This is a genomic window from Chryseobacterium sp. UF-290 (assembly GCF_058245615.1).
The window spans coordinates 1-57671 of record NZ_JBSICB010000014.1; the positions used below are offsets into that span (position 1 = coordinate 1).

47 protein-coding genes and 2 tRNA genes (1 of these 49 running past the window's edge) are annotated in these 57671 nt (G+C 37.2%); 30 read left to right on the forward strand and 19 right to left on the reverse strand.

What is annotated here, in order from left to right; genetic code table 11:
- A tRNA-Lys gene (locus tag AC4IF5_RS15425) sits at window positions 1–73 on the forward strand.
- A gap of 187 nt (window positions 74–260) precedes the next feature.
- Here AC4IF5_RS15425 and panC read toward each other — a convergent pair.
- Complete coding sequence (panC, locus tag AC4IF5_RS15430; protein ID WP_490736015.1) at window positions 261–1109, reverse strand: pantoate--beta-alanine ligase; 849 nt, start codon at window positions 1107–1109, stop codon at window positions 261–263.
- Between the two features lie 171 nt (window positions 1110–1280).
- Here panC and AC4IF5_RS15435 point away from each other — a divergent pair, with 171 nt between their 5' ends.
- The 9 genes from AC4IF5_RS15435 (at window position 1281) to AC4IF5_RS15475 (ending at window position 11901) form a co-directional block, all read left to right on the forward strand.
- Window positions 1281–2051 carry a glycogen/starch synthase gene (locus AC4IF5_RS15435; RefSeq protein ID WP_490736017.1) on the forward strand — a complete coding sequence of 257 codons (771 nt, stop codon included), beginning with the start codon at window positions 1281–1283 and terminating at the stop codon, window positions 2049–2051.
- A 13-nt stretch (window positions 2052–2064) separates the two neighbouring features.
- Complete coding sequence (locus tag AC4IF5_RS15440) at window positions 2065–3717, forward strand: DUF4270 family protein (RefSeq protein ID WP_490736019.1); 1653 nt, start codon at window positions 2065–2067, stop codon at window positions 3715–3717.
- Window positions 3718–3769: 52 nt separating this feature from the next.
- Window positions 3770–5623: a glutamine--fructose-6-phosphate transaminase (isomerizing) gene (glmS, locus tag AC4IF5_RS15445; RefSeq protein WP_490736021.1), complete on the forward strand. Its 1854-nt coding sequence runs from the start codon at window positions 3770–3772 to the stop codon at window positions 5621–5623.
- A 108-nt stretch (window positions 5624–5731) separates the two neighbouring features.
- Entirely contained in the window at window positions 5732–7153 is a 1422-nt protein-coding gene (gene porK / locus AC4IF5_RS15450; RefSeq protein ID WP_490736023.1) for a T9SS ring complex lipoprotein PorK/GldK, read from the forward strand.
- A gap of 61 nt (window positions 7154–7214) precedes the next feature.
- Window positions 7215–7907, forward strand: coding sequence for a type IX secretion system motor protein PorL/GldL (gene porL, locus AC4IF5_RS15455; RefSeq protein ID WP_490736025.1), 693 nt, complete (start codon window positions 7215–7217; stop codon window positions 7905–7907).
- Window positions 7908–7960: 53 nt separating this feature from the next.
- Window positions 7961–9553 (forward strand): type IX secretion system motor protein PorM/GldM, encoded by a 1593-nt coding sequence (porM, locus tag AC4IF5_RS15460; RefSeq protein ID WP_490736027.1) that lies wholly within the window; start codon window positions 7961–7963, stop codon window positions 9551–9553.
- Between the two features lie 20 nt (window positions 9554–9573).
- On the forward strand, window positions 9574–10512 hold the full coding sequence (gene porN / locus AC4IF5_RS15465; RefSeq protein ID WP_490736029.1) for a type IX secretion system ring subunit PorN/GldN: 939 nt from the start codon (window positions 9574–9576) through the stop codon (window positions 10510–10512).
- Window positions 10513–10566: 54 nt separating this feature from the next.
- A complete protein-coding gene (locus AC4IF5_RS15470) occupies window positions 10567–11601 on the forward strand; it encodes an NAD(P)/FAD-dependent oxidoreductase (protein ID WP_490736031.1) in 1035 nt (344 codons plus the stop codon).
- Window positions 11602–11643: 42 nt separating this feature from the next.
- A complete protein-coding gene (locus tag AC4IF5_RS15475) occupies window positions 11644–11901 on the forward strand; it encodes a SemiSWEET transporter (RefSeq protein WP_490736033.1) in 258 nt (85 codons plus the stop codon).
- 80 nt (window positions 11902–11981) lie between these two features.
- Here AC4IF5_RS15475 and AC4IF5_RS15480 read toward each other — a convergent pair whose 3' ends face one another.
- The 3 genes from AC4IF5_RS15480 to AC4IF5_RS15490 form a co-directional block, all read right to left on the reverse strand.
- Window positions 11982–12419, reverse strand: a complete 438-nt coding sequence (locus tag AC4IF5_RS15480) for an META domain-containing protein (RefSeq protein WP_490736035.1) — start codon at window positions 12417–12419, stop codon at window positions 11982–11984.
- A gap of 35 nt (window positions 12420–12454) precedes the next feature.
- Complete coding sequence (locus AC4IF5_RS15485) at window positions 12455–12847, reverse strand: hypothetical protein (protein ID WP_490736037.1); 393 nt, start codon at window positions 12845–12847, stop codon at window positions 12455–12457.
- Window positions 12848–13363: 516 nt separating this feature from the next.
- Entirely contained in the window at window positions 13364–14347 is a 984-nt protein-coding gene (locus AC4IF5_RS15490; RefSeq protein WP_490736038.1) for a phage tail-like protein, read from the reverse strand.
- An 818-nt stretch (window positions 14348–15165) separates the two neighbouring features.
- On the opposite strand from AC4IF5_RS15490, the gene AC4IF5_RS15495 reads away from it, so the two are divergent.
- From AC4IF5_RS15495 to AC4IF5_RS15535, 9 genes are all read left to right on the forward strand, one after another.
- Window positions 15166–15552 carry a hypothetical protein gene (locus AC4IF5_RS15495; protein WP_490736039.1) on the forward strand — a complete coding sequence of 129 codons (387 nt, stop codon included), beginning with the start codon at window positions 15166–15168 and terminating at the stop codon, window positions 15550–15552.
- 146 nt (window positions 15553–15698) lie between these two features.
- Window positions 15699–16781 carry an efflux RND transporter periplasmic adaptor subunit gene (locus AC4IF5_RS15500; RefSeq protein ID WP_490736192.1) on the forward strand — a complete coding sequence of 361 codons (1083 nt, stop codon included), beginning with the start codon at window positions 15699–15701 and terminating at the stop codon, window positions 16779–16781.
- 22 nt (window positions 16782–16803) lie between these two features.
- Window positions 16804–19995, forward strand: a complete 3192-nt coding sequence (locus AC4IF5_RS15505; protein WP_490736041.1) for an efflux RND transporter permease subunit — start codon at window positions 16804–16806, stop codon at window positions 19993–19995.
- The gene (locus tag AC4IF5_RS15510) at window positions 19976–21424 is read left to right on the forward strand and encodes a TolC family protein (protein ID WP_490736194.1); all 1449 of its coding nucleotides are present in this window, start codon (window positions 19976–19978) and stop codon (window positions 21422–21424) included. Before AC4IF5_RS15505 ends, AC4IF5_RS15510 begins: the two co-directional genes overlap by 20 nt.
- A 303-nt stretch (window positions 21425–21727) precedes the next feature.
- Window positions 21728–23389, forward strand: a complete 1662-nt coding sequence (locus AC4IF5_RS15515) for a T9SS type A sorting domain-containing protein (RefSeq protein WP_490736043.1) — start codon at window positions 21728–21730, stop codon at window positions 23387–23389.
- Window positions 23390–23391: 2 nt separating this feature from the next.
- Window positions 23392–26802 carry a hypothetical protein gene (locus AC4IF5_RS15520; protein WP_490736045.1) on the forward strand — a complete coding sequence of 1137 codons (3411 nt, stop codon included), beginning with the start codon at window positions 23392–23394 and terminating at the stop codon, window positions 26800–26802.
- Between the two features lie 6 nt (window positions 26803–26808).
- Window positions 26809–30324, forward strand: coding sequence for a DUF6443 domain-containing protein (locus tag AC4IF5_RS15525; protein ID WP_490736047.1), 3516 nt, complete (start codon window positions 26809–26811; stop codon window positions 30322–30324).
- A 1-nt stretch (window position 30325) separates the two neighbouring features.
- Window positions 30326–30760 carry a hypothetical protein gene (locus tag AC4IF5_RS15530; protein WP_490736049.1) on the forward strand — a complete coding sequence of 145 codons (435 nt, stop codon included), beginning with the start codon at window positions 30326–30328 and terminating at the stop codon, window positions 30758–30760.
- A 28-nt stretch (window positions 30761–30788) separates the two neighbouring features.
- Entirely contained in the window at window positions 30789–31331 is a 543-nt protein-coding gene (locus AC4IF5_RS15535) for a hypothetical protein (protein WP_490736051.1), read from the forward strand.
- Window positions 31332–31385: 54 nt separating this feature from the next.
- Here AC4IF5_RS15535 and AC4IF5_RS15540 read toward each other — a convergent pair whose 3' ends face one another.
- Window positions 31386–31667: a helix-turn-helix domain-containing protein gene (locus tag AC4IF5_RS15540; protein ID WP_490736053.1), complete on the reverse strand. Its 282-nt coding sequence runs from the start codon at window positions 31665–31667 to the stop codon at window positions 31386–31388.
- A 409-nt stretch (window positions 31668–32076) separates the two neighbouring features.
- Here AC4IF5_RS15540 and map point away from each other — a divergent pair, with 409 nt between their 5' ends.
- From map to AC4IF5_RS15560, 4 genes are all read left to right on the forward strand, one after another.
- Entirely contained in the window at window positions 32077–32841 is a 765-nt protein-coding gene (gene map, locus AC4IF5_RS15545) for a type I methionyl aminopeptidase (protein ID WP_490736055.1), read from the forward strand.
- A gap of 118 nt (window positions 32842–32959) precedes the next feature.
- Window positions 32960–33532, forward strand: a complete 573-nt coding sequence (locus tag AC4IF5_RS15550; RefSeq protein WP_490736057.1) for a hypothetical protein — start codon at window positions 32960–32962, stop codon at window positions 33530–33532.
- A gap of 102 nt (window positions 33533–33634) precedes the next feature.
- Entirely contained in the window at window positions 33635–35167 is a 1533-nt protein-coding gene (locus tag AC4IF5_RS15555) for a M20/M25/M40 family metallo-hydrolase (RefSeq protein WP_490736058.1), read from the forward strand.
- A 321-nt stretch (window positions 35168–35488) separates the two neighbouring features.
- Window positions 35489–36184 (forward strand): hypothetical protein, encoded by a 696-nt coding sequence (locus AC4IF5_RS15560; RefSeq protein WP_490736060.1) that lies wholly within the window; start codon window positions 35489–35491, stop codon window positions 36182–36184.
- A 538-nt stretch (window positions 36185–36722) separates the two neighbouring features.
- Here the strand turns inward: AC4IF5_RS15560 and AC4IF5_RS15565 are convergent.
- Together AC4IF5_RS15565 and AC4IF5_RS15570 are read right to left on the reverse strand one after the other, a co-directional pair.
- Window positions 36723–36809, reverse strand: a tRNA-Ser gene (locus AC4IF5_RS15565).
- 55 nt (window positions 36810–36864) lie between these two features.
- Window positions 36865–37881 (reverse strand): asparaginase, encoded by a 1017-nt coding sequence (locus AC4IF5_RS15570; protein ID WP_490736062.1) that lies wholly within the window; start codon window positions 37879–37881, stop codon window positions 36865–36867.
- 162 nt (window positions 37882–38043) lie between these two features.
- Here AC4IF5_RS15570 and AC4IF5_RS15575 point away from each other — a divergent pair, with 162 nt between their 5' ends.
- On the forward strand, window positions 38044–38724 hold the full coding sequence (locus tag AC4IF5_RS15575) for a TrmH family RNA methyltransferase (RefSeq protein WP_490736064.1): 681 nt from the start codon (window positions 38044–38046) through the stop codon (window positions 38722–38724).
- An 88-nt stretch (window positions 38725–38812) separates the two neighbouring features.
- Here the strand turns inward: AC4IF5_RS15575 and AC4IF5_RS15580 are convergent, their stop codons facing one another.
- From AC4IF5_RS15580 to tsaD, 3 genes are all read right to left on the reverse strand, one after another.
- The gene (locus AC4IF5_RS15580) at window positions 38813–39508 is read right to left on the reverse strand and encodes an RsmE family RNA methyltransferase (protein ID WP_490736066.1); all 696 of its coding nucleotides are present in this window, start codon (window positions 39506–39508) and stop codon (window positions 38813–38815) included.
- 68 nt (window positions 39509–39576) lie between these two features.
- Window positions 39577–39945, reverse strand: coding sequence for a four helix bundle protein (locus AC4IF5_RS15585; RefSeq protein ID WP_490736068.1), 369 nt, complete (start codon window positions 39943–39945; stop codon window positions 39577–39579).
- A gap of 189 nt (window positions 39946–40134) precedes the next feature.
- The gene (tsaD, locus tag AC4IF5_RS15590) at window positions 40135–41151 is read right to left on the reverse strand and encodes a tRNA (adenosine(37)-N6)-threonylcarbamoyltransferase complex transferase subunit TsaD (RefSeq protein WP_490736070.1); all 1017 of its coding nucleotides are present in this window, start codon (window positions 41149–41151) and stop codon (window positions 40135–40137) included.
- A 4-nt stretch (window positions 41152–41155) separates the two neighbouring features.
- Here tsaD and AC4IF5_RS15595 point away from each other — a divergent pair, with 4 nt between their 5' ends.
- The 3 genes from AC4IF5_RS15595 (at window position 41156) to AC4IF5_RS15605 (ending at window position 47004) form a co-directional block, all read left to right on the forward strand.
- Window positions 41156–45952 carry a translocation/assembly module TamB domain-containing protein gene (locus tag AC4IF5_RS15595; RefSeq protein WP_490736072.1) on the forward strand — a complete coding sequence of 1599 codons (4797 nt, stop codon included), beginning with the start codon at window positions 41156–41158 and terminating at the stop codon, window positions 45950–45952.
- 134 nt (window positions 45953–46086) lie between these two features.
- Window positions 46087–46557 carry an Lrp/AsnC family transcriptional regulator gene (locus tag AC4IF5_RS15600; protein ID WP_002984446.1) on the forward strand — a complete coding sequence of 157 codons (471 nt, stop codon included), beginning with the start codon at window positions 46087–46089 and terminating at the stop codon, window positions 46555–46557.
- A gap of 69 nt (window positions 46558–46626) precedes the next feature.
- Complete coding sequence (locus AC4IF5_RS15605; RefSeq protein WP_490736074.1) at window positions 46627–47004, forward strand: hypothetical protein; 378 nt, start codon at window positions 46627–46629, stop codon at window positions 47002–47004.
- Between the two features lie 2 nt (window positions 47005–47006).
- Here AC4IF5_RS15605 and gwsS read toward each other — a convergent pair whose 3' ends face one another.
- The 4 genes from gwsS to AC4IF5_RS15625 form a co-directional block, all read right to left on the reverse strand.
- Window positions 47007–48101: a grasp-with-spasm system SPASM domain peptide maturase gene (gene gwsS / locus AC4IF5_RS15610; RefSeq protein ID WP_490736076.1), complete on the reverse strand. Its 1095-nt coding sequence runs from the start codon at window positions 48099–48101 to the stop codon at window positions 47007–47009.
- Window positions 48102–48273: 172 nt separating this feature from the next.
- On the reverse strand, window positions 48274–49179 hold the full coding sequence (gene gwsG / locus AC4IF5_RS15615; protein ID WP_490736078.1) for a grasp-with-spasm system ATP-grasp peptide maturase: 906 nt from the start codon (window positions 49177–49179) through the stop codon (window positions 48274–48276).
- Window positions 49176–50072 carry a hypothetical protein gene (locus AC4IF5_RS15620; RefSeq protein WP_490736080.1) on the reverse strand — a complete coding sequence of 299 codons (897 nt, stop codon included), beginning with the start codon at window positions 50070–50072 and terminating at the stop codon, window positions 49176–49178. Before AC4IF5_RS15620 ends, gwsG begins: the two co-directional genes overlap by 4 nt.
- A 94-nt stretch (window positions 50073–50166) precedes the next feature.
- The gene (locus tag AC4IF5_RS15625) at window positions 50167–50352 is read right to left on the reverse strand and encodes a TIGR04139 family peptide modification target (RefSeq protein WP_490736082.1); all 186 of its coding nucleotides are present in this window, start codon (window positions 50350–50352) and stop codon (window positions 50167–50169) included.
- A 741-nt stretch (window positions 50353–51093) separates the two neighbouring features.
- On the opposite strand from AC4IF5_RS15625, the gene AC4IF5_RS15630 reads away from it, so the two are divergent.
- The 3 genes from AC4IF5_RS15630 to AC4IF5_RS15640 all read left to right on the forward strand — a co-directional run bounded on the left by AC4IF5_RS15630 (window position 51094) and on the right by AC4IF5_RS15640 (window position 52931).
- A complete protein-coding gene (locus AC4IF5_RS15630) occupies window positions 51094–51627 on the forward strand; it encodes a DUF4303 domain-containing protein (protein WP_490736083.1) in 534 nt (177 codons plus the stop codon).
- A 331-nt stretch (window positions 51628–51958) separates the two neighbouring features.
- Complete coding sequence (locus tag AC4IF5_RS15635) at window positions 51959–52438, forward strand: hypothetical protein (RefSeq protein WP_490736085.1); 480 nt, start codon at window positions 51959–51961, stop codon at window positions 52436–52438.
- A complete protein-coding gene (locus tag AC4IF5_RS15640; RefSeq protein WP_490736087.1) occupies window positions 52416–52931 on the forward strand; it encodes a hypothetical protein in 516 nt (171 codons plus the stop codon). The genes AC4IF5_RS15635 and AC4IF5_RS15640 overlap by 23 nt, the downstream gene beginning before the upstream one ends.
- Before the next feature lie 171 nt (window positions 52932–53102).
- Here the strand turns inward: AC4IF5_RS15640 and AC4IF5_RS15645 are convergent, their stop codons facing one another.
- The 5 genes from AC4IF5_RS15645 to AC4IF5_RS15665 all read right to left on the reverse strand — a co-directional run.
- Window positions 53103–54050, reverse strand: a complete 948-nt coding sequence (locus tag AC4IF5_RS15645; RefSeq protein ID WP_490736089.1) for a transketolase family protein — start codon at window positions 54048–54050, stop codon at window positions 53103–53105.
- A gap of 30 nt (window positions 54051–54080) precedes the next feature.
- Window positions 54081–55022: a transketolase gene (locus AC4IF5_RS15650; RefSeq protein WP_490736091.1), complete on the reverse strand. Its 942-nt coding sequence runs from the start codon at window positions 55020–55022 to the stop codon at window positions 54081–54083.
- A 19-nt stretch (window positions 55023–55041) separates the two neighbouring features.
- Window positions 55042–55227, reverse strand: coding sequence for a hypothetical protein (locus AC4IF5_RS15655; protein ID WP_490736093.1), 186 nt, complete (start codon window positions 55225–55227; stop codon window positions 55042–55044).
- Between the two features lie 517 nt (window positions 55228–55744).
- Entirely contained in the window at window positions 55745–57304 is a 1560-nt protein-coding gene (locus AC4IF5_RS15660; RefSeq protein ID WP_490736095.1) for a sodium:solute symporter, read from the reverse strand.
- 113 nt (window positions 57305–57417) lie between these two features.
- Window positions 57418–57671: the 3' portion of a GNAT family N-acetyltransferase gene (locus tag AC4IF5_RS15665; protein ID WP_002984420.1), read on the reverse strand. 34 nt of this gene lie beyond the right edge of the window; only the last 254 of its 288 coding nucleotides appear in the window; its start codon lies off the right edge, out of view; it ends in the stop codon at window positions 57418–57420.

A 57671-nucleotide genomic window follows, 5' to 3' on the forward strand; every position in this document is an offset into this window, starting at 1 on the left:
GACTCGGTAGCTCAGCTGGTAGAGCAATACACTTTTAATGTATGGGTCCTGGGTTCGAATCCCAGCCGGGTCACAAGTTTACTGAAAAGTAAATTTTTTTCATATTAATATTTTGTGATTTGGTGTTTCAAAGGCTTCCTTCAGGAGGCCTTTGATTTTTTTTATGCTATCATCTTCATATTGAAAAAACGGATCAGGTACAAAAATCCCTGATCATATTGTCATGATCAGGGAGAATTTATTTTAATAATATGCAGGTGTTAATCCAAATGCATATTGTCAATGAGTCTTACTCCATCTACAACGACTACAATGAACGCCCTGAAGTTTCTGTCCTTATAAAAGAAATCAGTTTCCTGCAGGGTTTTTTCATCTGCGATCAGGAAATACTCCAGTTTCATTCCCGGTTGCTGATCAAAAATATCAGTTACTCTTTCCTTGATTTCCGGTATTGTAACGGTTCTGAACCAGTCGTTTACTTTTTTCAAGGTATCATAAATGATTTTAGAAGCCTCTTTACGGTCTTCGTGAAGTCTTTGGTTTCTCGAGCTTAAAGCCAGTCCGTTTTCTGCCCTGTAAATAGGAACACCTGTTATCTTGACAGGAAGATGCTTTTTTTCTACCATTTTTCTGATGATGGCAAGCTGCTGAAAGTCTTTTTCCCCAAAATAAGCATTGTCCGGCTGTATCTGTCTGAAAAGCTCTTCTACAACAGTTCCTACCCCGTCAAAATGTCCCGGTCTTGATTTTCCTTCCATCTCATTTTCCAGTCCGTCAAAATCATAGTGCTTACTTTCTGTCTTTTCAGGATAGATATCTGCTACTTCAGGAATGTAAACTGCATCTACCAAACCTGAATTTTCCAGGATCAGAATATCCCTGTTGATGTCCCTTGGATATTTTTCAAGGTCTTCAGTATTGTTGAATTGGGTAGGATTTACAAAAATTGAAGAAATAACAAGGTCATTCTCCTTTTTTGCTTCTTCATACAGAGAAAGATGCCCCTTATGCAAAGCTCCCATAGTAGGAGCGAAGCCAATTCTTTTTCCCATTTCTTTCTGTCTTTCAATGAAATCCTGAAGGACTTTCCTGTTTTTTATAACTTCCATAGTTTATTTTAATACTATTTCAAAAATACTAAAAATATCACATAATAATATGTGTTTTTAATAATTTGGGAATGGGAATTTTCGTAAAAAAATGTTAATTAAAATAATGTTGGATGTTTTTTTGTAATTTTGCACATTAAAGCATTTTTACAAAAATTAGATAGAAAATTTATGCCGAATCAAAAAATACTGTACATTACTACAGAGATGTATCCATATCAGGAAGATACGAATATGGCTGCAGTGGTAAACAAAATGGCACTTAAGATGCACAATGAAGGCAATGATGTAAGAGTTTTTATGCCAAGATTTGGACAAATAAGTGAGAGGAAATTCCAACTTCATGAGGTGATCCGCCTTTCAGGGATGAACATCATTATTAATGACCTGGATCAGCCCTTAATCATTAAAGTAGCGTCTCTTCCGGGGGAAAGACTTCAGGTTTACTTTATTGACAATGAAGAATATTTCAAAAGAAAGCAATATTACTTCGATGACGAAGGAAATCCTTTCGACGACAATGACGAAAGAGCTATTTTCTTTGCAAGAGGAGTAATTGAGACTATTAAGAAGCTGAACTGGGTACCGGACGTGATCCACCTGAACGGCTGGATGTCTTCTTTTGTTCCAATTTATCTTAAAACGTATTACGAATCAGATACTTATTTCAAAGACGCTAAAATCGTACTTTCTCTGTACAATGAGAAAGATGCTGCCCTGGATAAAAAGATTGATGAAAAGCTGCAGTTTGATAATATTTCAGGATTAAAAGCGTTAGATAATCCAACAATCAAAAATTTTGTTATCGAAAGTATGAATTATGTAGATATGGTAGTAAAAGGCGATGAGTTCCTGGATGAAGATCTGGATCAGGCTTTTAACACAACAGCTACTCAGAAGTCAGAATACCTTGACATAGATTCAATAAATCAACTTTATTAAAAACACATTTTTAATGACTCATACTCTTAAAAGGACATTCGCCATGCTTTTACTGGCGATTTTCGGAAGTACAATCCTTTATAACTGTGAACCTGATCCGGATTCTCTTGGTGAGCAGTTGCTTAATAAAGATGCAGCACAGGGGGACGAAATATATCGTGATGTTGTTGCCTATAACTATAGTAATAATGATTCCATCAGAAGTGATGCTGCCAGACTTATCAGCGGATATATTCAAAATAGTAATGCTGTCACAATATTAAGAACAGGAGTTTTAGGTGCTTTTACCGAAGACCAGTTCGGAATGCAGAGAGCCTCTTATATTACTCAATTGAGAATGCCGGTAAATAATTATGATTTTAACGGACCCAATGCAAAAGTAGATTCTGTTGTTTTGGTATTGAGATCACCTGCTAATACGGAAACGAATACCTATTTCGAAGTGGATTCATTAACAACGAATACCTATGAGAAAAGTGAGTTTCCTGTGGATAATGAAAATGTAGCTGTTTCTATTGAGAAAAAAACGTACCCGGTTCGTAAATATGGTAAAACAGGAGGGGCTCACAAGAATATGAAAATCAACGTGCATGAAATCACTACCTTCTTAGATACGAACAATAAAAGTTTCACACGTTCTAATGCTAATGTAAGTACGGGAGAACTTTTGGGATCCGGAGTTTTTGACGGAACAGTAAGTTCTATTGCTATTAAAAGAAAATCTGATGAATCAAATGTATTTACAGGAAATCTTGGATTCAGAATAAAATTAGCCAATACGGATTTCTTCCAGACCCATATCATCGATAAGAAAGGAAAACCTGAACTTCAGGATGCTTCCAACTTTATCAGATATTTTAAAGGAATAAAGCTTTCTGTAGAAGAAACAGACCGTTATCTCTTCCAGTTTTCTCCTGATGATATGGAGCTTATCATGTATTATAAATATGATAAAACAGAAAACGGTACCACAACAAGACCACAAACAACACTTAAGTTTAACTTAGGAGGAGTGAATGCTCATATCGGGCAGTATGAATACAGTAGGTCAGGATCAGCTGTTTCATACGCATTGGACAATAGCAATGATCAGGAAGGTGATCGTAGGCTTTTTCTTCAGGGGATGGGTGGTCCTTCCATAGGAGTGAAAATTCCTGATACCACTATTGAAGATCTTAAAACTTTATATAATAAAGATAAGGTTGGTATTGTAGGAGCCAAGATAAGATTTTATGTAGATCCTTTAAGCTGGAAGGATAAGAACTCAAAAAATGCCCGCAGATTTTCAATTGTTCCAATGGCAAATGCCCCAGGCAACCCGCTTGATATTTCCAAATTATCATTAGACACACAGACTGGGCTTAGTTTGTATTATTACCGAGAGACTCCGGAAGAGTATTATGATTTTGTAGTGACAAAGACAATCAAGGATATTGTTGAGGGTAAAAAAGTAAAAGATGAAAATGGAAATGAAACTCAACAACCAGTACCTAATCAACCTTTTTATATCAGTCTGGGATCGTTTGTAGGAAATGCATCAGGTGTTTTAACCAATGGTTGGAGTACAGCCAGAGCATTTGATATGAACAGGGTGATTTTTACCGGAACAGAAGCGGGGAATGATAAGAGAGCTCAGTTGATAGTAACTTACGCTACAAAAAAATAAAAATACAATATAACACTAGCAAAATAGACAATAAACACTAGACAAAATAATTATGTGCGGAATAGTAGGATATACAGGTTTTCAAGACGCTTACGAAATTGTAATCAATGGTCTTAGAAGATTGGAATATAGAGGGTATGACAGTGCCGGAATTGTTTTAGAAGGTTCAGGGAACAAACTTGAAGTAGAAAAAACAAAAGGTAAAGTTGAGGATTTGGTGAATATTTCGAAAGGACTGAAAGGAACAGCCAAAATTGGGATGGGACACACACGTTGGGCTACTCACGGTGTTCCAAGTGACAGAAATTCACATCCGCACTTGTCAAATAATGGAAAAATAGCAATCGTACACAATGGGATCATTGAAAATTATGATACCATTAAAACAATGCTTTCTGAAAAAGGATTTACCTTCAAATCAGAAACAGATACAGAAGTATTGGTCAATCTTATCCAGTATTTTATGGATTTGAATCCGGATATTGATTTCCCGACAGCAGTAAGATATGCATTGAATGAAGTATACGGAGCGTATGCGATTACGGTGCTTCACGAAGATTACCCGGGAGTATTGGTAGTTGGAAGACTAGGTTCTCCCCTGGCAATAGGTATTGGAGATAAAGAATATTTTATTGCATCTGACGCATCGCCTTTCGTAGAATTTACAAAAGAAGCCATCTATCTTGAAGAAGGACATATGGCAACGATTTCTCTGGAAAATGGAGTAGATATCAGAACCATTAATGAAAATTCTAAGATCGAACCGGAAATTCAGGAGCTTAAGCTGAGTCTGGAGCAGATTGAAAAAAGCGGATATGAGCATTTTATGCTTAAAGAGATCTTCGAGCAGCCTAAATCTGTACATGATACGATGAGAGGTAGACTGATTGTAGATGAAGGAGTGATCAAAATGGCAGGGATCTGGGATCATGTAGAGAAATTCAAAAATGCCAACAGAATTATCATTATTGCTTGCGGAACTTCATGGCATGCAGGTCTTATCGGGGAATATCTTATTGAAGAATATGCAAGGATTCCTGTAGAAGTAGAATATGCTTCAGAATTCAGATACAGAAACCCTATTATTACAGATAAGGATGTGGTGATCGCTATTTCTCAGTCAGGAGAGACAGCGGATACAATGGCTGCTTTAAAATTAGCAAAAGAAAAAGGAGCATTTATTTACGGTATATGTAATGTTGTGGATTCCTCGATTGCGAGAATCACAGATGCAGGCTCATATACACATGCCGGTCCTGAAATTGGAGTTGCTTCTACGAAAGCATTTACTGCACAGCTTACCATTCTTACTTTAATCGCATTTAAATTAGGAAAACACAACGGAAATTTAGGAAATGCTGAATTTATGAGCTTAATTGCTGAGCTTGATGCTATCCCTAAGAAAATTGAAGAAGTGTTGAATACAACCCATGAGCTTACTCAGAATATTGCAAAAGATTTTGTAAAGGCTACCAACTTCCTTTACTTGGGAAGAGGATACAACTATCCTGCAGCATTGGAAGGAGCCTTAAAATTGAAAGAGATCTCTTACATCCATGCGGAAGGATATCCGGCGGCAGAAATGAAGCATGGTCCGATTGCATTGATTGATGAAAATATGCCGATCGTTATTATCGCTCCTAAAAAAGGACATTATGATAAAATTGTAAGTAATGTTCAGGAAATTAAAGCGAGAAAAGGAAAAATTATTGCTGTTGTTAATAAAGGAGACCGTCAGGTAAGTGAAATGGCAGATTATGTTATTGAGATTCCTGAAACATCAGAATGTTTCTCTCCAATCGTGGCTTCTGTGCCTCTGCAACTGCTTGCATATTACATTGCAGTATTTAGAGGAGCCAATGTAGATCAGCCAAGAAACCTGGCAAAATCTGTAACCGTAGAATAAAAACTTGTTGTAAATAAAATAAATTTAGATTTCTTCCGTTATTTCAAAAAAAATCTTAAAAGTTTCTTAAAAAAATTATATATTTACGGCTTAATTATAAAAATTAACATGAAAAGGATATTTCTTTTATTATTGTCTGCGTCGGTAGCATCGGTATCTTGTTCAGGTGGTGGCAGCTCTTCTGTAGGGAAGCCAGGAACAAAAGGAGAATTGATACCAAGAGAAAAAACGAAATCATTTGTTGCGGAAAGACCATACGGAATGGTCGCAATTCCTGCAGGTTCATTTGTTGCTGGTTTAGCAGACCAGGATCCGACAAATACCCCTGAAAAAGCATCATTGAAAACAGTTACTGTTTCTTCTTTCTTCATGGACGAAGCAGAAACTACCAATGCAGAGTACAGAGTATTTATCAACTATGTAAGAGATTCTATCGCTAGAACTTTACTTGCTGAAGCTGCCGGAGAAGGTGGTGATGAAGGTGGACGTAGAGGAGCCAGTATAGGAGACTACGCATATCTTGCTAAAAAAGAAGAAAATTTAACACCTTATCAAGAATATATGGAAGGCCAGGGTGGCCGTGAAGATGGAACTTATGACGCAAGCAAAAGATTAGACTGGAAAATTCCGTTACACTGGAGTACTTCAAAATATCCGGATGTAGAATATGCGGAAGTTTTAGAATCTATGTATCTGCCTGCTTCTTCCAGAATTGGAAACGAGAGGATTTTAGACGTAAGTAAGCTTAAATATACTTACCGTTGGGGAGATATGGATGCTGCGGTTGCAGATAACGAAAGAGGAGTTAATTACCTGAAAAGTGAAAGTATTGCGATCTATCCTGATACTACCGTTTGGGTGAAAGATTTCCACTTTGCTTATAATGAGCCGTTATTTGAACAGTATTTCTGGCACAAGGCTTACAAAGACTACCCGGTGGTAGGAGTAACCTGGGATCAGGCAAGAGCTTACTGTAACTTCAGATCTAAATTGAAAACAGATTACAACGAAAGCTTAAAGAGAAAAAAACAAAGACCATTGGCATTCCGTCTTCCTACAGAAATCGAATGGGAATATGCTGCAAGAGGTGGTATGCAAAACGCTACTTACCCGTGGGGAGGTCCATACTTAATGGATGACAGAGGTTGCTACCTGGCGAACTTCAAACCTAAGAGAGGTAATTATATGGAAGACGAGAAAAAAGGTACTTATACATATACAGCTCCAGTTAAGAAATTTAAGAAAAATGGATTTGGGTTATTTGATATGGCTGGAAACGTTTCTGAATGGACATTATCTGCGTATAACAATTCTTCATACGGGTTCTCTTCTACATTAAATCCTTCTACTAAAGATAAAAAGGACACTAGAAAATCTGTAAGAGGTGGATCTTGGAAAGATATAGGATATGCATTAATGACGGGGGCCAGAGATTGGGAAAGAAAAGATTCGGCAAGAAGCTATATCGGATTTAGAACTGTACAGGATATTCCTGAAGCAGCTGTTAAGCCAAGAAGAGTTAACAGATAATAAAACCAGAACAATTATTTTTCAATACAATTTTATTTAACATTAAAAAAACTAACTCAATATGTTTAAGACTAAAGATGCTTGGATGAATTTCTTCTATTCATTCGGTGCTGCAATTGTAATTCTTGGAGCTTGGCTTAAAATTACTCACATTACCCTGGGACCAATTAACGGTAATATGGCTCTTACAGTAGGGCTTATTACGGAGGCGATTATCTTTATCATTTTTGCATTCGACCCACCAAAAACTGAAGAGTCTTATGCTTGGGAAAATGTTTATCCTGAGTTATTAGATAAGCATGCTAACCCAAACCCATTACATTCTAATGTAACAACAAGAAATACAGGTGCTCAGTTTGCTGAATTAGAAAATTCTCTTTCTAATAAATTAGATCAAATGCTTAAAGATGCGAAATTAGATGTTCAGTTATTCGAAAGTCTAAGAACAGGTATCAATAAGTTTTCGAGTTCAGTTGATCAGATCAACCAAACTGTTGACGTTTCAGCTTCTACTCATAAATATAATGAGCAATTAAATAAAGCTGCTCAGCATATGGAAAGTATGAATGCTTTATATGCAATGCAACTTGAAAGCGGTAAAAAGCAATCTGAATTTGCTAACAAATATGTAGCAGATATGCAGAAATCTGCAGAGCAGTCTGAGAAATTCAATCAAGAGCTACAAGGTTTAACATCTAATCTTAATAACTTAAATAGAGTTTATGGTGGTATGCTAACTGCTATGAAGTCTTAATTCCTAACCATTTCTAAATTTAAACTAATTTAATCTAAAACAAAGAAAAGAGAATGGCACAAGGAAAACAGACCCCTCGTCAGAAGATGATCAACCTGATGTATCTGGTGTTCATCGCGATGATGGCCCTCAATATTGATGCAGAAATCATCAGATCATACTATGACTCTACCAGAGCATTGAATGAAACAAGAACTTTAACAGAGAAGAAGAACGAAAAGATCTTTGAAAAAACACTTGAAGCTAAAGCGCAACAAGTTCCTGATACTTATGCAAAACCTTGGGAAGATTACAAGGCTTTGAAAAACAGAATTGATGTATTAGTAAAATCTGCTGAGGATATCAAGATTTTATTAAAAAAGCAATCTGAGTTTCACGATAAAGATCCTAAAACAGGAAAAGAGATTGATGTAAGCGAAAATTTTGCTGCATTGAATAACAACGAAGCTACCACTGAATATTTCTTTAAAGAAGGAGATGAAAATACCCCTTCAAAAAATGCATTGGAACTGAAAGCTAAAATTGATGCTGTAAGAAATTATATCAACAATACTTTTGGTAATAACGCTCAGCTTAAAGATTTAGTGGAAAGAGCTAACAAGTCTCTGATTGCAGAGTATCCTAAAGGAAAATCTCCAAATGAAAAGACTTGGTTTCAGAATAAATTTTATCATCAGCCACTTATTGCTGCAATATCCAATTTGGAAATTATCCAAAACGATGCCAGAAATGTTCAGTCTGATGCACTCGCATTATTACTTCAGGAAAAAGTGGATGCAAGCATCAAGTTTACAAGCTATGAGCCGATCGTTTCAGGTCCGGTTGATATCCAGGCTGGTAAACAGGCTGAAGTGAAAGTAATGCTGGGAACTTATTCCAATAGTAATAAAATCAGTATTTCCGGTGTAAGCAGAGTAGATAACGGTAAAGGTATCATTCCGATCTCTGGTGCAGGAATCGGTGAACATAAATTAGGAGGTACTATTACATTGACTGATGCTTCAGGTAAGCCGCAAAGCTTCCCTTGGACACATACTTATAATGTAATCGCAGGACCTAGAGAAGTAAAACTTGAAAAAGGATTATTACTTTCTGCAGATAAGATGAATGTAATGTACAGAGGACTTGATAACCCTGTATCAGGATCAATCTTAGGTGCGGATAACTCTAAACTTTCATTATCAGCTCCGGGAGCTTCTGTAAGAAATACCGGACCAGGTAAGTGGATCGTAAAACCTACGACAGGTACTACGGTTAAGTTGACTTTATCAGGAATAGATCCGCATGGTAAATCCGTATCTCAGGTATTTGAATACAGAATCAAGAATGTTCCGCCACCAAGAGGTGAGATGAGAGGTCAGAATGTATTGTCGATGCCGGCAACTTCTATTCCGAATCAATCTGTACAGGCAGCTATTCCTGACTTCGACTTCCCTGTATCATTTACTGTGACCCAGTTTATGGTGAGAGTTCCGGGAAGAGCAGCTTTATTGATCCATGGTAATTCATTAAATGACGCTGCAGGATTGATCAAGAATCTGAGAACCGGAGATGTGGTTTCTATCTTTGATATTAAAGCAACAGCACAAGGTCTGGAAGGACAACAGATTAAAAATATTACTCCTATATTAATTAATGTTCAATAGGACTAAAATTGGAATTTATTATGAAAAAATATATTAGCACCCTTTTAGTATTAGTTTCGGGATTTGCTTTTTCCCAGACTATTCTGAACGCTTCTTCTCCGGAAGAGTTCAGACAGATGAGAGAGGAAAACAAACAAAAAGTTGGTGATACTATTATAGATAAAACAGTAAAACCTCTTGAATATGGATTTGTTGAAGATAAAGATATCCTTAAGAGTATGTTTGTTTGGGAGATCATCGATATGAATGATAAGATCAATCAGCCATTCTACTATGATAACCCGGATGGTCTTCTTTCTACTCCTACAAGATCTCTGTACCAGCTATTGTTAGATGCTGCTTTGAGTGGTAAAATCGAGCAGGTATATGATGATGAGAACTTTACAGTTAAGCTTTCACCTGAAGGAATTCAGAAAAGACTGGAGAATGTAAGAATCAATGATGCTGCTATCGATATCCTAAACTCAGGAAGACCGTTAACTGAAAGTGAGAAGAAAGAATATACCGACGTATTCAAAACGACTACAGATAAAGTAAAGGTTCTTAAGATCATGGGTATGTGGTTCATTGATAAGAGAGACGGACAGATGAAATACAGACCTCTTGGTATTGCTGCTATGGGACCAGATCCTGCAGTACAGGGTGTTATCGGTCCGGATGGAAAACCTATTGCCGGTAATGATGAATTGATCGACCTGTTCTGGATCTTCTATCCGAATGCAAGAGATATTCTGGCAAACAATTATGTTTTCAACAGAAAGAATTCTTCTGCTGACCTATCTTTTGATGATATCATCAATGCAAGAAGATTCTCTTCCATTATCTATAAATCTTCAAGCGGTTTAGGAGACGGTACGATTAAGGATTATATCCCTAAAGATGCTGATGATCAGCTGGAAGAAAGCGACAGAATCAAAGCGCAGATCCTTGAAATGGAAAATGATATGTGGAATTACTAGATTTCACTTGATATTTATACAAAACCTGAGTATTTTTACTCAGGTTTTTTTATTATGAGAAATGTAGATTATATTATTGTAGGAGATGGGTATGCGGGGCTTTTCTTAGCCCATCAGTTAATTAAGAATAACAAATCTTTCGTGATCTTTTCCGAAGGAAGGAAAAGTGCTTCCCAGGTTTCCGCAGGAATTATCAATCCGGTTGTTCTCAAAAAGTTTACGACATTCTGGAAAGCGCAGGAGCAGATCGACTTTCTTAAAGATAGTTTGGACGAAATAAGATCATATACCGGAGAGAGCTATCTGATCAATGCACCCATTCACAGGATCTTTCATGATGAAAACGAGCAGAACCTATGGCTGAAAAAATCAGCAAACGAAGATTTGTCTGATTTTTTGGATCAAAAATTCGAACGTTTAAATGTGGTAAAAAACGACTTTCTCACCGGAAAGGTCAGTCAGTCTGCCAGACTCAACGTGAATGGATTTTTTGCAGGTTTATTCAGTTATTTCGAAAAAAATGATCATTTGGTAAAAGAAAAGTTTGATTATACCCAATTGGATCCTTCAGTATCTTGTTATAAGGATTTTCTTTTTAAGAATGTGATCTTTTGTGAAGGAATAGGTGTCAAAAACAATCCGTATTTCTCCGATATTGCAGTGAATCCTAATAAAGGACATCATATAAAAGTAAAGCTTTCCCAGCCGATCTCAGAAAATATAACCATTAAAAAGAAGCATTTCCTCTTTCCAACTGAAAATGGACTTCATTTCTATGGCGGAACTTATGACAGGGAACAGCTTCATCACCATATTGACGAATCGGCAGTTACTCAACTGGTAAACGGATTGTCTGAATTTTATCCCTATGATTTTGAGGTGGAGGAAGTACACTTTGGTTTCCGGCCTACAGTAAAAGACAGAAGGCCCATCATCGGGAGACATGGAACGTATAGTAATTTATATGTGTTCAATGGGCTAGGAGCACGTGGAATTCTTAACGGGTGTTATTTTTCGAGGGATCTGTTCCGCTTTATCGAAGAAGATGCCCCATTGCATGAAGAGGTTTCCCTGGGCAGATTCCAATAGTAGAATAGAGATACTCAAATTTCAAAAAAGAAGCTACAACTTATGAATGAAAATGTTCTGGGTATAATCGCAGGAATTCTTACTTCCGTTTCAATGATTCCTCAATTAGTAAAAGTGATCAGAGAAAAAAATGTAGAAGATATTTCTTTACTCATGCTTTTGGTCCTTATTTCAGGACTGTCGTTGTGGGTTTGGTACGGTTTTATGAAAGATGAGCTGCCTATTATTTTGTCAAATTCTTTTGCGGTTCTGGTAAATATGAGCCTTTTGGTTTGCTATATGATCTACAATAAGAAATAACATACAGAAACGTGATAAACGTGATAAAAAAAGACGCCTTAAAAATGAGGCGTCTTTATATTTTTAGTGTAAGGTTACAATTACTCAAGAACAAATTTAGCTAAAGGAGCCATTCTTGCTTTGTTCAGCGTCAATGTATTCCCGTTTACAGAATAGTTATCTGCTGCAAGGATCACTTTTGTAAACTGGCTTTCAATATCCAGATCTTCACAAGCCATCATGGTAGACATTCCCTGATTGAATTTGATTCTCATTACTTCAGGTTTGATCTCAAATGTTCCGCCTAATCCGTTACATCCGGCATGACCTTCATATCTCATCCCATTCATATCGAGTTTGAAATGAGGATTGTTTTTCGGATTTTTCAGATTAATAGGCTGTCCGTTAAGTTCCGTTAATTTCCATGTCTTTCCTGTAATATCAGTAGCGGCATTTTGTGCAGCAGTTTGAGGTTTACAAGACACAACCAGAAATGTAGCGATAAACAGAGCGGATAAATAATAATACAAACTTTTCATAATTCTTTTTTTTGTACGAATATCAGTATCCTATGCTAATACGATGCCATTTTTGCAGGACCAGATTCTTTTTTTGACTGTTTAAGATGAAAAAGAACCATATCTACATTCTTTTTTAAAAAAGTTATATTACCCTTGATTTCAGAGTATTGATACTCCTCATTGGAGGCTGTATATTCAGGTAAAGCATCACTTTTTTTAAGGTCAAAAGTTTTGCCGTTTAAATGTACGGTTGCCGTATTTTTGGTTTTGTTGATGATGACCTCTATCTTTTCTCCATAGCTGTCAACGTATACATTCTTGGAAATGTCATCTGTATTTTCAGGAGCGGTTGCAGTAATGGTCTCTGTCTCTTTTCCCGGATGTTTACACGCTGTCGAGGAAAGAATGCTCAACCCTATAAGGATGGGTGTTAATAGTTTTTTCATAGTGATAAGTGATTTTAAAGTGTTTCATGAATTATGGTATTAATGCTATATAAAAATACAAATATTTTTAATAAATATATGTTAATTTTACATAAACTAACAGTATTTTTTTATTAAGTCAATTATGGGTAGACTTTAAAAAAAATATTCTTCAGTGAAACAAAAAGTGATAATTATAGTACTAAATTTGGGATTAAAAGAATTCAATATTTTTTTAACCGTCTTGTTTTCAGTAAAGTAAATTGTAGTTTTTTTTCATTGTTCATTTGTTGTGTAAATTTTTGGCAAAAATAAATCAAAAAACAGAGAATACCAATACGCTTATATTAATAATTTGAATTCATGATAAAGTTTAGCTTTTGCATTGCTCTGTGATGCATGGTACAGGTTGGAGCAGCTAAATTCATGAAGTGGAATGAGCAAGAGTATTTCTTTACGACAAATAAGGTAAACGGAAACAGATAGATATAAAAAAGGGGATGCTTACATCCCCTTTTTTATAAAATTCTTTGATTTTTATGGCGCTTTTATCTGATCTATTGTAAAAAACGCTTTTGTTGTATTACATGTTCCTCCCGGGCAATTTGTATCATTTGCAACATTGGCAGGGGTTGAAGAACCCATCATATAATACAGTTTGTAGAAAACTTTGTCATTTCCATCGGTTGTTGTCCATGCGTATATGCGGTGCTCAGGCATCCCTGCTGCGTATGTTTCAGGATTTCCCCAAGATGGGAACGTTAAGGCTGTTTGTAATGTGGCATTGATAAGGCCGGCTCCATCAATTCCACCATCTCCAGCCCATGATCCTGGAGGTATTCTTAATTGGTTTTGCTGATTCCCTCCTGATCCTCCCCAAAGCCAATGTTCATTTGCAATGAGATCTACAGTGGTGGCGGTGTTATTTCTAATTTGTAAATTGACAAGGGAAAATCCAAGGCCAGTCGGGATGAAGGTTCTTACTGAAAATCTCCCGTCAGGAGTTGTAATAGAAAGACCGTATCCTGCTCTTCCGTTCTCATTGGTTGCCACTAAAGGTCCCATTGCAGCAATGTTCTCGACATTGGCAACCGGTCCACCTCCGCCACCAGATGATGATGTATTAAATACTCTCCATTCAGAACCGTTCCAAAAGTAATAACCAGGAAGCAGAACAGGACCTGTATTATAAATGAGGAGTCCTGAAGCATTAGGGTTGCTTCCAAGCTGCATGGTGGCAGAAGTTAAGCTAATTCTAGGGCCTAATATTCCTTTATCTGTTGAAGTAATATCTAAAATGGCAGAATCATCAGGTGTTGTTGTACCTATTCCTGTACTTCCGCTGGAAGTAATAATAAAGTCATTGGCCTGCTGAGCTGCTGAGGGAGCTCCGGTATCGGGATTGTCTTTTAATCCATCTACATGGAAGGTGTTTTGGGGATTGGAGGTGTTAACGCCTACTTGTGCATAGGGAAGGATCGAAACAAGCATCAGTCCCAATAAGGATAATTTGTTTTTCATAATTAAAATATTTAATAGTTGTTGTGAGTCAGTTTACTAAATAGCCTTGCTAATGTCTACTTGTGCATTTTGAGACATGTAAAACCTTAAATGTTATGGGTGAGGGAGGTTTTGATTTTGTAATGTATTGGTAATCATATTTTTTTATTGATTTGAAATTCGGGTTTGGCGGAAGGTTATGAGGAGTCCTATATGGGCAAGGTTTTGCTAGAGCTGATAAAATTTCAGTCTGGAGATATAGATTCCCGGTGTCATTACTTTTAGGAAACGGGTTGATGTAATTTAGGCAATAAACTAAATTATTCATCTTGTGTTATTAATTTTTTATAAATATACAAATTATTAGAATAAAATAAATTTTATTTATTGATTTTTTTATTATTTATGAATTATTTGTTAATTTTTTGTTTTATGTATGGTGTTTAATTTTGTTATTGATGTTTTTTATTGAAAATAGATAAACTATTGAAGAAGCTAATTAATTCTGAAAATATGTCTTAAACATCTTTTAATATTAATTAATATGAATGATAATGCCATTGCCAGATGGGGTAAATTATTATGAATAAAAATTAAATATAAATAATATATGTAATAAAAATCGTAATATGGTTGGGCTGATTCCTTTCTGTGTTTCTGAAGTATGAACAGCAGCTTCTGTTAATTATTTTGACTTTTTCATTTGTGATAACCATTGAAAAACAGCCATGTGTGATAATATTTCGTTGATTTTCGAATTCAGCTTATTTAAAGGAGCGTTAAACTTTGTTAATCCGCTATGATAATACCATATCTGGGTGTACATTTGCGACTTCAAAATGAGAAACTTCATAGTATACTTTTTAACAGGTCTTTTTCTGCTTTTCGTAGTGGAAAGCAGGCTTAATGTTAAAACACTTCGAAATGACTATTCCGGTCATGTTTCTCACCATATGCCTAAAAGAGCCAACCGACTCAACCAGACTTATGAAAAGCTTTCGGTACAGCAGACGGCAGATACTGTAGACAACTCTACTTTAGAGCTTGCAGAGAATGATTTCCAACTGTCTGATGTATGGCAGGCAATTGTTGTTTTCGCAGGAGTTTTCAGTCTGGTTTACATTTTTGGACTAAAAAGCTATAAGCGGCTAAAACCGGATATTCACGGTTTTGTTTTTGGTTTTGCTGCCAAACGATTTATTCTGATCCGCTCCATTAGAATTTAAAATTTCATTTTTTATTTCTTTTTCTGCCTGATTTCAGGTGGGATATCCTGCGTTGTGTATGTTGGTAATCATCACACCGTATCATCCTTATTACCATTTTATTTCCAAACAAAACATTAACGATTTATATAAACTCTAGAATTATGATAAAAAGAGTTGCTTCGGTTGTTGCACTGAGCGTCCTTCTGTGGGCGGTGAGCTGCAACAAGAAAAAAGAAGAGAAAGAAGAAGTTACCTTATATCCGGTGACATCTCCTGTAGTAATGGACACTGTAATCAACAAAGAATATGTGGCCCAGATCCAGTCTGTGAAGAACATTGAAATAAGGGCCCAGGAAAAAGGCTTCCTGGAAAAGATCTTTGTAGATGAAGGACAGTATGTACAGGCGGGACAAACCTTATTCCGGATTATGCCTAAGCTGTATCAGGCTGAATTATTAAAAGCAAAAGCTGAAGTAGAACAGGCATCGATCGAATTGAAAAATGCAAGCACATTAGCAGGGAACAATATTGTTTCTAAAAATGAAAAGGCGATGGCAAAAGCCAAACTGGATGCGGCCAACGCTGAAATGAAGCTTGCTCAGATCCATTTGTCATTTACGGATATCAAAGCTCCCTTCTCAGGAGTTATCAACAGGATTCCTTTGAAGCTTGGAAGCTTGGTGGATGAAGGCGATCTGCTGACCTCACTATCCGATAATACAAGTATCTATACCTATTTCAATGTTTCTGAACCGGAATACTTGAGCTATCAGACCCATGTGGCAGACAGAGGCAGTAACCAGGTGTCACTGATCACGGCCAATGGTGAAACCTACTTACAAAAAGGAGAGATCCAGACCATTGAAGGAGAATTTGACAACGAGACGGGAAATATTGCTTTCCGTGCGAAATTCCCTAATCCTGATAAACTTCTGAGAAACGGAGAAACAGGAAAAGTACAAATGGCCGTGCCGGTTCATAATGCCCTGATCATTCCGCAGAAAGCTACCTATGAAATCCAGGACCAGAAATATGTATTTGTCATCGATAAAAATGGAATGGCTAAATCCAGAAACATCAAAATAGTTTATGAACTTCCGGATCTGTATGTAGTGAGCTCAGGAATTTCAAAAGGAGACCAGATCCTTCTGGAGGGAGTTCAGAAAGTAAAAGATGATCAGAAGATCAAAACCAAATTCCAGGATCCTAAAAAGGTTCTGCAATCATTGAAACTAAAAGCAGAGTAGTAGACTCTAAAAATGAAGTAGTATGTTTAAGAAATTCATTCGCAGACCTGTTCTGTCTATAGTAATCTCACTGATTATTGTATTTTTGGGGATTCTGTCACTGGTAAAACTTCCGGTGACCCAGTTCCCTTCTATCTCTCCGCCCAAAGTAAATATTACTGCGGAATATCCGGGGGCCAACAATGAATTGTTGATCAAATCCGTGGTTATTCCCCTTGAAAGAGGTCTTAATGGGGTGCCGGGTATGAAATATATGACCTCAGATGCCGGAAACGACGGTGAGGCTTCCATTCAGATCGTTTTTGACCTTGGGACTGATCCCAATGTTGCCGCTGTAAATGTTCAGAACCGGGTTTCTTCAGTTGTTAATAAGCTGCCGCCATTGGTAGTGCGTGAAGGAGTAAAGATTACCCGTGAAGAGCCCAATATGTTGATGTACATTAACCTGTACAGCGATGATCCTAAGGCTGATCAGAAGTTTCTCTTCAACTATGCGGATATCAACGTAATGTCTGAATTGAGACGGGTAAGCGGTGTAGGTTTTGCTGACATTCTTGGAACCCGTGAATATGCAATGCGTATCTGGCTTAAACCGGACAGGCTGACGGCTTACAATATTTCAGCTGATGAAGTAATGGAAGCGCTGAACGAGCAGAGCCTGGAAGCCTCTCCGGGAAAAACGGGGGAGAGCTCAGGAAAACGTTCCCAGTCTTTTGAATATGTACTGAAATATCCGGGACGTTTTAGTAATGAAAAGGATTATGGAAATATCATTTTAAAAGCCAAGCCGGATGGTGAATCTGTAAGATTAAAGGATGTTGCAGATATTGAATTCGGAAGCTCGATGTATGATATTTACTCTACCCTGAATGGTAAGCCTTCTGCGGCAATTACCGTAAAGCAGTCTTACGGGTCCAATGCCAGTGACGTTATCAAAAACGTAAAAGCACTAATGAAGGATCTTGAGAAAAATAATTTTCCGAAAGGAATGCATTATGATATCAGTTATGACGTTTCCAGATTTCTGGATGCCTCCATGGAGAAAGTTGTGCATACCTTGTTCGAAGCTTTCGTTCTGGTAGCAATTGTTGTATTCCTTTTCCTGGGAGACTGGCGTTCAACATTGATTCCTGCATTAGCGGTTCCGGTTTCATTGGTAGGAACTTTTGCGGTGATGTCTGCCTTCGGGATTACACTGAATATGATCTCACTCTTTGCATTGGTAATGGCGATCGGGGTTGTGGTGGATGATGCCATTGTTGTGATTGAAGCGGTACATGCTAAAATGGAAGAAAAACATCTTTCCCCTTTAAAAGCAACGGAAGAAGCGATGCATGAGATCAGTGGAGCGATCATTGCGATTACCCTTGTAATGGCATCAGTATTTATTCCGATCGCCTTTATGTCCGGACCGGTTGGGGTATTTTACCGGCAGTTCTCCATTACAATGGCTTCATCCATTATCTTATCAGGCGTTGTGGCTTTGACGCTGACTCCGGCTTTATGTGCTTTGATCCTTAGGAACAATCACGGAAAAGCGAGAAAGAAAACACCGGTTACTGCTTTCCTGGATAAATTTAACAACCTGTTTACAAAAGGTGCCGGGAAGTATGAGAAGATGCTGAATAAGACGGTGACCAAAAAAACGATTACATTACCGCTCTTGTTGGCTTTTTGTGCCTGTACTTATTTCCTGAGCAATTCGCTTCCTTCCGGATTCATCCCGGCAGAAGACCAGGGAATGATCTATGCTATTATTCAGACACCGCCGGGATCTACATTGGAAAGAACCAATCAGATTGCGAGAGAGCTTTTGAGAGAGTCTGAAGGTATTGAAGGGGTACAGTCTGTTTCCTCATTGGCTGGGTATGAAATTCTGACAGAAGGAACGGGATCCAACTCCGGAACCTGTCTGATCAACCTGAAAAGCTGGGAAGAGCGTAAAGAATCCGCTGCGGAGATCATTGAAAAGCTGGAAGAAAAAGCTAAGAATATTCCGGGAGCTAATATTGAATTCTTCCAGCCGCCTTCTGTTCCCGGATATGGTGCTGCAGGAGGCTTTGAACTTCGTTTATTGGATAAGGCAGGAAGCGGGGATTACCATAAAATGGAGCAGGTAAGTAATGATTTTGTAAGGGAGCTGAAGAAACGCCCGGAACTGGGATCGGCCTTTACATTCTATTCTGCGAGTTTCCCTCAGTATATGCTTAGGATAGATAATGACCTTGCGGAACAGAAAGGAGTGACCATTGAAAAAGCGATGGATAACCTGTCTACCCTTATTGGTTCCAATTATGAGACGAGTTTTATACGTTTCGACAGACCGTATAAGGTAATTGTACAGGCGGGCCCTCAATATCGTGCCCTGCCGACGGACTTGCTGAAATTATATGTTAAAAATGATAAAGATCAGATGGTTCCTTACTCAGATTTCATGAGGCTTGAAAAAGTATATGGCCTGTCTGAGATCACAAGGCATAATATGTATAATTCCGCGGAGGTGAGTGGAACTCCGGCTCCGGGGTACAGTAGTGGTCAGGCCATCAAAGCCATTCAGGAAGTGGCGGATAAAACCCTTCCGAGAGGTTTCGGTATCGACTGGGCGGGGATTTCCAAAGATGAAGTAAGCCGTGGAAATGAAGCGGTTTTTATTTTCCTGGTATGTCTGGGATTCGTTTATCTGATCCTTTCCGCACAATATGAAAGTTTCATTCTTCCGCTTCCGGTAATATTATCGCTTCCGGTAGGGATCTTCGGAGCTTTTTTATGCCTGAAGCTTTTAGGATTGGAGAACAACATCTATGCACAGGTGGCCATGGTCATGCTTATCGGACTTTTAGGTAAAAATGCCGTATTGATCGTTGAATTTGCCGTACAGAAGAAAGCAGAAGAAGGAATACCTGTGGCAAAAGCAGCTATCGAAGGTGCGGCAATACGTTTCCGTCCGATCCTGATGACATCATTTGCATTTATTGCCGGATTGATTCCATTAGTGATCGCAACCGGCCCGGGAGCGATAGGAAACAGGACTATTGGTACGGCCGCTGCCGGAGGAATGCTTATCGGAACAATCTTTGGGCTGATGATCATCCCAGGGCTGTACTATATCTTCGGAACCATTGCGGAAAAATCGAGATTGGCAAGATATGAGGAAGAAAATCCTTTAACAGAACAAACTGAACCTTACGAACATGATGGAAAATTTGAAGACTAAAAATATAATCACAGCCATTGCTTTATCTCTTGTCCTGGCAAGCTGTAAAGCACCTATGGCGACGGTCATAAAAGATGAGGTAAAAGAAAATATCCCTCAAAATTTTAACCAGGAGGAACAGCAGGATGCTAACAACAATAGCGGAACAACACCATGGAGACAGTTTTTTACTGATCCAAACCTTGTAAGCCTGATAGAAACTGCTTTAAAGAATAATCAGGAACTTTTAATTACCCTTCAGGAAATTGAAATAGCAAAGAGTGGAGTTTTATCTAAAAAAGGAAAATTAAGTCCAACTGTTTCTGCCGGAATCGGAGCTGGCCTGAAAAAAGCCGGCCGCTATACCAGTGAAGGAGCAGGAGATGCTACTACGGAAATAGAGCCGGGAAAAGAAATGCCGGATCCCCTTGGAAATTTTGAAGGAGGATTAATGGCTAACTGGGAGATCGATATCTGGAAAAAGCTCAGAACCGAAAAAGAATCTGCGGTTGCCCACTATCTTTCTACAGTAGAAGGTAAGAACTTTATATTGTCTAATCTGATTGAAGAGGTTGCAGATGATTATTATGAATTACTGGCTCTTGACAACCAGCTGGACATCATACAAGAGTATATTAAATTACAGCAAAGAGCCCTGGAAATTTCCAAAATACAGAAAGAAGCTGCAGCAGCGACTGAACTGGCCGTAAAGAAGTTTGAAGCGGAACTGGCAAAATCTAAAGCATCAGAATATACGATCCGTCAGCAGATTACTGAAAAGGAGAATGAGATCAATGCTTTACTGGGAAGATATCCACAGCCTATTATCAGAGCGAAGGAAAACTTTATGTCTACTATTCCGCCTACGATATATACAGGAATTCCGTCCCAGTTATTGGCTAACCGCCCCGATATCAAGCAGGCAGAATTGGAATTGAAAGCTTCAAAGCTGGATGTGGAAGCGGCAAGGAAAGAATTTTATCCTTCTCTGGAAATTTCCGCGACATTAGGATTAGAGGCATTTAAACCATCATACCTTGTAAAAATGCCTGAATCTATCGCTTACAATCTTGCGGGAGAACTGGCAGGACCGCTGATCAATAAAAGCGCTATTAAGGCTAATTTTCAGACGGCAGATGCCAAACAGATCCAGGCATTGTACGAATATGATAAGACTATTTTACGCGCCTATCTGGATGTTGCCAATCTTATGTCAAAGATTAAAAATATAGATCAGTATTATCAATTGAAATCTCAGGAAACAAAAGCGCTGGACCAGTCTATTGATATTGCCAATCAATTGTTCAGGAATTCCAGAGCGGATTATCTTGAAGTTCTTTTGAATCAGAGAGACGCGCTGGATGCTAAAATGGAGCTGATAGAAGCCAAACAAAAGCAGTTGAGCACAGTGGTTGATATCTATAAAAGCTTAGGTGGCGGATGGAAATAAAAACATCATAATTCAATCAATAAACAGTTAATGTTTGGGGGTGATTCTTTATAGAATTGCCCTTTTTTTAATACATTGATTAAATTAAGGTATTGCATGAAAATAGACTGAACACTTTATTTTATTACGACATGTTTTGTCGTTATGCTGAAATAGATTTGTAGTATCAATGATTAACAGAAGTAAAAGCTACTTGAAGTGATAAACTTCATATTAAATCACCTTAATATGAGCTAAATGTAATGTTAAAAAATGTTAAATTTGCAAAAAATAAGCTATTATTAACTCAAAAATAACACGGGAATGAAAAAGGTTTGTTTCAGTGCATGTACTATATGCATATTCCTCAGCATGTCTGCCCAGAAAGTTGTCTGGCAAAAAGACATCAAATCCTCTACCCAGGATTTTCTAAGCCAGGTTACTACAACGATCGATCAGCAATACCTTATCACGGGAAGTTCTATTCAAACCAAAGGCCAGTCGCCAGCAGCTAACAGCCAAAAGCAAAACAACGGTTATGATTTTCATCTGGTAAAACTCAACCAGCAGGGAGAAGAAGTCTGGGAAAAATATTTCTCCGGCCAGAATCATGATTACCTCTCTGCAACGGTTACCACACAGGACGGTGGATTTTTAGTATCTGGTACCTCATATTCTAATAAGGGTCTGGATAAAAAAGATGATTCCAAAGGAGGTTCTGACATATGGCTGATCCGTCTTAATGAATTCGGAGATGAATTATGGCAGAAAACCTTGGGAACTTCTTCTGATGAAGAGGCCAGGGCAGTGATCCAAACGACAGATCTGGGATTCTTTGTTGCCGGAAATGTACAAAACTCATCCAAAGGTTATGGTTCTAAAGATGCCTGGATCATCAGGCTGGATAAGGACGGAAAGGAATTATCCCAACTTATCTTAGGAGGAAAAGGTCTGGATGAAGTTGAAAAAATGATACCAACGAAAGACGGCGGAGCCTTATTGGGCATCTATTCCAGAAGCTCCGAAGTTCATGATTCGGGAGTAAGAAATCCAGAGACCAAACTTCTGACCGGTCAATCTGCCAACCGAAACTTATCATCTGCCACCTCTACAGCCATTAGCCAGTTGCCAAAAGCCAGCAGCAATTATGGTGAAGGCGACTACTGGATCGTAAAGCTGGATAAGAACGGAAAAGTAGAATGGGAAAAGAACTATGGAGGGAAAGGAGATGATCATATCAGAACTTTGGCTTTGACTTCAAACGGATATATTATTGGAGGAGAATCCAGATCCGAAAGATCCGGCAATAAAACGGTAGGTATAGAAGAAGGCACAGATCTCTGGCTGATCGCTTTAAATGAAAGAGGAGAAGAACAGTGGCAGAAATCTTACAACTTTGGGAATCGTGATATTTTAATGGGAATGAGTACCATTCAGAGTCAAGATGCCAGATCCAGGAACCAGGACCTGACCAAAGGAATTCTTTTAGGGGGTTATACTCAGGCTGAGGGAGGATTAGAAAAGAATGATGAGACCTTTTGGATGCTGTATGTGGATGGGAATGGCAATGAGCAGTGGAGAAAGCATGTGAGTGGAGAATCAAGACAAAGGGAGGAAAGGCTTTCAGATTTGAAGCTGAACAGAGATGGATCTATAGTTCTGGCTGGTACCAGTGCAACGGAACTTGGAAAGGAGAACTGGAAGATCGTAAAGCTGGGAGATAAACAGGTGGACCAACTGATTGAGAAATATGACATCAGGATCTACCCGAATCCGGTGTCTGACTATGCTTATGTAGAAATCGGCTTTGATTTCAAGGAAGCTGATATTATGCTGTATGATATGAGTGGAAGACAGCTTCAGAATCTGAAGACAAAGAATAAAGTAACTAAGATTAATACCCAGTCTCTGATACAGGGAGCTTATCTGGTGACCATAAAAACAGATACCAATAAAACAGCGAATGCTAAACTGATAAAAAAATAACCATGAGAAAAAAGATACTAACCGTATATCTATTATCGATAATCTTTACTCATTTAAATGCTCAGGCAGGAAATGATTTTAATAAAGATGTTGATAATATTAATAAAATATTTCCCGCTGCTCCTACTTCCAACAATTTAATGAAATTTGAAGAAGTACCTGTCAGCTATTATACTGGAATACCTGATATTAATATTCCGCTTTTCAATATTCCTACCGGTAGTCCAAACGTTACCCTAAACGTTCAGTTGAAATACCATCCTTTGAGTGCAAAACCGGAGGATAAAGCAAGCGAAACCGGGCTTGGCTGGAGCTTATTGGCAGGAGGCACTATCACAAGAACTGTAAGAGGAGGTGTTGCAGATGGTAAAACAGAGTCTACCTTTATGTCTTCACCACCTACCGCAAAATATGGGATTTACAAGCATGATTTAAATCCTACCTATAAATTAATATTTGATCAACTGAACAATTGGAATATCAATGAGTATGCTTTTTATGCTGGAATTGGTAAATATGATACGGAATACGACCTGTATCAGTATAATTTCATGGGATATTCCGGAAGATTTATTATTAAAAGAGACCCTAATGGAAGTTTTTTAGCTGAAAAACTGGACCGCAATAATCTAAAAATTACCAGTACTCATGATGCAGGAGGAGAAGTACAAACGATTACCATTACAGACGATAAGGGAACACGGTATTTGTTCAGGGGAATGGAAACTTTTTCAAAAGATGTTACTACTGTCAAAATAGGTCTGGTTAACGGGGGTGGTGATGTAGCAGCAAATCCTGGAGGAGGAGTATATTTTTCAGCTTATCATTTGGAAAAAGTACAGGATCCTGGTAACAATGTATTACTTACATTCAATTATGGTCAAACTTCTCAGGTAGAATATAAAGATCCTGAAACCAAAACGACAAGGCTTACAAAAAATGTTATATATAATTATGCTAATACCACACAAGATCCGGACCCTCAAATGCCTGGAGCAATAGAGTCCCAAACAGTTTTTAATAAAGCTACGACTAAACTTCTTACAAGCATTACCATAACGGATAGAGGAACTATCAATTTTACTTATGAGAAAGGAAGAAATGATTCCAATTATTTAAATTCACCTGAATTATATAAATTAAAATCTGTACAAAGCAATATTAACGGTCAGAACGCTAACCAATATGTAGATAAATATTTTTTTGATTATGATTATTCAAATTCCATTCTTGATAAACCAACATATCCTACTGAAAATCTAAGAAAACTTTTACTGAAAAAAGTTATAAAATCCAATGTAGGAGGTAATTTAAATGAATATACTATTGCTTATAATAACATTAATAACACTTTTGAAAAGGATTCTTGGGGGTATTATAAAGGTTCGGGTCCTTCTGATATTACCCAAGATGTCATTAAGTCTATCACCTACCCTACTAAAGGAAAAGTAGTCTTTGATTTTGGTGAGAATGTCTACAGCCATTTTGCAGGATTTACACTTCCTATGGAACAAGTGACAGGCAGTTGGGAAGAGGAAGACAAGAGCTTTGATCTGAGTGGGCTGGATTCATTCAGCTCCACTGCAAAAGCAGAATTCTTTACCATAAATTCTCCACAAAAAGTAAAACTTCATTTGGAACTGGGCGATTTAATGTATTCCAATTGGAATCTTAAAATTTATAAGAAATTACCCAACAATACTTTTTCCCAACCCGTGTTTGAAATTGGGCTTGGATATCAATTATGTATATCAACCGGTGGCCCACAGTGTCCAGGTGGTGGAGTAGGTATAGATCCTATATTTGAGTTTAATCGTGAAACTGATGAATTGGAACAGGGGACGTATTATGCATCTTTAACAGGTTCATATGGACCAACGCATAAACCTGTTTCTTATGGTTTTTCAGCCTATACCAAAGAACCGTATTTTAAAAGTTATGTGACAAAGAAAGGAGGAGGGTTAAGAATCAACAATATTCAATATTTCGACACTTCTCCATCAGCGATACCCTCCAAAGAATTTACCTATGATTACACGGATATAGATAATCCTCAAAAAAGCAGTGGAGCATTGGTATTTCCTGAGCCGGTTTTTAAATATAGTGAGGGAATAACCTATAATTATGCTGATTTTGGAGCTACTATGTACTATAGTTGTCAATCCGATACAACCACTAATTTCAATATCATCCCAACTGAGAAAACGCAGGGATCAGATGTAGGATACAAATATGTCACAGTGAAACAGATTGTTCGTGAAAATAACAACGGCATTACTGATAATGGTAAGACCGTCTATAAATTCAGATCCCCTATAGATTTTCCAAATCCGGAAGTATTCTTTCCACAAGTACCTGTACTTCCTATCATCAATCATGATTATCTGAGAGGACAGATACTTTTTGAGAAAAAATATGATTCTGACGGAAAAATTCTTTCAGAAGTAAGTAATGAATATTCTTCCATTGTTTTTGAAAAATTGGAAGGGATAAAAGCTAAAGATAACTTTTACAATAATATAGACCCAAGCAGATATAAATATAAGAATTATGTTGCTTTTCAAAATTACTATCCTCAAACTATCTTAGTGACCCCTTATAAGTATTTTACACAATATGGTATTACCTTACCTATCCAAAAGACAGAAACCTCTTATTTCTATAAGAACGGAGTTCAGAGTTCGGTAACAAGCAACAGCAACAGTACCTATAATTCCTTGGATTATCTTTCTTTGTCTACCCAGGTTCTTCCGGACGGATCTTCAACAATGACAAATTATCTGTATGCCTATGAAAAGAACAATCAGAAGTTGATCAATGCTAATATGATTGGATTTCCTTTGGAGACTACAGTTGTTAAAAAAGAAAATACTGCGGCATCCGCTAAAACACTTTCGAAAACAGAAACCAAATATGATAATCCTGCTCATTTATTTCCAACATCAGTATTATCCTATGACCTTCAAACCGGTAATCCATCTACAGAAGTTACTTATGATCTTTATGATAGCAAAGGCAACCTCCAGCAATACACTACAAAAAATGGTATTTCCACAGTAATCATTTGGGGCTACAATAAAACCCAGCCTATTGCCAAAATAGAAGGAGCGAAGCTTTCAGACATTCAACAATCATTAATTGATGCTATTGTAAACGCATCTGATGTAGATGCATTAGCAGGAGCTAACAATGATGAAACAGCTCTATTTACCGCTTTTAAATCCTTTAGAAACAGCTTGCCAAACTACCAGATCACTACTTACACTTATGATCCTTTAATCGGGGTAAGAAGCATTACTCCTCCTTCAGGAATCAGAGAAAGTTACATCTATGATTCAGCGAACAGGCTTGAGAAAGTAATTGATGTGAATGGTAAGGTGCTGAAAGCGTTTAAATACAACTATAAAAACTAACAAACGATGAAAAAGATAATCATTCCCATAGGAATCGTGCTGATGGGATCTGTAAAAGCACAGGTATCCGGTACAGAAAACTATATCCAAACCAAAACTTATCTGGATTATAGTGGGACTACTCCTACAAAAACCTCAGAAGCCGTTCAGTATTTTGATGGGCTGGGAAGATCCAAACAGGTAGTCAATGTCAAAGCATCCCCACTAGGGAAAGATGTAGTCACCCATATTGAATACGATCAGTTTGGAAGACAGGTAAAAGATTACCTGCCTGTTCCCCAATCAGGAACCCAGAATGGGGCGATCTATACTTCTCCACTGGGAAATGCTTCCTCTATCTATGGAGCAGAGAAGATCTTTTCTGAAAAGGTATTGGAAAGCTCACCTTTGGATAGGATCCAGCAGCAGATCCAGATAGGAAACGACTGGAGCAGTAAACCTGTAAAATTTGATTACGATGCCAATACAGATGGAGAAGTTAAAAAATACACTACTTCCACCACATGGGTAAATGGTGCTACCTCTTCTTCTATAAGCTTTTCAGGAACATTCGGGGGTGCACAGCTATACAAGAACACCGTTACCGATGAAGACGGAAACAAGACCATTGAGTTCAAAAACGGACAGGGCCAGACTTTGCTGGTAAGAAAAATGATCAGTGCTTCCGAAAATGCAGATACCTATTATGTGTATAATGAATATAACCAGCTTGCCTTTGTCATTCCCCCATTGGCATCAGTTTCCGCATCATTAGACCAGACAACGCTTGACAACCTCTGCTATCAATACCGTTATGACGGCAGAGGCAGGCTTGTAGAAAAAAAGGTTCCTGGTAAAGGCTGGGAATATATGGTGTATAATAAAGCTGATCAGCTTATCCTAACCCAGGATACGGTCCTTAAAGGGAAAGGACAATGGCTGTTCACTAAATATGACCAGTTTGGAAGAGTTGTTTACACCGGAATCTCAAGTAATGCAGCCGGGAGGGCATCGATACAAAACAGTGCTAATGTCAATACTAATTTATATGAAACCAGAACTGCTACAGCAGGACTGACCTTAAACGGCATGCCTGTATATTATACTAAGCTTTCCACCCCCACCAATGTCACCCAGGTCTTAAGTGTTAATTATTATGATACCTATCCGTCAGACTCTCCAACCGTTACCAATGTATTCTCCCAACCCCTTCTTACGGATGACCCATCTCAGGAAAGGACGACAAAAGGTCTACTTACAGCTTCCTATGTAAAGAATATTGAAGATGACAAATGGACAAAGAATTTCATCTGGTATGATACCAAGGGAAGAACCATCGGGTCAAGAAGCCACCATCATTTGGGAGGATATACAGTTTTCAACCATAAGCTTGATTTTGCAGGCACCATTCTTCAGACCAACACCTACCACAGACTAGCCAGTGGCCCTGAAAAGCGGATCATAGAGAAATTTACCTATGACTCTCAGAACAGGCTTTTAACCCATACCCATCAGGTAGACAGTAATGCTGTTGAAATTCTGGCCCAAAATACCTACAATGAACTATCTCAGCTTGAAACCAAGAAAGTAGGAGGAGCGGATATTTCCAATCCCTTACAAACTATAGATTATAAATACAACATCAGAGGTTGGATGACCCAGATTAATGATCCGGTAAATTTAGGCAGCGATCTGTTCGGATATAAGATTAATTACAATCAGGTAGAAGGATTAGAAGTTCCTAATTCCGATTACTCCAATCTGAAGGTACAACCCAAATACAATGGGAATATTGCTGAAGTATCTTGGAAAACATTAACCGAAGAAAATGAACCGCTGAAAAGATATGGATATGTGTATGACCCTTTAAATAGACTTTCTGCAGGATTCTACCAGAAAGCTGGTAATGAATCAGCAAAAGAATATTTTGAAAAGATAGAATACGATCTTAACGGAAATATTTCAAGGTTGCAAAGATCTGCAGATTTATTGACAGGCAGTACTATAGCATTATCTATAGATAATCTCAAATATGACTATACAGGAAACAGGCTTACAAAAGTTACAGAGGAACAGGTAGGAAACAACAATGGATATCCATATCTTGCAGCTCATAATACCATCACTTATGATGATAATGGTAATATGATCTCTCATAAAGATAAAGGGATTACGGATATACAGTATAATTTTTTGAATTTAGCCAAGAAGTTTAGCTATTCATATGGGACATATTCTTACAAATACAGAGCTGATGGGGTAAAAGTGGAAAAGGAATCTTATTATGTAATTCCGAACGAAACATACCGGGTTCACTATATTGATTCATTCCAATATTCTGATCATAATGCTAATAAAATATTTGATCTTGATTTCGTTCCCACTTCTGAAGGCTATTTTGATTTTAGAAAAAAATTATATATTTACAATTATGTAGATCATTTAGGTAGTATCAGATTGAGCTATTCTGATTCCAATAAGGATGGAGTGATTCAGCCACGAGATACGTCTACAGAACACTGTATAGATTTAGGCGGAGGAATGACAGGGTGTACTACAATCTGGATTCCGGGAGAAATTGCTGAATTGAACAATTACTATCCTTTTGGATTGAAGCATGAGGGGAATAATAATCCTAATGTAGGATTTAATCCTTATCAATACAAGTATCAGGGACAAGAGTTGCAAGAAACTGGAATGTATATGTTTAAGTACAGAACATATATGCCGGATATTGGTCGATTCATTCAGTTAGATCCATTGGCAGAAAAGTTTCCTTATAATTCTACTTATGCTATCCAAGAGAATAAAATGGGTATGGGTATTGAATTGGAAGGATTGGAATTGTTACCGCATCATTCCGGTTATTTTGCAATTAGCGGTAATCAAATGACCGTTAAGCAAGCGCCTATTACACAAAGAGATTCCTTTGGAAGACCATCTTTCAGAGCTGGAGATATTGGATTATCAACAAGCGGTTACAATCCTGGTGGAGCAAGAATATCTTCAGGGACAACAGGTTTAAAGCTGAATTCATATAGATACGGTGGAGCAACTGGTTCTGATGCAAAAATGGAAAGTGTCAGAGGAGATGACCGACCTACTAACATCTGGACAAAAATGTATGATAAAGGAACTGATAAGATGAGTAAGATATCCGGAGGTGTAAAAGAATTGGTCAAGAATGCAAAAATGGCTATGGATATTCCAGAAGCAATAAAAAGTACAGAGAATTACGTACAAGCTTCTAAGGATATTAAGTCTATAGATTTTCAAGCTACTCAAATGGACCTTGCTATTGATTATGTAAATTCTAGTGGAATAAATATGAGTACTCAAACACGAAATGATGTTACTAATTATGTTTTTGACGGAACTTTACCAGCAGGAACAGATACGCAAAATGGACTTATTATACAAAATGGAACATCGATATTAAACTCAAACAACTTACCTATTCGTCCAACACCTGGACAAGTACAAAATATGTTGGAAAACAAACAGAAAGAAATACAGAATCAGGTAAACAGTATTCCTCACTAATATGAAGACAATTAAATATATATCAATATTATTAATCCTTTTCAGTGTCAGTTGTTGTGTAAACCAAAAGAAAAAGGAAGAGGAACAAATAAAAGAAACTGTTCAAAAATTTTGGACTGCGGTTCAGAATAATGATGAAGCAAGTTACTTAAGTTTGGTCGATGGTAGTGATGAATATAGATTAGCAATGTTAAACCAATTACACTATTTAAATAGAAATTATAATGATATAAATAAAACTATACATTCTAAAGACATACAAATAAAGGATACAAATGAGTTGGGAAGTTCTCAAAAATGTATAGAATATTTATTTATAAAACCTAATTCTACAGTAGAACCATTAAGTGTAAAATTGTTTTTTTATAAATCTATAGGTTATAATAAAATATTTAATCTTCAGATGTTAGGAAATTTACCCGAATGGGAAAAGTAAGAGTTATGATTGAATTACATTAAGTAAAATGAAACACATAAAAGTTTATTTAATAGTAAGTTTAATTTTAACATTATTGTCTTTTTTCTTAATAATTAGATGGGGTGATATTATATTTTGGATTTTATTTTATATAATAGTCACAGTTTTTATAATGCTTTTAATAAGACAATTGGAAATTTTAAATTATATAAAAAAATATCCTTTCAGAAATTATGACGAATCAGACCCATACTTTTCAGATGATGGAATTTTTAAATTTGAAAACAATGGCTTTTATGTTAAAAATCTAAAAACACAAGATTTTATAAAATGGAAGGATATAAATTTTATAATTGCATACAACGTTTTGCTTTTTGACACCAGTACTATGTTCTTAGAAATCCATACAAACGAAGGTGTTTTCAAGTTTGATGAGGAAACGTTAGGATGGCATCAATTAAGTAATAATATTAGATTAAACCTTTCCAATATTAATAATCGGTGGAGAATGATATTATTCAACACCCCTAATAAGGAAGATAGAGTTATCGTATATAATCGAAATGATATTACCACTCTACATTTATAAAATACTGAATGCAAAACAGCAAGAGGCTGTCCTTTTGAGACAGCCTCTTTTATATTACATAATTGATTGCAGTTTAGTTTGTTTAAGGAACGCATCCAGGAGCGCGAAGACATGCTGTCTATCATTCTCTTTTAGCTTTTGTATATCTAAAATTTTAGACACAATATTTTTATCCAGTAGAATATCCGTAGATCCTACAAGATAATCCAGAGATACTTCCAAGGCTTCTGCCAGTTGCGTGGCTATCTCAATAGATGGTTTTACTTCCTCATGTTCATATCTACCGATGGCAGTGCCGTGAATCCCTACCAGTGTATCCACTTCGTCCTGCGACATTTGATTATAGAATCTTTGGAGGATTATATCTTGCAGCTCATAATTATAAAGCTGTTTTACAGGAGGTAAAACAACACCTTGAAAAACTCTCCCAATGACTATCGAACACATCAAATCCCGGTTAAGACTTACTGAAGTTCTGCAATATTACAACTTGCAATCAAAAAACAACATGCTTGTATATCCCTGGTATGATGATAAAAGAGCAAGTTTACAGGGGAATCTGGAAAAGTTTTTTTACAAATAGAGTTTGGTTTTTATTATACAAACAACTTTAATAAGTTGAAAAAGTGTGTAGATATTTTTTCATCCCTCACTGACAAATATGTTTTTGCTCATACCTATAAAAGCAACAACATCCTATTCTTTTTCATAACTTTGTAAATATCAACGACAAAAAAACAAAATTATGTCAATAACTACCGAAGATCAGATGGCCGGAATGCAAAAGGTGAGTGAAGCTGTTGCTTATACGCTGAAAGCAATGATTGACTATACGAAACCTGGCATGACTACCAAAGATCTGGATGAATACGGAGCGAAGATCCTTGCTGATTTTGGAGCAAAATCTGCTCCTTATCTGACGTATGGGTTTCCGGGTTGGACGTGCATCAGTGTGGATAATGAATTTTGCCATGGTATTCCGACCGATCAGAGGGTGTTGAAAGAAGGGGATCTGATCAATATTGATGTTTCTGCAGAGCTTGACGGATATTGGGCGGACAACGGAGGTTCCTTTATCATCGGTAAAGATATCCACGGACATCAGAAACTGGTGGATGCATCCAAAGAAATTTTACAGAAAGCAATTGATAACATAAAAGGAGGGGTGAAAATAGCGGATATAGGATTTTTAATGGAAACCGAAGCGAAGAAAAGAGGGCTAAAAGTTATTAAAAATCTTGGTGGACATGGAGTAGGGAGAAGCCTGCATGAAGAGCCGGATGAATTGCTCAATTATAAGAACCGTTTCGATACCAGACGATTTAAGAAAAATTCTGTGGTGGCTATTGAAACCTTTATTTCCACTTCCTCAAATCTTGCCGTAGAAATGGAAGATGGCTGGACAATGGTAGGAAACAAGGGCGGGTATATGGCGCAACATGAACATACGATTGTTGTCACTGATGGTAAACCTATTATTTTAACCCGAATGAATGAGATCCTGAACTGATCTGTATTTAATATCTTATAAATTAAAAAAAGCTTTTCTCAGTGTAGAAAGGCTTTTTTTGAAATAGATTTGCCACTGGAATGGTAAAAAATTATATTTGTCCTATATCCGGTTATCTATGAAAAGAATACTATTTAGCTTTTATGCAGCCAGTCTTATTTTAAGTACTTTTTCATGTACCAGTTATATCAGGATGGTTCATACGGATCCGTTACCCGATTCTGAAAACATAACAAAGAAGCTGTCTTTTCAGGATGGAAGTTTGGATATCAGTTTTTATGGAGATTATGTGTTCGACAAAACAGATCAGAGATTTATCTTTTTCACCAATAGAGAGATCGGAAATATTCTTAAAAATTTAAAGGATAAACCATCCTCACAGATCTTATTTACATACACTCCTTCCAGCATTTATAACAATATGCTTGGATTTTATTATGCGGGAAAAACACTGGAAGAAGTAAAAAATGATTTCTCTGCAAAAAATCCGGAAAAGGAGATGTCTAATGGATTGCTTTACAGCTATCAATATAATGGACATGATATTATTGAAGTTTATAAACAGGAAGAAAAAGGAGTGATCAGACTGATTTCCCTTAATGATCCGGGAAGGCAGAACGTTGATAAGTTCAGGCTTGAAAATGAGAAGCTGTTCTTTGATCTTAATTCCGGTTTCTGGAATGGGTTGTAACCTTCTGCGGACAAACGGAGGAAATACTTGGCTTTTGATGCGGTTATAGGCTATTTGTTTTTTATATTTGTTATACTTCAAATCCATGTAAAACTTACCGATATGAAAAAATTTCTTTTAGCCATTCTGGGTATTCTTATCATTATAGCTGCCATAGTATTGATCAAAACTTATACTTATCCCTTTAAGAAAAATACAGCCGGAGCAGGTGAAGGATGGAAGCCTGTCAAAAATGACTCTGCAGTCATGCGTTTGTCTGGAGGGATCAAAATACCTACGGTTTCTACCGGTAGTCTGGGAACGTTCAACTATGCTCCTTTTGATCAGTTTAAAACTTATTTAAAAGCTTCTTATCCGCTGGTATTCCAACATACGGAAAATGTAGAGGTGAATCAGTATGGGCTGGTGTTTAGACTTAAAGGAAGCAATCCGGCTCTTGAGCCCGTTTTATTTCTTTCCCATATGGATGTTGTCCCTCCTGGAGATGCAGATATCACAAGCACAGAAGAAAATATATTCCGTCCTGATGATAAGCCGTCAGATCCTGTTTCAAAAGTTGCAGAAGACTGGGATTTTGCTCCCTTTTCAGGAGCTGTTGCCAATGGAAGGATTTATGGAAGAGGAGCGATAGATATGAAAGGGATGCTTTTCTCTTTAATGGAATCTATGAATAATCTGATTAAAAACGGACAAACCCCTCAACGGGATATTTACCTTGCCTTTGGCTTTGATGAAGAGGTGGGCGGTCAGAAAGGAGCGATGCAGATCGCAGACTATTTTAAAAAGAAAGGATTGAAATTTGACGCTGTATATGATGAAGGTGGATTGATCATGCGAAAAGGAAACGTAGCCGGAATTGATTCTGATGTTGCTGTGGTAGGATGTGCCGAAAAAGGTTTTCTTTCCGCGAAGATAAAAGTAAAAGGACTTGGCGGCCACTCTTCTATGCCTCCTATGGAAAGTGCGATCGGAAAAGCAGCAGTCATTATGCAGCGTCTGGAAGATCATCAGATGAAACCTGTCATTACACCCCTGATCAAAGAGTTCTTTGATAATATCGGAGGTGAAATGCCTTTTACTACAAGACTTGCTCTTGCCAATCAATGGCTTTTAAAACCTCTTTTGCTGTCACAGCTTACCAAGAATAATACGACAAATGCCCTGGTACGGACAACCACTGCACTGACAATGATGAAAGGAAGCGACGGAACCAATGTTCTTTCTCCCGAAGTGGAATTTGTTGTCAATTTCAGATTGCTTCCCGGAAATACGGTAGAAGATGTTCGCAAGCACATTGCCCAAGCAACTGAAGGTTTCGATGTGGAAGTAGAAGAGATTGATAATACAAGAGAAGCTTCGGCAATTTCTCCAACCAACACAAAAGCCTTTAAATTAATAGAAGCCGGCGTCAGAGAAATTCATCCCGGAGCTATTGTTGCCCCATATCTTACAATGGCCGGAACAGATGCCGGTAAATATGAAATTGTAAGTAAGAATGTTTACCGTTTCATGCCCATTAAGATCAACAGTGCAGAACAGCAAAGCATCCATAGTACCAATGAATATATCAGCATAGAAAACTACCTCAAGATGATCCACTATTTTGAGTATCTGATGAAAAACTATGATAGCTGAAAGGTAAATAGTCAATTCGCTTCGATTGTCAAATCTTTTCTATACACCCCATTCACGATTGACTTTGCGAAGCGAATTGACCATTGATAATTTAAAATTGCTTGTTGCCAGTTATGCAGTTCCTGTCTCAAGTCTCTCATCTCTACGTCCAAAGTCTTGATTTTTGGCTCTTGGTTCTTGGTTCTTGGTTCTTGGTTCTTGACTCTCTGCCCCCACATCATAAATACATTTTACTTTTTTACATTAATACTTAAAAAAATATAACACGTCAAGTTTTGTCGCATTACGGTAATAGCTTTGTCTCATCAAAATTACAGAGCTATGGAAATGCCATTTTACTTAAACTTTAAAGACTTTGAAAGCCATTATTATGACAACCTTGAAAAATGGTTTGAAGAATATCATAATACCAGCGAAATAGACTATCTGAAAGCTTTGGCTGCTTTGTACAGCCCTTACCTTTACTACAATTTTGCAGAAGACAGGTTGCAGGCAGATGCTTTTATTGAAGTGAAAGACTGCTTTTTCCCTTATCATGAAAGGATCGGAATTTCTTTCTGTGACCACTGTGAAAAAGATGCACCATCCAAAAAAGGTTTGAACCATGTATTTGAATTCAAAAATATTTCGATGATGGAGTATGCCCAGCATATTTTGGATAAGATCAATAAATATTGCTCAAAGAATAATAACGCTTTAGAGGGTAACAAAAATATCCTGGACTATGTCAACGATTATGATATTGTCACTTCGGTAGAAGGGGTAGGCTATTGCATCAGCTATAATCGCCACCAGAAAGTGCTTCCTTTTCTGAAAGCATATCTTCCCTACTACGGACAGATGGTCAATATGGCTGTATACAGGGATTTTGTTTTTTCCATTGTAGATATAGCGGAGTATATTGATCAGAAGTTGAAAACAGTAAAGGCTTTTGAGCATTCTATTTATAATCAGTCGAGAGCAGATGCCAGATTCAGGGTGCAGATGAGCCGTCAGTTTCTGACGCTGTGCAATTAAAATTTTACACCATAACATTCATACTAATTATATTGATGGAAAATTTTACGTTTTCCAGGCTAAAATCCCGGTCATTTCCGACCGGGATTTTTGTATTTCAAGCTCAGACTATAAGCTATTTATTTCCGTAAGGAATATTCCAGCTCAGATCCGCAGCCAGATAATGAGTAAAAGGAATATGGCAAAAGCCTTCTTTATCTTAAATGTGGGAGATAACTGCTTCAATATTAATTTAACAAACTGGGGGACAGTCTGATTGGATAATAATACAGATGATCTGCAGAAAGTATATTTTGTCATAATAAAACCAGAGGCTTTACGGATGAATGCTTATTCAAATACTTTTAATAATGTTCAAAAACAAGACAAAATAACAATCTGATTTAGGAATGGTAATCAAGCTTTCAATTGTGTGTTGTGGAAAACATGTGGAAAACTTGGGGATAAAGTGGATAACTCTTTGTTTAATTTAAAGAAAAGAACTTTTTTGAAATTTGAGAAAAAAATAAAGCGCTGAATAACAACGCTTTATTTTTTGCAGAAAGGAAGGGATTCGAACCCTCGATACAGTTACCCGTATACTACCTTTCCAGGGTAGCTCCTTCAACCACTCGGACACCTTTCTTTTTGAGATTGCAAAAATAGTGTATTTTCTCGAATATCCAAATTATTATTGCAAATTAATCTGTAATTTCTCCACAAAGGCTTCTGGTGAAGTTATCAGCAAAGCTTCCGGAATAGTTAGGATTGTCTATTAAATGCATCGCTTTGGTAATAGCACTTTCCGCTGTCATATCCCTTCCACTGATTGCTCCTATCCTTGAGAAAATATTGCTGTTCTCATACTTCCCGAACGAAATACCTCCTGAAATACACTGGCTTACCACCACGATCTCCGTTCCGTTGTTTCTGATCTCCTGAAGGGTTTCCTGGGTTTTTTCACTGCTGAAAATGGTCCCCGAACCGAAAACCTGGAGAATAAGAACCTTCATTTTAGGAATTTCTTTAAAATGACTCAGATGCATTCCCGGGAAAATTCTCCAGAATAAAATATCTTCCGAAATATGTTCATCCACATGAAACTCTATTTCCGGATCACAACGGAATAGATTATCTTTAATGATATTTAAATGCACGCCTGACTGCCCCAGGATAGGGTAATTCGGACTTGCATAGGCATCGAAATACTCCGCAGAGTATTTCAGCGTTCTGTTTCCTCTTAATAGTTTATATTCGAAATAGATGGCAACTTCCTGGATAACGGCTTCATCATTCTCATAAAGGCTTGCATAATAAAGGCTTGTCAGAAGATTTTCCTTGGCATCCGTTCTGAGATCACCGATCGGAAGCTGAGATCCGGTCATAATCACCGGTTTTCTTAGCCCTTTTAGCATGAAGCTTAATGCCGAAGCAGTATAAGACATGGTATCGGTTCCGTGAAGGATCAGGAAACCGTCATAATCATTATAATTTTTGTAGATATAATTGGCGATGACCTTCCATTCCTCAGGTCCCATATCCGAAGAGTCCAGAGGCTTTGCAAAAGGATGAACAAAGACTTCGCATTCCATCAGCTTCATTTCAGGCATTTTTTCGAATATATTACCAAAATCAAAGGCACGGAGACTTCCGGTTTCATAATCTTTTTCCATCCCGATGGTTCCACCGGTATAGATGAGCAGGACTTTTCGCTTCATGTAGTATTTTTAATTAAGAATTTGAGACCGAATAAGGTTCATAGCCCAAAATTACGTTAATTTGCAAAGATTTGAAAATGAATGAAACGCTTATAGTAAAAATTTATAGAATTGGATTGTAATTGTAAGCGTTATATCTGGCTATTGAAAAAGAATAATTAAATGCAGATGAAAGATTTAGCTCAAACTTTTGAGTATTTAAAACAGTTTTTAACAGAAGAAAGACTGACGAAAATTGAACATTTCTCTCAGGAAAGCTCTGATTTTGTGCTTCCGGTTGTAGAAGATATTTATCAGTTTCGGAATGCGGCAGCTATTGTACGTTCTGTAGAAGCCTGCGGTTTTCATAAAGTAGTGGCTTTGCAGGAAGAGTATAGCTTTGAGCCCAATCTTCGGGTAACAAAAGGGGCGGATACCTGGGTGGAGGTTGAAAAGCTTCCCCGGAATATGGATTCCTTTCAGCATATTAAAGACAGGGGATACAAAATTGTAGCTGTTTCGTTGGAAAATAATGCCGTAATGTTGCCTGAATATGAAGTTACCGGGCCTATTGCCTTAGTTTTCGGAACTGAGATGGAGGGAGTTTCGCAGGAAATTTTGGATTTTGCAGACGAAACGCTGGCCATTCCGATGTATGGCTTTACCAGAAGCTTCAATGTTTCTGTAGCAGCTTCAATTTGTATGTATGAATTGAAACAAAAGCTTATAAAGTCTGATATTGATTATAAATTAAATGAAGAAAAGCTTTTAAGAATGAAAATCCTTTGGGCGGTAAACTCAATGAGGAGCGGGCAGCAGGTTTTTGAAAAATACCTGAGAGAGAATAATATTGATTGGAAATAATTAATCAGAAAATAAAAAATGAGGAGGTTGGCTAACCTCCTTTATTGTTATTATAAATCGCTAAGAAAATTATCTTTCGATTAAATATCTATATCATGTTATAATAATTCCATGCTGCTACGAAAACTCCGGCAGTTTCTGTTCTCAGCCTTTGATTTCCGAGGGATACGGCCCTTACTTTATTTTCTGCCAGAAAAGCAATTTCCTTTTCAGAAAAATCTCCTTCCGGACCTATTAAAAACGTAAGCCGTTCCGGTTGAGGAATATCTTTAAGATCAATTCTTTCAAGATTCTCATGACAGTGTGCTACAAAAGTATTTTCCGGATCTGTTTTTTTCAGAAAGTCTGTCAGTTTTACAACATCATTAATGACTGGAAAATGAAATCTCAGACTTTGCTTTGATGCGGCGATAGCCTGTTTCCTGATTTTATCAATATTGATGTTTTTACGCTCAGTCTTTTCGGTCAGAATCATACTGATCTCCGTAATACCCATCTCTACAGCTTTTTCTACAAAAAATTCAATCCTGTCAATATTTTTGGTGGGAGCAATGGCAATATGAAGCTTCGGATTGAATTCCGGCAGATTTTCTTTGATCTCAGAAACTTCAATACCCGCTTTCTTGCCTTCTATGATAAGCTTTCCGGAAGCTAGTTTCCCTTTTCCGTCCGTCACATGGATCTCTTCACCATCTTTCATCCGAAGTACTTTCACAATATGTTGTTGCTCTTCGTCGTTAATGATTACCTGGTTGTTATTGATATGTCCGTAGAATAATTTCATAATGTATCGGTAAAAAGGCAAAAGGGCAAAACTGCAAAAAAGGCAATTAAATTGCACTTAGACCTCTTTCAATTTTTTTCTTTATTTAATGTTTTGTTTAAAGCATTCAGCTGATTTGATATACTTTCAGCTTTCGCTCTAAGCTGTTCATAATCTTTATCATTCAAAAAGCCTAGATCATTGGAGAGGATAAGGAAGTTGAGAACCTCAATGCAGCTGCCAAAAGAAATTGTGATAAACCTTGATTTTTCTTTTTCTGTTGATCTGCACATTCCTTCAGCAATATTAGCTGCAATACTTGTGCTTGCTCTTCTTATTTGATTGGTGATTCCAAATTTTTCACTCTTTGGGAATGCAGAAGTTGTTTGATAAATATCTTTAATTAATTCTCTGGTATTATTCCATACTTCCAGCTTTTCAAAATAAAATTTGTACATTTCTCATCATTTGTTTTTATAATGCAAATTAGCCAATTCATTTTTAAAAACAAACAGTGAAAATTGGGAAACAGATTATCTCTTTTAAGAAATTTAAGTTCTTTATATCCTTTATAACCTTCTCAGCTTTTTTGCTCTTTCGCAATTTTGCTCTTTCGCAATTTTGCCTTTTCACCCTTATCAGCCCTCTTACAAATCATACTTTGCCGTAGCCGTCGTCCTAAGATCAGTAAATTCACCTCTCTCGAACTTCAGCTGAGCTACCATGGCAATCATGGCGGCATTGTCTGTGGTGTATTCAAACTTAGGAATATAGATGTCCCAGCTTAGTTTTTCTTTGTTGTCTTCCATTGCTTTTCTAAGCGCAGAATTGGCAGATACACCACCTGCAATGGCAACTTGATTCACATTAAGATCTTTGGCGGCTTTTTCAAGCTTATTCATCAGGATTTCAATGATAGATTGCTGTACGGAAGCACAAAGATCATTGAGGTTTTCTTTAATGAAGTCTGGATTTTTTCTGACTTCTTTCTGGATGAAATAAAGTACGGAAGTTTTAATACCGCTGAAAGAATAATCATAATTTTCCAGCTTCGGTTTGTTGAATTTAAAAGCATCGGGATTTCCTTCTTTGGCAAGCCTGTCGATGATAGGGCCGGCAGGATAGTCAAGATCAAAGATTTTCCCGATTTTATCAAAAGCTTCTCCTGCTGCATCATCAATGGTTTTTCCGATAATTTCCATATCGAAGTAGTCTTTTACGAGTACGATCATGGTATGCCCTCCGCTTACTGTGAGACACAGAAAAGGGAAGGTGGGCGGCACAGGATTTGCATCTTCGATGAAATGGGCCAGAATATGGGCTTGAAGGTGATTGACTTCGATCAGGGGAACATTTAGGCTCATAGCCAAAGACTTAGCAAATGATGTTCCTACAAGAAGTGATCCTAAAAGTCCGGGTCCGCGTGTAAATCCTATAGCTGAGATAGCATTTTGTTGTATATTTGCTTTGGAAAAAGATTTTTCAACAACGGGGATGATATTTTGTTGATGGGCCCGTGAAGCCAATTCAGGAACTACACCGCCATATTCTTTATGGATGGCCTGATTCGCGGCAATGTTCGAAAGAATAGAATTTCCCTTGATGATAGCTGCTGAGGTGTCGTCGCAGGACGATTCAATACCTAAAATTATAGAGTCGCTCATAATAATGGCAAAGTTAGAGAATAATAACGAGAATGAGAATAAAAAATCAGTAGCTGAGAACCTAGGGGATCAGGTACAAAAGACTGTCGAAAATGTGGAAGAAAAAGTTCGGGAGACAGTAAAAGAAGCATCTGAACTGGCTTCAGATGCCATAAATCATCCTGTGGAAACTGCTGAGGAGTTTGGGAAGCAGGCTATGAAAGATGTTACCAGCTATACCTGGTGGGCAAAACTTCTTCTGATTCTCTTTTGGCTCGGACTTTTTCTGGTAGGAAGCATATTGGTGGTGATCAATCTTCCTATAACCAAACAATGGGCGGCTAATCAGGCTCTTCAGATTGTTAATCAGGATTTTAAAGCTGGTTTTTCTACCGAAAGTGTAGATGTAAATTATTTCGGAGATGTAACGATAAAAGGCTTAAAGGTCAAAGATTATAAAGGTCTTGATTTTATTAAGGCACGCGAATTTCGTGCTGATTCTGACTGGATTTCTCTTGCCATAAATGCTATTTCCGGAAACAGTAATTCCTTAAGCTTTAATTCCCTTACCCTTGTAAATGCCGATATAAAGGTTATTACCTATAAAGGGGACAGTATTGCCAATTTTGTCAGATTTACCGAGCTTTTTGATAACGGAAAGAAAAGAGATCCTAAAAAACCTCCTTTTCAATTGAATTCGAGAGTACAGATCATTGATTCTAAAGTATCTATTGTTAATGAAAATTCTCCGGGAGATCAGGGAAAGTGGCTTGTAGCAACAAAATTCAATCTTAAAGCTCCCAACGTAAAAGTGAACGGTCCGAACGTTTCGGCGCTGATCAATAATATGTCATTTGTAACCTCAAGATGGGGAAAATCTCATATTGTAGATACCTTTTCAACAGAATTGTCACTGACCCAACAGTTTTTATCCTTAAAAGACCTTACCCTGAATACAGACCATACTTTGCTTCAGGGAAATATTAAATTTAATCTTAATAATGGTTCCTGGGCTGATTTTGCGGATAAAGTTCGCTGGGATATGAATATCAACCAGGGAAGCCAGGTCAGCGGTTATGATATCAGCTATTTTGTGACCAATTGGGATAATATCAAGCCGTTCAACCTTTCAGGGAAAATGACCGGTCCTTTAAATAAATTCCACCTGGAAAATTTCCTGATCAGAAATCCTGATGTCAATATTGCGACCAAAACAATGAAGGTCGATAATTTACTGAAAGGAAACTTTTTAATTGAAACAAAAGATCTTTCTACAGACTTTACCTATAAAGATCTGAAAGCAATGATGCCTTCTTTTATTTCTGACAAGATGAAGAATTTTGCGGATGATTTCGGGAAACTAAAATACAATGGAACGGCAAAAGTGAATCCGGATCAGATCTATGTGGAGAGCGGAAATTTACTGACGGGAATAGGGCAGGCCAACATTTCTAAACTTACATTGACAGGGTACAGTACGGCTATGCCTAAATACTCAGGTTATCTTGATGTGAAGGACCTCAATACTTCTGTGATCACAAAAAATAAAGCAGTAGGCCTGATCTCCGGAAAATTTGACCTTAACGGCGAAAGCTTTGATGTCAATACGATGCGCCTGACCACTAAATCTCAGATTGCCAGCATTGAAATTATGGATAAAGTGATTAATAACCTGTATCTGGACGGATTATTAGATCATAAAAAATATAACGGGCTGATCACCGTGAATGATGATCAGGCTAAAGCAACTGTCAAAGGGCTGATAGATTTCAGTACTTCTAAAGTAGCTATGGATGTGAATGCTGATGTGAGCTACCTGAACATGAACTATTTCACGAATAAGCCAGGGAATCAGATCGTAAGCGGACAGGTTGAAGGGAAAATGTCAATGTCATTAATCAATGACCTTACCCTGGATGTGAATGCCAATAACCTTCATTTTGCTACTGCTACCCAAAAATATAATATTCCTAACGCAAAGCTGAAAACATTTGTTGAAGCAGGTGGCCGTGTTATTGATGTGGATGCGCCAGGGGCCGCAACAGGAAAAATATCAGGTAAATACAATCTTGCAGATCTTGCCGGGATGGTAGAGAACGGAGTGGGCAGAATTCTGGTGGGACCTCCACCTAGAAAACTGTACCGTGGACAGAATTTTACCCTGAATTTTGACGTACGCCAGGGGTTGGTCAATTATTTTTTACCGGACCTGAAGCTGCCTAACGGAGCTCTTGTAGAAGGAGAATATGATGGGAACTCCAATAATTTGATCCTGAACCTGGATGCTGCTTCCTTGAAGTATATCATGACAAAAGAGGAAGAAATAAGTGATGCCGATAAAGCTTTGGCATCCTCTAATCCTGACTATAGGATCAATGACAGAAAGAACCTGAGCAGAGACAGTGCTCTGGTAGACAGTGTGAAGGTCAGAATTAATACGGCTAACCTGAGCGAACAGCTGTATGCCAGGATCAGCAGAGTCGTGTATAATAAAAATGTAATCAAAGATTTTGAGCTTAAAGGGAATAATGAGAATGGAAATACGCTCCATCTTGCTACTGTATTTAAGCATGGAAGCCCGGATGATGAGATCAATGAAAAACTTAAGGAATATGCCATTAATGTTGATCAGTCTACAGATGCGGCGGGGGATTATGTATTCAGGTTTGAACCTACTGAAGTAAAGTTCAATGAAGTGATCTGGGCTATAGATACAAGTCCGGAACTTAACCATTCCATTACTTATAGGAAGAAGACCGGAGATTTTGATATCAGAAACCTGCGGGTTTATTCCGATAAAAGTGCCTTGTTTATCAAGGAAGCACAGTTTAAGTCAGCTAAGGATTTTTATGTAGATGCGGATATCAATGATTTTGCTGTGGAAAAGCTTCTGGAAATGCAGTCCGGAGGAAACGGTATGGATATAAAAGGACTTGCCAACGGAAGTGTAAAGATCAGAATGGATAAGAGTACACTACAGCCATTGGTAGACCTTACTATTGATGATATTAAGATGAATGGAAATGAGATGGGAGATATTTCAATTTCAGCAACCAACGGCTTCTCTTTAAATGTCTATGATATCGATGTAAAGGTACATTCTGCAGGAGAATTAGGAAACAACAGCCTTAATCTGACAGGAACGGTCAATAATAATACCGCTTCTCCGGTCATTGATCTGACTGCTGAAATGCGTGACTTTGACCTTTCATTCACCCAGCAGTTTGTGCAGACGATCTTTGGAAACCTCAGAGGAAAAGCTACAGGAGATCTTAAGATCAATGGTAAGCTTAATAACCTGGATTATAGCGGAGATATTGCTTTAAAAGATTTTGGATTAAAACTTCTCTTTACAGGAGTGGATTATTCTTTTGATGATACGGTCATTCAGCTGACCAGAGGGCTTGCGATCCTCAATAATATTGAAGTACATGACGGAAGGTCCAACTCTAAAGGAAATGTTTCCGGAGCGATCCAGTTTGAAACCCTTTCATCCATGGGGGTATCTCTGGTAATGAGAGCTGACAACCTGCTGATGCTGAATACGACTCAGAAAGATTTTGATCTGTTCTGGGGAAGGGTATATGGTCAGGGAGACCTCTATGTGGACGGACCTGTTTCAGGATTGAGTATAACAACGCCTAACATGAAAGCGCTTAACGGAAGTACATTTACTTTCAATTCAAGCTCTACTTCCAATGTGGAAGAATTTAAGATGCTGAGGTTCCTGAAAGAAGGAAAAGACGGATTGGTTACACTGGAAGAAAAGAAGAAGACGGGAGCCAATATGAACATAGACTTCAATCTGGCTGTGGATAAAGGAACAACGGTAAACGTACTGGTAGGGGATGATGTAGGGAATATTACCGTAAAAGGAGTGGCAGCACCACTGAAGTTCCAGATGAACAGACAGGGAAATATTGCCATGAGCGGAACATATAAAGTTGATAACGGAACATTTGTTTCCAAGGCGATCCTTAATAAGACATTCCAGATCGAAAGAAACAGCAGTATCAGATGGGATGGTGACGCCATGAAGCCGAGCCTTGATATTACCGCAAATTATGTAAGAATGGTTTCCAATGCCGGGGAATACCTCAGTATGGGAAAGCTTCAGCCTATCAGTATTTTGCTGCAGGCGAATATCACACAGTCTCTGGTCAATCCTAAAGTGGATCTTAATGTGACGGCTTTAGACGTCTCCAGCCAGGTAAGAGAAACATTGGCTGCAAAAATGAGTCAGGAAGGAGAGAAGGTGCTTCAGTTCGGTTCTATTCTTTTGTTAAATAGTTTCAATGTGTCCAATTCCGGTGGGGTTGATGTGAATGTAGGAAATGTTGCAGAATCTTCCGGGTATAACATGCTTTTGAAACAGTTGGGATCAGTTCTTAACACAATGAGTAATGAATTCCAGATCGACCTGAATTACGTAAAAGGTGATCAGAATTCAAACATCGGAGATAGGGCCAATGCAGGAGTAAGTGTGGCTGTTTCACCTAGGGTCAATATAAAAACAGGTCTGGGAATCCCCTTGTCAAAAGCAGATGCTACACAGGCTAATTACCTTTCAGGAGAGGGTTCTATTGAATATGACCTTTCAAAGAAAAATGACGGAAGCCTTATTATACGTGCCTATTCCAAGCCTACAAATATTGGTATGGGAATGGTAAGTACGAATGGTTCTGCAAATCAGGCTTATGGAGGAGGTGTTGTATGGAGTAAAAGCTTCAATTCTTTGTTCAAAAAGAAGAAAAAAGATAAAAAAACTTCTGAAGCAAAAGGTGAAATAAAAACAGATTCTATAAAATCGTCAGGTAAATAATTAGAATATTTTAATGATTTTTATCATCTGTGTTAATTATTGTTAATGTTTGATATATATTTTTTAGTTAAATTATTTTTCGTAAATTTGCAAAAAATACATAGATTTTTTAAAGAAATTGTAATTTAACTAATATGAACTATCAACTGGACGAAATAGACAAGAAGATTCTTGATTTCTTAGTAGAAAACACAAGAATGCCTTTTACTGAAATTGCAAAGCAGATGGATGTTTCTGCTGGAACAATTCACGTAAGAGTGAAAAAGATGGAGGATGCAGGTATTATTTTGGGATCATCTCTTAACATCGATTATGGTAAGCTGGATTATCATTTTACAGCTTTTATCGGAATTCTTTTGACAAAATCAAACCGTACTCAGGAAGTATTGAAAGAATTGTCAACTATTCCTAATGTAATCGAAGCCAGCGTTATTTCCGGAAAATATAATATTTTCTGTAAAGTAAGAGCTAAGAATACAGATGATGCTAAAAGAATTATTTATCAGATAGATGACATTCAGGATGTAATGAGAACGGAAAGTATGATCTCTATGGAGGAATTCTTAAGTGACAAGAACAGACTGATCAACGCTATTTCTGTGTAAGTCAAATTTTAAACGAATAATTATAAAAGAACTTATGAAATCTCTCATAAGTTCTTTATTTTTGTATCTATGGAAGAATACAGCTATTTTGACGAGGATCCGAAGAAAGGATGGGGATTTGTACTGGCGTTTTTAGCCTTAATGTTGTTTACCATAATGGGACTGGGAATTGATGTGGATGAATATTTGCAGCACGATTACCTTGATATTCCGAGATGGTACTTTTATATCATCTTTTCAATCGATGTATTGATGATGCTGGGGCTTGTACTGATGTTCTTCTACAGAAAAGCAGGGATCTTTATGTTTCCGGCTCTGCTGGTCCTGCATTTCTTTATGCACAATTACTATCTGTCAACATTTTTATATACCGATGTTACTAACCTTTTCCTTTTTACAGGTTTTGGGATGCTGGCTATAATTCCGAAATGGAAGTTTTTTAGATAGAGTCACAGGCTGGCAGATCTTTGAAGTTCCTGTACATGATAATGTTGGATGGCTTTGTGTTTTAAAGGGTTTTTAGCCCAATCTTTCCACTCTCCGGAATAAGGATCATAGCCGCATTTTAAAGGCTTTGAAATATCAAGTCCTTCTCCGTTTGTATGATTCATTTCTGTATAAGCTCTGCAGTCAGTGCAGATATAACGGAATTCACAGTCTTTGCAGCCTTCTATACTGTCTTTAGTGAGATTCCAGTATTTCTTGAATCCTTTTTGTATCAAAGCCTTTTCAAGGCTGTCTTTATAAATGTTCCCAAAGCTTTCAGACATCAGGGGACAGTTTTTAATATTTCCGTTTCTGTCGATACCAATCTTTTTATACAGACATGAGTTGTAATTCATGGCTTCCAGAACTTTAGGAAGGTTTGTATTGAAATATTTCAGATCCACTTTTCCACAGGCTGATATTTTTAAGTCTTCTTTTACGAATTGTAGGGCGAATCTATATTCATTTTTAGCTTTGAAAGGAGGCACGGAACAATTGTAGAAGATGAGGTTGTAAATTCGTCTTGTGTCTTTATGGAGAGCCTGTATAAAAGATTGGTCGATCTTCCGGTGAAACGGAGAAAAGATCTCTATTCCTGATAATACCGAAACATCAAAGGTCTTATCTATTTCTATAAAGTCGTCGACGGTCAATGGCTTTAAGCTGTAAATAACCAGGTATTTTATATCAAGGTTTTCTATTGAGGGCTTTATTTTTTTCAATAGATCAATCTCAGTCATTTCAATAAAAAGGTCAGTCACTGCACTGGGCTCATAATATTCATATGAAATAGGTGGGAAATTTCTGTCCCAGTCATTCTCTGTGATAAACCCGTATTCTTTTTCCAATAGAAGATCCAGATACTCCTGAATGATCTTTTTAGATTCATCATCATAAGCGCTCATCAAATCTTCTATGGAATGCTTTTTCAGTTCCTCTGTCATTTCATACAATTCTAGAGGATAAAGCTCAGAGATATTTCTTTGCAGGTCTGAAATGAGAATCCTGCCGGCACCTTTTGTGATCTGTATGGTGGAGAATAAATTAAAATACTTCATAATAGCCGATTCAACGATTTTATGGGTTTTTCTCTGATATAGAAATTAGTCTGGAGCTTCTTACAATTTATAAAAGTTACAACATCGCTTTGTTTTTTCAGTTTTTGATCTTTAAAAACTTCTATATGTTTAAAAGTAAGCGGAAGTTTGTTTGTTTCTTTAATTTTAATTTTCATAAATAGTTTGCTATTTCTTTATCCAACGAATAGTTACAGGTATAAGATAATCCCATAAACTGCCCAATGGTATTGACTTCCAAGAAATAAAATTTACCATCTTTTCCTTTGATGAAATCCAATGATCCACAATTAAGGTCTAATGCCTGCATCAGAAGGTGGATTTTATCTTCAATATCCAAGGATAATTTGTACGGGACATTTCGATTGGGATTGTCCAGATTGTATTTTCTGAAATCCGTTTTGGTTTGTTCATCATTCTGAGAAAAGATAGCCATTGAATAGCATTTTCCATTAAGGTAAAATGTTCTGATTTCAAATTCCTTATCAATTTTATCTTGAAAAAATGTAGTAAAGAACTTCAACTTTTCTTTCTTATGTATAATTGAGGTATACATAATCCCATTTAGATCCGTATTAATATCATCTAATATCGGGTTTCCTCCAATCGTTTTAGTAATCGTTGTACCCAAAGAAACCTGATCTGTACTGTCAGCCAAAAAATATTCAGGAACCTCTAAGCCTGCTTTTATAGCTTCTTCTAATACCAATAACTTATTAACATCACTATTGCTTTCTTTATTGATATGTTTTTTAGATTCCAATGTTTTTCTGACATAGTCTTCCAGCCAATGTTGTACTTCATTCATATGGGCATTAACAGCCTGATTTTCATATCTCAATTTTCTGATCTTTAAGCGGCCTCTTCTATACCATACACTGGTAATGTCCTCAAGAAAAAAAGAATTTCTTTCACTCTCTAAGATTATTTTTCGGTTTTCAGTTTTGATTTCAAAAATTTCATCTTCATGTACACGAATAAATTTCTTACTTATTTTCACAAGCCATTTTATTATCAGATTAGTTGTCCTCTCATTGTTTTTGGAAATAATAAGGATCATTTTTTAAAGTAATCTTTTGTGATTTTAGAAGAATGTTTAAGACTCGGTAAGCCTATTTTTTTTCTTTCACGGTTTGCTTTTATTGTATCCACGATAGCATCATAGCTTGGGTAAACACCATATAACATTCCTTCTTTGCTGATTTGTAGATTGTGCCGATCTACCATATTGGCGTAGTCTTTTGGGATACAGTCTCCGGATTTTATATATTCCAGCATTTTTGCTTTGAAATAAGGATATTCTTTTTCACCTATCATATGGCTGAGCAAGGGGTGCATTGGCATAAATACACCGTCATTTCCGATAAGTCCGATTTTTTGTACTGAAGGATAGCCATAGTTTTCAAAGGTCCATTTCAACAGCTGTGCATTTATCTTGTCATTTTTTTCCATAAGCTGAAAGTTTCTCCTACCTTCAGCCTGATCACGGGTGAAAGCAATACTGAAGGAATCTACCAACCTTTTATTTAAACCTTTTTTCCAGTCTGCAATTCTCTGTTTTACTTCGGTGCTATCTATGCCATACTTTTTGAACAATCCGAAATAGCTTCCATATGACCCTTCGTAAGGAGCAATTAGAGGGATAAGCTTGTATAGACTTTTCTTTCCACCGAAATTCTTTTGATGTTGATCTGCCAGCTTAATATAAGTCTCATATTCTTTAATACGTTCCTGGTTTTTAGGGTTGTATTTTTTGAACAGCTTTCGGTATTGCTTTATAGCTTTATCGGGTTGGTTAGCAATCCGGTAAAGACTGTCAATTTCATTTACTTTGTTATAGTAAATAATATAATTGTGGTTTGTACTTTTACACGAGAAGAATGTAAAGCTGATGATAAGCAGATGTATTGTATATATTCTAAGGTTTGATTTCAAAGTTAATTTTTGTAGCATTTTGTATTTTCAGTTTGTGCGTTGTAAGAACTGAATCTATCAACTGCAAAAGGAAGGTTGTCTCCCTTTTACAGTGATTAGATTAATGTGTTTTTTAGCAAACTTCTAAAGTTGATACATGTTGATGATCAACCCATGTTTCTTTATCATAACAATCTCCTCTGTTTGTAGGAACATAATTGACCGCACTACCAGTTCCACCTTGAATATTCTGAAGATTTTTCATTTTTTTGTTTTCCAAAGCAGAGAAGTCTCTCTTCATTCCATTTAATTTTTTCATTTTGATATTTTTTTAGTTTGATAAATTAGTTGTGCCATATAATCCCTGACATCGGGCTGAATAATTCCTCTATATTATCCTGTACTGTACACATACGATCAAAAATGAAGAATGTATTTCATCAACGTTGATGGGATAAAACTATAAATATTCAGATCACGTAATAGTGATAAATTTTGATTTGTATGTGCAATTTTTTATTATATTTTTCGGTGATTTCATCCATACAAATTGTACAAATCCGTTTTAATGATCATGAGAAAATTTTAGGAAAAAACAAAAATTCTTTTAAAAGTATAAAGTATTGTTTGACAAGATAAAAGGGGGCTTAAATTAATATAGCATAAAGCTGTAACATTTTTCTATTGTACAAAATACCTGATCAATTTTGATGTGTACCAGAATTTGCTGATAAACAGAAATTATACTTTAATTTGCATTAAAGAAATGCAATAACTTAGCTAAAAAAAGACGAGTTGAGAAGTGAAATTCAGGAGTATAAAATTGTAAGTCCAAAGAAACTTCCTGGCTGTTCAGATATGGAGAGGTGCCGCCATTGCTTCTGGCAGCGGCTCTTATCATTCCAGGATTGGTCATGTATAGCAGAAACAGATAACCTGAAACCGGAATATTATAGCTATAATCATGAAATTGGCTATACTTTAAAAGAATATAGTAATCTGATTTGACGGGATTAGGGTAATTTTACCGCCCATTTTAAATTTAAAGAAGAGGAGAATTATGGATTTTGAAATTTTGAAACAGGAGATAGAAAATGCGGCAAAGAAGGCTTTTTTAGAAATGTATGAAAAGCATGGTGCAGAAAATATTTACAGTTTTGCATTATACAGTGATGAAGGAGCGATGACGGTATGCCCGGCTTCCAATACTTTGGAGGAGCTTGATACAGAAGATGAGGATGATGCGCTCTATTATAAATATGAACCGGCTGAGTGGACGTATGAAATGGAGGGGGCTGATAAAGAGTTTAATGAGATCTGTGCAAAGTTAAGAGCAGAACTTGACAAAAATGGTGATGATAATGACTGGTTTGAAGATTTTCAGGCTAAGCTTTATACGACCTGTATTGAAGTATTGGAAAAACTTAAAAACGAAGATTTTTTCAAACAGATTACCGGCAAAGATGTTTTCCTGTTTTTTACAGTTTCAGATTATGAATTTGACAGGAAGGATCTGAAAGAGATCATTACCAGACTTAATGATAATGAGTATAAAACTGAATATCTGGAATGGATGGATACCTGGGGCAATTAAAAGGATGAAGAATAAATACCAATTTCATTATAACAAAGCTGTTTAAACTTTTCCAATGAAAACCAAAAAATCCCAAAAAAGATTAAACACTTGTTTTTAAATCACAAGCTTGCTGCACAATAAGTACACTTGAGCTTTATGAAAATCTTTGATTTTCTTCTTATGTGAACTTTTTATACAGTATCATTTTAAACTAACTTAAGTGGACTTAAGTGTTTAGAATAAAAGCTTTTTCAAGTCAAAAAATAGCTGTGATTCTTATAAGATAAAAAGTTTAAACAGATTCAACATTAAAATATAAACATCAATTAAAAAAATAAAACGTTTTATTATGAACAACTATAAATTTTATAGACAGGAAGGAAATCAGTATATTTTTAAAAATCAACCGGTATTTGTATCCGTGTTGTGCATTATTTTTTTAATAATAGCAGCACTTATTTTTAACAGTGTCAGAACCCTTAGCTTTATTATTATAGCAGTTGTGGCGCTTATCATTATCAATTTCTTTACCAAGAAATTCATCATCGATATGGACCGGAAGACCATTACCGGAAAGCATAGCATCTTTGTTCCGGCGAAAACGTATGCGATTCAGGATTTTACCAACTTTCATGTGCTGGCCACAAAATATCTGGGCTTCATTACCACAAATGTAATGCTGTCTATTTATTTTGAAGTTGACGGTAAAGAAAAACACCTGACAATAGGACAGGCTCTGACCCATGCAGGAATCCAAAAGATGGTAAATGAAACTGAGGATATTATGAACATCAATGATCCGGGCCATGAGCGTAACAGACCGCTATAAATTTGAAGAGAACGGCAGTGAAATAAGCTTTATGCCCAACTACAGCTTCCTGCGAACTTTGGTATGGTGGCTGGCGTTAGGAGTAATAGCACTTCTGGTGATTATCTATTACTTTATGGACCAGATGTCCGGTGATCAATTTAAAATTGCTCTTGGACTATGGGCAGCCTACATGGCATATTTCCTGTTTGATCTGGTTTTCCGGGTTCCTGTGAAATATATTTTTGACAAGTCTGAGAAGTGTATTTACAGGAAACTGTTTCTGTCTAAAAAGATCATGAATTTTGATGAAATGATCTATTTTATCAATGATGAATGGGGAGGATATTACTATTCGATCGGAAAAAAAAGAAACCAGTTTGTAAAAAACTACAGGATCAGCAATTATTTTTCAGGTTCAAAGGCGTCTAACAGGAAAGAAGATGAGTATATAAAGGAAATATTATGTCCTGTTCTGATCGCTGTAGGACTTCCGCTGAATCAGCCTGAATAGAACAAATAACGATAATAAGTAGGGTAGGAACTACAACTATGATAATTAACCATTCTTTGCCACCAGGGGGCAAATATATTCAGTAAATAATCAGCATCTGATAAATCATGCACCAAAAAAAGCCGCGGCTGTTTCAAAGAAACAGCCGCGGCTATATTATGAAGCTAATTCTTAGTTAGCTAAAACTCTCTTTACAGCTTCTTTCACGGCTGCAGCATCAATTTTATACTTCTTCATCAGTTCAGCAGGTGTTGCAGACTCTCCGAAAGTATCATTCACCGCTACAAATTCCTGTCTTGTAGGTCTTCTTCTTGCAAGCATTCCCGCAACAGATTCCCCTAAACCTCCAAGGTAATTGTGCTCCTCAGCAGTTACGATCTTACCGGTTTTTTCAACCGACTTTAAAATGATCTCTTCATCAAGAGGCTTGATCGTGTGGATGTTGATCACCTCACAGGAAATACCTTCTTTTTCAAGCTCATCAGCAGCTACAAGAGATTCCCATACAAGGTGTCCCGTTGCAACGATTGTTACATCAGCACCTTCCTGAAGCATGATTCCTTTTCCGATTTCGAAAGGCATATCTTCAGGGATGAATACAGGAACGGTAGGTCTTCCGAATCTTAAATATACAGGACCTTCGTGGTCAGCGATAGCAATAGTTGCCGCTTTGGTCTGGTTGTAGTCACAAGGGTTGATTACTGTCATTCCCGGAAGCATTTTCATCATCCCGATATCTTCAAGAACCTGGTGAGTCGCTCCGTCTTCCCCTAAAGTAAGACCGGCGTGGGATGCACAGATCTTTACATTTTTCCCGGAGTAAGCGATAGACTGACGGATCTGGTCATATACTCTTGAAGTAGAGAAATTAGCGAAAGTTCCTGTAAAAGGAATTTTCCCTGTAATGCTCAAACCTGCAGCAAGTCCCATCATGTTAGCTTCAGCAATACCTACCTGGAAGAATCTTTCAGGAGCCTTCTCAATGAATTTCTCCATTTTCAGAGAACCGATAAGGTCTGCACAAAGCGCTACTACATTCGGGTTTTTATCAGCAAGTTCAGCTAATCCTGCTCCGAATCCTGAACGAGTGTCCTTTTTTTCTGTATATGTATATTTCATTTTTATTTTATTAATCGATATTGTAAGATATTAGTAATCCGCCGGAGCTTCCAGGTATAATTGTTTGAAAGCTGTATCCAGCTGCTCATCATTAGGAGCTTTCCCGTGCCAGGCATGAGTACCCATCATATAATCTACTCCGTAACCCATCTCCGTGTGAAGGATAATCGCTACAGGCTTTTCTTTTCCTGTTTCTGCTTTTGCTCTTTCAAGAATACCAATGACAGCTTCAAGATCATTACCGTTCTTTTCTTCCAAAACGATCCATCCGAATGCCTCAAGTTTAGCATGAAGATTACCTAAGCTTAATACATCATCTGTATCACCGTCGATCTGACGGCCATTGTAGTCAATAGTAGAGATGATGTTATCTACTTTTTTAGCAGCAGCGTACATTAAAGCTTCCCAGATCTGACCCTCCTGAAGCTCACCGTCTCCGTGAAGAGAGTAAACAAGAGACTGTTCTCCGTCTAATTTTTTACCTTCAGCTACACCAAGAGCAACAGAAAGCCCTTGCCCAAGAGAACCTGAAGCGATTCTGATACCGGGAAGACCTTCATGAGTAGTAGGGTGCCCCTGTAATCTTGAGTCTAATTTTCTGAAAGTTCTCAGCTCGTCTACCGGAAAGAAGCCAAATCTTGCCAAAGTAGAGTAGAACACCGGAGAGATGTGTCCGTTCGATAGATAAAAATGATCTTCATTTTTGCCTTCCATCGTGAAAGGAAGTTTATAGTTCATTACCTTTCCGTAAAGAGCTGTGAAGTATTCCGTACAGCCTAAACTTCCGCCCGGGTGTCCTGAATTTACAGCGTGAACCATTCTTAAAATGTCTCTTCTGATCTGCGTAGTAAGAGATTTTAACTCTTCAATACTTTTACTCATTATATCTGATTTATTTGCACGCAAATTTACACTTTTTTGGCGGCTTACGGAAATGCAAAAATCCGGATCTGAAAACCCGGATTTTGACATATTTAAATATTTCCTGCTTTTAACAGCCTTCGTTGATGTAAACTGAAATTTCAGTAACGATGCTGTTAACCAATTTAAAAATTAATTGTGTTCCCGCATCATCGTCCTCCAGGGTAAAATATCCTGCTTCTTTCAGACGCTTTTCATTTTTATCATCCCATCCCGGATTTACATTGAAATGAGGATAATTTTTGTAGGTATACAATAAATACTTTCTATCTATGCTAGCTTGAACTGAGCTTGTTTAAAGTAAATGGCAGCTAAGAGAATACGAAGCAAATACGTTTAATTTTATGATCAATCTGAATAGCTCAACATAAAAATTCTAACTTAAGATCTAAACCTAACAGGTTTTTAAAACCTGTTAGGTTTACTACCTCAAATATCCTTAAAATTTTCAGGAAACTTTAAACAAGTTCACTATAAAAATTGAGACTATAATGATCGTTTTTGTAATAATCAAATGATGTGAAAATAAAGTCAGGATGACTTCATTATGTATTGGTTTCAAAGATACTCAAAATACATGATTCTGTAAGGCCCCGTCAATTTTTCCGGTTTAGAGTAAAGCATAAAATAACGCCTCAACAATAAAAAATCCCGGATGATTAACCCGGGATGATATTTATTATTTCATTATGATCTATCAATAGAAATGGATTATGGTGCGTTTAGATATAAAATAAATTTCCATTGAGCTTAAACTTAAAGCTACTCGTAGATTAAACCATTTTCAAATACTGCCTGCTCTTCACCATCCATAGTCCGATGAATGTCAGAAATCCGTTAAGGACGATCAGCTCCACCCCGATTCGGTAATCCGTATAATTGGTAACCGCCATATTGATCAGATAAGTAAGAACAGGGGCTAAAATGGTCACCATAAGAATTGAATATTTCTTCGAAATCTGAAATTTGGTAAAAATTCCAAAAGCGAAAAGTCCCAGAAGAGGCCCGTAAGTATAGCCGGCAACTTCCATGATCAGGTAAACGATAGATTTGTCGTTCAGGGCTTTGAAAACCATGATCAGAATGAAGAATATCACAGTGAAGGTCAAATGTACTTTCATACGAAGGCGTTTCTTTTCTTTTTCCGTTCTGGTCTTATCTTCATTAAGGTTGAGCAGGTCTACACAATATGAGCTCGTTACGGCTGTTAAAGCCCCGTCAGCGGAAGGAAATAACGCTGAAATCAATCCGATGATAAAAATAATGGAAATAGTCATCGGGAAATATCCCTGAAGGGAAAGTGCAGGGAAAAGGTCATCTCCCATGATATTTTTAATATTGCCCGAAGCATCTTTAAATCCAAAAATATGGGTAACGGTTTCACCATTTATTGTTGCGTATTCCGCACCGTTCTGCAGGGCAAAAAGATAAAGTAATCCACCCAGGAATAAGAAGGCAAGGTTCACAAGAAGTAATGTTCCTGCAAAGGTGAGCATATTTTTCTTTGAGTTCCTGAGATTGTCAACAGAGATATTCTTCTGCATCATTTCCTGATCAAGTCCCGTCATGGCAATGGTAATAAAGATACCTCCCAGAATGGTTTTCATGAAAAATGTTTTTGAGTTGGGATCAAAATTGATGAAATGCGTATAGTTTTTCTGTCCCAAAATAGTATATGCTTCCCCAAAAGATAAATTCAGGTTGGATAGAATATATACAATACAGGCTATCAAGCTGATGATCATGAAGGAAGTCTGTAAAGTATCGGTAATTACAATTGTTTTTACCCCTCCTTCAAAAGTATAGAGAAGCACCATCAGCAAAAGGATAAGAGAGGTCAGCCAAAACGGTACTCCCAGGCCTTCCAGCAGGAATATCTGTAAAACGTTTACCACAAGATACAGCCTTGCCGTAGCTCCGATCGCTCTGGAAATGATAAAAAATATTGAGCCTATCTTATGCGCTTCCACATTAAATCTCTTCCCCAGATAGGTATAAATGGAAGTCAGGTTCATCTTATAATACAGTGGCAGCAATATGGCGGCAACAATAAAATACCCGATGAAAAAACCGATCACCATCATATAATATTCGAAACCTCCGTAGATATATTCGGAGCCGGTCATCTTACCGACAGTTCCCGGAACAGAAATAAAGGTAACCCCGCTTAAACTGGTTCCTATCATCCCGAATGCAACGAGCCACCATTTACTTTTTTTATTCCCGATAAAAAACGACTGATTATCAGAATTCCGGCTTGTGAAATAGGAGATCACCAAAAGACCTACAAAATAGACAAAAACAAATAGCAAAAGGACTGTTCCTGGATTCATGCTTATATTTTAAATTTTAGCAAATATAGTTTTTTTCTGTTCTGTTAAAAAAAGAAAAAACCTTTCAGGGGTATCCGCTGAAAGGTTTGTATGGTAAGGGTGGAAAACAGTGACTAATTCACTAAAACATCCTGAAGTTCCTCACTCTTTTGGAAGCTTGCTTTAGCAAAAGGACAGAGCGGAATGATCTTCTTTCCGTTTTTCCTGGCAAAATCTACTGCTGCCAGAAGCATTTCCTTACCTACACCTTTTCCGTTGTAAGCTTCTTCCACCTCAGTGTGGTCAATAATAAATCTTTCTTCTCCTGCCCAGGTATAGGTCATCATTCCTGCGCGTCTTCCATCTATGAAAGCTTCAAAACTTCCGT

What these genes read in the sequence shown, in the direction of transcription:
- panC (WP_490736015.1), bottom strand. Translation starts at nt 1,109, where the DNA reads ATGGAAGTTATAAAAAACAGGAAAGTCCTTCAGGATTTCATTGAAAGA.
- AC4IF5_RS15435 (WP_490736017.1), top strand. Translation starts at nt 1,281, where the DNA reads ATGCCGAATCAAAAAATACTGTACATTACTACAGAGATGTATCCATAT.
- AC4IF5_RS15440 (WP_490736019.1), top strand. Translation starts at nt 2,065, where the DNA reads ATGACTCATACTCTTAAAAGGACATTCGCCATGCTTTTACTGGCGATT.
- glmS (WP_490736021.1), top strand. Translation starts at nt 3,770, where the DNA reads ATGTGCGGAATAGTAGGATATACAGGTTTTCAAGACGCTTACGAAATT.
- porK (WP_490736023.1), top strand. Translation starts at nt 5,732, where the DNA reads ATGAAAAGGATATTTCTTTTATTATTGTCTGCGTCGGTAGCATCGGTA.
- porL (WP_490736025.1), top strand. Translation starts at nt 7,215, where the DNA reads ATGTTTAAGACTAAAGATGCTTGGATGAATTTCTTCTATTCATTCGGT.
- porM (WP_490736027.1), top strand. Translation starts at nt 7,961, where the DNA reads ATGGCACAAGGAAAACAGACCCCTCGTCAGAAGATGATCAACCTGATG.
- porN (WP_490736029.1), top strand. Translation starts at nt 9,574, where the DNA reads ATGAAAAAATATATTAGCACCCTTTTAGTATTAGTTTCGGGATTTGCT.
- AC4IF5_RS15470 (WP_490736031.1), top strand. Translation starts at nt 10,567, where the DNA reads ATGAGAAATGTAGATTATATTATTGTAGGAGATGGGTATGCGGGGCTT.
- AC4IF5_RS15475 (WP_490736033.1), top strand. Translation starts at nt 11,644, where the DNA reads ATGAATGAAAATGTTCTGGGTATAATCGCAGGAATTCTTACTTCCGTT.
- AC4IF5_RS15480 (WP_490736035.1), bottom strand. Translation starts at nt 12,419, where the DNA reads ATGAAAAGTTTGTATTATTATTTATCCGCTCTGTTTATCGCTACATTT.
- AC4IF5_RS15485 (WP_490736037.1), bottom strand. Translation starts at nt 12,847, where the DNA reads ATGAAAAAACTATTAACACCCATCCTTATAGGGTTGAGCATTCTTTCC.
- AC4IF5_RS15490 (WP_490736038.1), bottom strand. Translation starts at nt 14,347, where the DNA reads ATGAAAAACAAATTATCCTTATTGGGACTGATGCTTGTTTCGATCCTT.
- AC4IF5_RS15495 (WP_490736039.1), top strand. Translation starts at nt 15,166, where the DNA reads ATGAGAAACTTCATAGTATACTTTTTAACAGGTCTTTTTCTGCTTTTC.
- AC4IF5_RS15505 (WP_490736041.1), top strand. Translation starts at nt 16,804, where the DNA reads ATGTTTAAGAAATTCATTCGCAGACCTGTTCTGTCTATAGTAATCTCA.
- AC4IF5_RS15510 (WP_490736194.1), top strand. Translation starts at nt 19,976, where the DNA reads ATGGAAAATTTGAAGACTAAAAATATAATCACAGCCATTGCTTTATCT.
- AC4IF5_RS15515 (WP_490736043.1), top strand. Translation starts at nt 21,728, where the DNA reads ATGAAAAAGGTTTGTTTCAGTGCATGTACTATATGCATATTCCTCAGC.
- AC4IF5_RS15520 (WP_490736045.1), top strand. Translation starts at nt 23,392, where the DNA reads ATGAGAAAAAAGATACTAACCGTATATCTATTATCGATAATCTTTACT.
- AC4IF5_RS15525 (WP_490736047.1), top strand. Translation starts at nt 26,809, where the DNA reads ATGAAAAAGATAATCATTCCCATAGGAATCGTGCTGATGGGATCTGTA.
- AC4IF5_RS15530 (WP_490736049.1), top strand. Translation starts at nt 30,326, where the DNA reads ATGAAGACAATTAAATATATATCAATATTATTAATCCTTTTCAGTGTC.
- AC4IF5_RS15535 (WP_490736051.1), top strand. Translation starts at nt 30,789, where the DNA reads ATGAAACACATAAAAGTTTATTTAATAGTAAGTTTAATTTTAACATTA.
- AC4IF5_RS15540 (WP_490736053.1), bottom strand. Translation starts at nt 31,667, where the DNA reads ATGTCGCAGGACGAAGTGGATACACTGGTAGGGATTCACGGCACTGCC.
- map (WP_490736055.1), top strand. Translation starts at nt 32,077, where the DNA reads ATGTCAATAACTACCGAAGATCAGATGGCCGGAATGCAAAAGGTGAGT.
- AC4IF5_RS15550 (WP_490736057.1), top strand. Translation starts at nt 32,960, where the DNA reads ATGAAAAGAATACTATTTAGCTTTTATGCAGCCAGTCTTATTTTAAGT.
- AC4IF5_RS15555 (WP_490736058.1), top strand. Translation starts at nt 33,635, where the DNA reads ATGAAAAAATTTCTTTTAGCCATTCTGGGTATTCTTATCATTATAGCT.
- AC4IF5_RS15560 (WP_490736060.1), top strand. Translation starts at nt 35,489, where the DNA reads ATGGAAATGCCATTTTACTTAAACTTTAAAGACTTTGAAAGCCATTAT.
- AC4IF5_RS15570 (WP_490736062.1), bottom strand. Translation starts at nt 37,881, where the DNA reads ATGAAGCGAAAAGTCCTGCTCATCTATACCGGTGGAACCATCGGGATG.
- AC4IF5_RS15575 (WP_490736064.1), top strand. Translation starts at nt 38,044, where the DNA reads ATGCAGATGAAAGATTTAGCTCAAACTTTTGAGTATTTAAAACAGTTT.
- AC4IF5_RS15580 (WP_490736066.1), bottom strand. Translation starts at nt 39,508, where the DNA reads ATGAAATTATTCTACGGACATATCAATAACAACCAGGTAATCATTAAC.
- AC4IF5_RS15585 (WP_490736068.1), bottom strand. Translation starts at nt 39,945, where the DNA reads ATGTACAAATTTTATTTTGAAAAGCTGGAAGTATGGAATAATACCAGA.
- tsaD (WP_490736070.1), bottom strand. Translation starts at nt 41,151, where the DNA reads ATGAGCGACTCTATAATTTTAGGTATTGAATCGTCCTGCGACGACACC.
- AC4IF5_RS15595 (WP_490736072.1), top strand. Translation starts at nt 41,156, where the DNA reads ATGGCAAAGTTAGAGAATAATAACGAGAATGAGAATAAAAAATCAGTA.
- AC4IF5_RS15600 (WP_002984446.1), top strand. Translation starts at nt 46,087, where the DNA reads ATGAACTATCAACTGGACGAAATAGACAAGAAGATTCTTGATTTCTTA.
- AC4IF5_RS15605 (WP_490736074.1), top strand. Translation starts at nt 46,627, where the DNA reads ATGGAAGAATACAGCTATTTTGACGAGGATCCGAAGAAAGGATGGGGA.
- gwsS (WP_490736076.1), bottom strand. Translation starts at nt 48,101, where the DNA reads ATGAAGTATTTTAATTTATTCTCCACCATACAGATCACAAAAGGTGCC.
- gwsG (WP_490736078.1), bottom strand. Translation starts at nt 49,179, where the DNA reads ATGATCCTTATTATTTCCAAAAACAATGAGAGGACAACTAATCTGATA.
- AC4IF5_RS15620 (WP_490736080.1), bottom strand. Translation starts at nt 50,072, where the DNA reads ATGCTACAAAAATTAACTTTGAAATCAAACCTTAGAATATATACAATA.
- AC4IF5_RS15625 (WP_490736082.1), bottom strand. Translation starts at nt 50,352, where the DNA reads ATGAAAAAATTAAATGGAATGAAGAGAGACTTCTCTGCTTTGGAAAAC.
- AC4IF5_RS15630 (WP_490736083.1), top strand. Translation starts at nt 51,094, where the DNA reads ATGGATTTTGAAATTTTGAAACAGGAGATAGAAAATGCGGCAAAGAAG.
- AC4IF5_RS15635 (WP_490736085.1), top strand. Translation starts at nt 51,959, where the DNA reads ATGAACAACTATAAATTTTATAGACAGGAAGGAAATCAGTATATTTTT.
- AC4IF5_RS15640 (WP_490736087.1), top strand. Translation starts at nt 52,416, where the DNA reads ATGAGCGTAACAGACCGCTATAAATTTGAAGAGAACGGCAGTGAAATA.
- AC4IF5_RS15645 (WP_490736089.1), bottom strand. Translation starts at nt 54,050, where the DNA reads ATGAAATATACATATACAGAAAAAAAGGACACTCGTTCAGGATTCGGA.
- AC4IF5_RS15650 (WP_490736091.1), bottom strand. Translation starts at nt 55,022, where the DNA reads ATGTCAAAATCCGGGTTTTCAGATCCGGATTTTTGCATTTCCGTAAGC.
- AC4IF5_RS15660 (WP_490736095.1), bottom strand. Translation starts at nt 57,304, where the DNA reads ATGAATCCAGGAACAGTCCTTTTGCTATTTGTTTTTGTCTATTTTGTA.